Origin of the sequence: Marinobacterium jannaschii DSM 6295, assembly GCF_000620085.1 — a bacterium.
Taxonomy (GTDB): Bacteria; Pseudomonadota; Gammaproteobacteria; order Pseudomonadales; family Balneatricaceae; genus Pontibacterium; species Pontibacterium jannaschii.
Window position 1 is genome coordinate 1 of record NZ_KK211067.1, and the last position, 46,185, is coordinate 46,185.

Annotated in this window: 62 protein-coding genes; 53 read left to right on the forward strand and 9 right to left on the reverse strand. The window is 54.3% G+C overall.

The features are described from left to right. The first annotated feature begins 54 nt into the window (after positions 1–54). The 12 genes from Q354_RS29045 to Q354_RS0120480 all read left to right on the forward strand — a co-directional run bounded on the left by Q354_RS29045 (position 55) and on the right by Q354_RS0120480 (position 5,552). Positions 55–405 (forward strand): DnaT-like ssDNA-binding domain-containing protein, encoded by a 351-nt coding sequence (locus Q354_RS29045; RefSeq protein ID WP_407637289.1) that lies wholly within the window; start codon positions 55–57, stop codon positions 403–405. Next, complete coding sequence (locus tag Q354_RS0120425; protein ID WP_169828918.1) at positions 359–781, forward strand: hypothetical protein; 423 nt, start codon at positions 359–361, stop codon at positions 779–781. The genes Q354_RS29045 and Q354_RS0120425 overlap by 47 nt, the downstream gene beginning before the upstream one ends. After that, positions 781–1,254 carry a recombination protein NinB gene (locus Q354_RS0120430; RefSeq protein ID WP_027859230.1) on the forward strand — a complete coding sequence of 158 codons (474 nt, stop codon included), beginning with the start codon at positions 781–783 and terminating at the stop codon, positions 1,252–1,254. The genes Q354_RS0120425 and Q354_RS0120430 overlap by 1 nt, the downstream gene beginning before the upstream one ends. After that, entirely contained in the window at positions 1,251–1,766 is a 516-nt protein-coding gene (locus Q354_RS0120435) for a DNA N-6-adenine-methyltransferase (protein WP_051560461.1), read from the forward strand. The genes Q354_RS0120430 and Q354_RS0120435 overlap by 4 nt, the downstream gene beginning before the upstream one ends. A 79-nt stretch (positions 1,767–1,845) precedes the next feature. Continuing rightward, the gene (locus Q354_RS0120440; RefSeq protein ID WP_211252305.1) at positions 1,846–2,157 is read left to right on the forward strand and encodes a DUF1364 domain-containing protein; all 312 of its coding nucleotides are present in this window, start codon (positions 1,846–1,848) and stop codon (positions 2,155–2,157) included. A gap of 54 nt (positions 2,158–2,211) precedes the next feature. Then, positions 2,212–2,622 carry a hypothetical protein gene (locus Q354_RS0120445; protein ID WP_027859233.1) on the forward strand — a complete coding sequence of 137 codons (411 nt, stop codon included), beginning with the start codon at positions 2,212–2,214 and terminating at the stop codon, positions 2,620–2,622. After that, on the forward strand, positions 2,619–3,032 hold the full coding sequence (locus tag Q354_RS28040) for a DUF3850 domain-containing protein (RefSeq protein ID WP_211252306.1): 414 nt from the start codon (positions 2,619–2,621) through the stop codon (positions 3,030–3,032). The genes Q354_RS0120445 and Q354_RS28040 overlap by 4 nt, the downstream gene beginning before the upstream one ends. Continuing rightward, on the forward strand, positions 3,032–3,493 hold the full coding sequence (locus Q354_RS0120455) for an HNH endonuclease (RefSeq protein WP_027859234.1): 462 nt from the start codon (positions 3,032–3,034) through the stop codon (positions 3,491–3,493). The genes Q354_RS28040 and Q354_RS0120455 overlap by 1 nt, the downstream gene beginning before the upstream one ends. A gap of 87 nt (positions 3,494–3,580) precedes the next feature. After that, positions 3,581–3,910 (forward strand): Lar family restriction alleviation protein, encoded by a 330-nt coding sequence (locus Q354_RS0120465; protein WP_027859235.1) that lies wholly within the window; start codon positions 3,581–3,583, stop codon positions 3,908–3,910. Continuing rightward, positions 3,907–4,569, forward strand: a complete 663-nt coding sequence (locus Q354_RS26685; RefSeq protein ID WP_211252307.1) for a RusA family crossover junction endodeoxyribonuclease — start codon at positions 3,907–3,909, stop codon at positions 4,567–4,569. Before Q354_RS0120465 ends, Q354_RS26685 begins: the two co-directional genes overlap by 4 nt. A gap of 2 nt (positions 4,570–4,571) precedes the next feature. Further along, positions 4,572–5,006, forward strand: coding sequence for a hypothetical protein (locus Q354_RS0120475; RefSeq protein ID WP_156948440.1), 435 nt, complete (start codon positions 4,572–4,574; stop codon positions 5,004–5,006). Positions 5,007–5,318: 312 nt separating this feature from the next. Then, the gene (locus Q354_RS0120480) at positions 5,319–5,552 is read left to right on the forward strand and encodes a hypothetical protein (protein ID WP_027859237.1); all 234 of its coding nucleotides are present in this window, start codon (positions 5,319–5,321) and stop codon (positions 5,550–5,552) included. Here Q354_RS0120480 and Q354_RS29050 read toward each other — a convergent pair. Further along, a complete protein-coding gene (locus tag Q354_RS29050) occupies positions 5,536–5,886 on the reverse strand; it encodes a helix-turn-helix domain-containing protein (protein WP_036230964.1) in 351 nt (116 codons plus the stop codon). The genes Q354_RS0120480 and Q354_RS29050 overlap by 17 nt on opposite strands. Before the next feature lie 177 nt (positions 5,887–6,063). Between Q354_RS29050 and Q354_RS0120490 the strand changes: the two genes are divergently transcribed. The 23 genes from Q354_RS0120490 (at position 6,064) to Q354_RS26730 (ending at position 26,599) form a co-directional block, all read left to right on the forward strand. After that, positions 6,064–6,306, forward strand: a complete 243-nt coding sequence (locus Q354_RS0120490) for a hypothetical protein (RefSeq protein ID WP_027859238.1) — start codon at positions 6,064–6,066, stop codon at positions 6,304–6,306. Positions 6,307–6,561: 255 nt separating this feature from the next. Beyond that, positions 6,562–7,155, forward strand: a complete 594-nt coding sequence (locus Q354_RS0120495) for a hypothetical protein (protein WP_027859239.1) — start codon at positions 6,562–6,564, stop codon at positions 7,153–7,155. Beyond that, positions 7,152–7,445 carry a hypothetical protein gene (locus Q354_RS0120500; RefSeq protein WP_027859240.1) on the forward strand — a complete coding sequence of 98 codons (294 nt, stop codon included), beginning with the start codon at positions 7,152–7,154 and terminating at the stop codon, positions 7,443–7,445. The genes Q354_RS0120495 and Q354_RS0120500 overlap by 4 nt, the downstream gene beginning before the upstream one ends. Further along, positions 7,445–7,600 carry a hypothetical protein gene (locus Q354_RS28365; protein ID WP_156948441.1) on the forward strand — a complete coding sequence of 52 codons (156 nt, stop codon included), beginning with the start codon at positions 7,445–7,447 and terminating at the stop codon, positions 7,598–7,600. The genes Q354_RS0120500 and Q354_RS28365 overlap by 1 nt, the downstream gene beginning before the upstream one ends. A gap of 3 nt (positions 7,601–7,603) precedes the next feature. Then, the gene (locus Q354_RS0120510; RefSeq protein ID WP_027859241.1) at positions 7,604–7,879 is read left to right on the forward strand and encodes a hypothetical protein; all 276 of its coding nucleotides are present in this window, start codon (positions 7,604–7,606) and stop codon (positions 7,877–7,879) included. After that, positions 7,876–9,222 carry a hypothetical protein gene (locus tag Q354_RS0120515; protein WP_156948442.1) on the forward strand — a complete coding sequence of 449 codons (1,347 nt, stop codon included), beginning with the start codon at positions 7,876–7,878 and terminating at the stop codon, positions 9,220–9,222. Before Q354_RS0120510 ends, Q354_RS0120515 begins: the two co-directional genes overlap by 4 nt. Beyond that, entirely contained in the window at positions 9,219–9,701 is a 483-nt protein-coding gene (locus Q354_RS0120520) for a hypothetical protein (protein WP_027859243.1), read from the forward strand. The genes Q354_RS0120515 and Q354_RS0120520 overlap by 4 nt, the downstream gene beginning before the upstream one ends. Then, complete coding sequence (locus Q354_RS26695) at positions 9,698–10,045, forward strand: DUF1353 domain-containing protein (RefSeq protein ID WP_051560463.1); 348 nt, start codon at positions 9,698–9,700, stop codon at positions 10,043–10,045. Before Q354_RS0120520 ends, Q354_RS26695 begins: the two co-directional genes overlap by 4 nt. After that, positions 10,045–10,587 carry a terminase small subunit gene (locus Q354_RS0120530; RefSeq protein WP_027859244.1) on the forward strand — a complete coding sequence of 181 codons (543 nt, stop codon included), beginning with the start codon at positions 10,045–10,047 and terminating at the stop codon, positions 10,585–10,587. Before Q354_RS26695 ends, Q354_RS0120530 begins: the two co-directional genes overlap by 1 nt. Continuing rightward, positions 10,584–12,053 carry a hypothetical protein gene (locus Q354_RS0120535; protein WP_027859245.1) on the forward strand — a complete coding sequence of 490 codons (1,470 nt, stop codon included), beginning with the start codon at positions 10,584–10,586 and terminating at the stop codon, positions 12,051–12,053. Before Q354_RS0120530 ends, Q354_RS0120535 begins: the two co-directional genes overlap by 4 nt. A gap of 218 nt (positions 12,054–12,271) precedes the next feature. Continuing rightward, a complete protein-coding gene (locus Q354_RS0120545; RefSeq protein WP_027859247.1) occupies positions 12,272–13,915 on the forward strand; it encodes a portal protein in 1,644 nt (547 codons plus the stop codon). Continuing rightward, the gene (locus tag Q354_RS26700; protein WP_051560468.1) at positions 13,915–14,220 is read left to right on the forward strand and encodes a Bbp19 family protein; all 306 of its coding nucleotides are present in this window, start codon (positions 13,915–13,917) and stop codon (positions 14,218–14,220) included. Before Q354_RS0120545 ends, Q354_RS26700 begins: the two co-directional genes overlap by 1 nt. A 2-nt stretch (positions 14,221–14,222) precedes the next feature. Then, positions 14,223–14,873, forward strand: coding sequence for a hypothetical protein (locus tag Q354_RS26705; RefSeq protein ID WP_051560470.1), 651 nt, complete (start codon positions 14,223–14,225; stop codon positions 14,871–14,873). Between the two features lie 12 nt (positions 14,874–14,885). After that, on the forward strand, positions 14,886–15,854 hold the full coding sequence (locus Q354_RS0120560) for a major capsid protein (protein ID WP_027859248.1): 969 nt from the start codon (positions 14,886–14,888) through the stop codon (positions 15,852–15,854). Positions 15,855–15,915: 61 nt separating this feature from the next. Continuing rightward, entirely contained in the window at positions 15,916–16,326 is a 411-nt protein-coding gene (locus Q354_RS26710; protein ID WP_051560472.1) for a Bbp16 family capsid cement protein, read from the forward strand. Next, positions 16,323–16,667 (forward strand): hypothetical protein, encoded by a 345-nt coding sequence (locus Q354_RS0120570; protein WP_027859249.1) that lies wholly within the window; start codon positions 16,323–16,325, stop codon positions 16,665–16,667. Before Q354_RS26710 ends, Q354_RS0120570 begins: the two co-directional genes overlap by 4 nt. A gap of 44 nt (positions 16,668–16,711) precedes the next feature. Further along, positions 16,712–17,299: a hypothetical protein gene (locus Q354_RS26715; protein WP_051560474.1), complete on the forward strand. Its 588-nt coding sequence runs from the start codon at positions 16,712–16,714 to the stop codon at positions 17,297–17,299. Further along, positions 17,296–19,365: a phage nozzle protein gene (locus Q354_RS0120580; protein WP_051560476.1), complete on the forward strand. Its 2,070-nt coding sequence runs from the start codon at positions 17,296–17,298 to the stop codon at positions 19,363–19,365. Before Q354_RS26715 ends, Q354_RS0120580 begins: the two co-directional genes overlap by 4 nt. Further along, the gene (locus Q354_RS0120585) at positions 19,358–19,831 is read left to right on the forward strand and encodes a hypothetical protein (protein WP_027859251.1); all 474 of its coding nucleotides are present in this window, start codon (positions 19,358–19,360) and stop codon (positions 19,829–19,831) included. The genes Q354_RS0120580 and Q354_RS0120585 overlap by 8 nt, the downstream gene beginning before the upstream one ends. Before the next feature lie 4 nt (positions 19,832–19,835). Next, on the forward strand, positions 19,836–20,297 hold the full coding sequence (locus tag Q354_RS26720) for a virion core protein, T7 gp14 family (RefSeq protein WP_156948444.1): 462 nt from the start codon (positions 19,836–19,838) through the stop codon (positions 20,295–20,297). After that, the gene (locus tag Q354_RS0120595; RefSeq protein ID WP_027859252.1) at positions 20,298–22,397 is read left to right on the forward strand and encodes a hypothetical protein; all 2,100 of its coding nucleotides are present in this window, start codon (positions 20,298–20,300) and stop codon (positions 22,395–22,397) included. It abuts the gene before it with no gap. Then, positions 22,397–24,076: an LPD3 domain-containing protein gene (locus Q354_RS27655; RefSeq protein WP_027859253.1), complete on the forward strand. Its 1,680-nt coding sequence runs from the start codon at positions 22,397–22,399 to the stop codon at positions 24,074–24,076. The genes Q354_RS0120595 and Q354_RS27655 overlap by 1 nt, the downstream gene beginning before the upstream one ends. A gap of 9 nt (positions 24,077–24,085) precedes the next feature. Continuing rightward, on the forward strand, positions 24,086–26,599 hold the full coding sequence (locus Q354_RS26730; RefSeq protein WP_051560481.1) for a hypothetical protein: 2,514 nt from the start codon (positions 24,086–24,088) through the stop codon (positions 26,597–26,599). Here the strand turns inward: Q354_RS26730 and Q354_RS0120610 are convergent. Continuing rightward, entirely contained in the window at positions 26,589–26,879 is a 291-nt protein-coding gene (locus Q354_RS0120610; RefSeq protein WP_027859254.1) for a hypothetical protein, read from the reverse strand. The two genes, Q354_RS26730 and Q354_RS0120610, sit on opposite strands and share 11 nt — an antisense overlap. 369 nt (positions 26,880–27,248) lie before the next feature. Beyond that, positions 27,249–27,575: an Arc family DNA-binding protein gene (locus tag Q354_RS28905; protein WP_036230969.1), complete on the reverse strand. Its 327-nt coding sequence runs from the start codon at positions 27,573–27,575 to the stop codon at positions 27,249–27,251. A 112-nt stretch (positions 27,576–27,687) separates the two neighbouring features. On the opposite strand from Q354_RS28905, the gene Q354_RS28050 reads away from it, so the two are divergent. The 15 genes from Q354_RS28050 (at position 27,688) to dnaB (ending at position 39,709) form a co-directional block, all read left to right on the forward strand. Then, entirely contained in the window at positions 27,688–27,855 is a 168-nt protein-coding gene (locus Q354_RS28050; protein ID WP_084332699.1) for an Arc family DNA-binding protein, read from the forward strand. Further along, positions 27,852–28,595, forward strand: a complete 744-nt coding sequence (locus Q354_RS27660) for a phage antirepressor KilAC domain-containing protein (RefSeq protein ID WP_051560482.1) — start codon at positions 27,852–27,854, stop codon at positions 28,593–28,595. Before Q354_RS28050 ends, Q354_RS27660 begins: the two co-directional genes overlap by 4 nt. Then, complete coding sequence (locus Q354_RS28485; RefSeq protein WP_036230972.1) at positions 28,592–28,807, forward strand: Arc family DNA-binding protein; 216 nt, start codon at positions 28,592–28,594, stop codon at positions 28,805–28,807. The genes Q354_RS27660 and Q354_RS28485 overlap by 4 nt, the downstream gene beginning before the upstream one ends. 679 nt (positions 28,808–29,486) lie before the next feature. Further along, complete coding sequence (locus Q354_RS0120645; protein WP_027859257.1) at positions 29,487–31,583, forward strand: hypothetical protein; 2,097 nt, start codon at positions 29,487–29,489, stop codon at positions 31,581–31,583. Between the two features lie 267 nt (positions 31,584–31,850). Beyond that, positions 31,851–32,435 (forward strand): aminodeoxychorismate/anthranilate synthase component II, encoded by a 585-nt coding sequence (locus tag Q354_RS0120650; RefSeq protein ID WP_027859258.1) that lies wholly within the window; start codon positions 31,851–31,853, stop codon positions 32,433–32,435. Positions 32,436–32,465: 30 nt separating this feature from the next. Continuing rightward, complete coding sequence (gene trpD, locus Q354_RS0120655) at positions 32,466–33,488, forward strand: anthranilate phosphoribosyltransferase (protein ID WP_027859259.1); 1,023 nt, start codon at positions 32,466–32,468, stop codon at positions 33,486–33,488. Positions 33,489–33,492: 4 nt separating this feature from the next. Next, on the forward strand, positions 33,493–34,302 hold the full coding sequence (trpC, locus tag Q354_RS0120660) for an indole-3-glycerol phosphate synthase TrpC (RefSeq protein ID WP_027859260.1): 810 nt from the start codon (positions 33,493–33,495) through the stop codon (positions 34,300–34,302). Between the two features lie 18 nt (positions 34,303–34,320). Further along, positions 34,321–34,728: an OsmC family protein gene (locus Q354_RS0120665; protein ID WP_027859261.1), complete on the forward strand. Its 408-nt coding sequence runs from the start codon at positions 34,321–34,323 to the stop codon at positions 34,726–34,728. 132 nt (positions 34,729–34,860) lie between these two features. After that, entirely contained in the window at positions 34,861–35,475 is a 615-nt protein-coding gene (locus tag Q354_RS27665) for a DUF2799 domain-containing protein (protein WP_169828920.1), read from the forward strand. A gap of 56 nt (positions 35,476–35,531) precedes the next feature. Continuing rightward, positions 35,532–35,996, forward strand: coding sequence for a DUF2799 domain-containing protein (locus Q354_RS26755; protein WP_051560487.1), 465 nt, complete (start codon positions 35,532–35,534; stop codon positions 35,994–35,996). 202 nt (positions 35,997–36,198) lie between these two features. Then, a complete protein-coding gene (gene rpsF, locus Q354_RS0120680; protein ID WP_027859262.1) occupies positions 36,199–36,621 on the forward strand; it encodes a 30S ribosomal protein S6 in 423 nt (140 codons plus the stop codon). A 34-nt stretch (positions 36,622–36,655) separates the two neighbouring features. Continuing rightward, positions 36,656–36,883, forward strand: coding sequence for a 30S ribosomal protein S18 (rpsR, locus tag Q354_RS0120685; protein ID WP_027859263.1), 228 nt, complete (start codon positions 36,656–36,658; stop codon positions 36,881–36,883). Positions 36,884–36,949: 66 nt separating this feature from the next. Beyond that, positions 36,950–37,741 (forward strand): hypothetical protein, encoded by a 792-nt coding sequence (locus Q354_RS0120690; RefSeq protein WP_245601103.1) that lies wholly within the window; start codon positions 36,950–36,952, stop codon positions 37,739–37,741. Positions 37,742–37,778: 37 nt separating this feature from the next. Beyond that, positions 37,779–38,225, forward strand: a complete 447-nt coding sequence (rplI, locus tag Q354_RS0120695; protein WP_027859265.1) for a 50S ribosomal protein L9 — start codon at positions 37,779–37,781, stop codon at positions 38,223–38,225. An 89-nt stretch (positions 38,226–38,314) separates the two neighbouring features. Next, positions 38,315–39,709 (forward strand): replicative DNA helicase, encoded by a 1,395-nt coding sequence (gene dnaB, locus Q354_RS0120700; protein WP_027859266.1) that lies wholly within the window; start codon positions 38,315–38,317, stop codon positions 39,707–39,709. 86 nt (positions 39,710–39,795) lie between these two features. Here dnaB and ykgO read toward each other — a convergent pair whose 3' ends face one another. Beyond that, a complete protein-coding gene (gene ykgO, locus Q354_RS0120705; RefSeq protein ID WP_027859267.1) occupies positions 39,796–39,936 on the reverse strand; it encodes a type B 50S ribosomal protein L36 in 141 nt (46 codons plus the stop codon). 16 nt (positions 39,937–39,952) lie between these two features. Continuing rightward, positions 39,953–40,210 (reverse strand): type B 50S ribosomal protein L31, encoded by a 258-nt coding sequence (locus tag Q354_RS0120710; protein WP_027859268.1) that lies wholly within the window; start codon positions 40,208–40,210, stop codon positions 39,953–39,955. A 343-nt stretch (positions 40,211–40,553) separates the two neighbouring features. Between Q354_RS0120710 and Q354_RS28785 the strand changes: the two genes are divergently transcribed. Beyond that, positions 40,554–41,324 carry a YecA family protein gene (locus Q354_RS28785; protein WP_027859269.1) on the forward strand — a complete coding sequence of 257 codons (771 nt, stop codon included), beginning with the start codon at positions 40,554–40,556 and terminating at the stop codon, positions 41,322–41,324. A gap of 82 nt (positions 41,325–41,406) precedes the next feature. On the opposite strand, the gene Q354_RS0120720 is transcribed toward Q354_RS28785, so the two are convergent. Both Q354_RS0120720 and Q354_RS0120725 read right to left on the reverse strand, forming a co-directional pair. Next, on the reverse strand, positions 41,407–42,066 hold the full coding sequence (locus tag Q354_RS0120720) for a putative 2OG-Fe(II) oxygenase (protein ID WP_027859270.1): 660 nt from the start codon (positions 42,064–42,066) through the stop codon (positions 41,407–41,409). A 139-nt stretch (positions 42,067–42,205) separates the two neighbouring features. After that, the gene (locus Q354_RS0120725; RefSeq protein ID WP_027859271.1) at positions 42,206–42,646 is read right to left on the reverse strand and encodes an acyl-CoA thioesterase; all 441 of its coding nucleotides are present in this window, start codon (positions 42,644–42,646) and stop codon (positions 42,206–42,208) included. A gap of 56 nt (positions 42,647–42,702) precedes the next feature. Here Q354_RS0120725 and Q354_RS0120730 point away from each other — a divergent pair, with 56 nt between their 5' ends. Continuing rightward, on the forward strand, positions 42,703–43,329 hold the full coding sequence (locus Q354_RS0120730) for a class I SAM-dependent methyltransferase (protein WP_027859272.1): 627 nt from the start codon (positions 42,703–42,705) through the stop codon (positions 43,327–43,329). On the opposite strand, the gene bioA is transcribed toward Q354_RS0120730, so the two are convergent. Beyond that, entirely contained in the window at positions 43,317–44,609 is a 1,293-nt protein-coding gene (gene bioA, locus Q354_RS0120735) for an adenosylmethionine--8-amino-7-oxononanoate transaminase (protein ID WP_211252308.1), read from the reverse strand. The two genes, Q354_RS0120730 and bioA, sit on opposite strands and share 13 nt — an antisense overlap. 81 nt (positions 44,610–44,690) lie before the next feature. Further along, positions 44,691–45,671 (reverse strand): SLAC1 anion channel family protein, encoded by a 981-nt coding sequence (locus tag Q354_RS0120740; protein ID WP_027859274.1) that lies wholly within the window; start codon positions 45,669–45,671, stop codon positions 44,691–44,693. Positions 45,672–45,925: 254 nt separating this feature from the next. On the opposite strand from Q354_RS0120740, the gene Q354_RS28790 reads away from it, so the two are divergent. Next, positions 45,926–46,185: HvfA family oxazolone/thioamide-modified RiPP metallophore (locus Q354_RS28790; RefSeq protein WP_036230983.1), on the forward strand; the 260-nt coding region annotated here is incomplete at its 3' end.

Here is a 46,185-nt window from a genome sequence, read left to right on the forward strand (position 1 = left end):
ACTACTACTACTACTACTACTACTACCACTGCTGCCGCGACAGATCGCTTTGCCATGTACCTGGACTGGCAGCCCTCAAATGTATTTCCCGATCTGTGCAGACGCTCAGGTCTAAACCCTGAAGATGCCAATGCGTGTCTTGGGGGCTTCATATCGCATTACCTTTCAACCCCAGGTCGCACTGAAAACCAAGCGCGTTGGGACTCCCTACTGATCAACTGGATGCAGAGGGATCGCGCTAAGGCTCAGGGGCGGCTTCAAGCCATAGGAGGACGGAACTATGGACCGGATCAATCGGGAGCTTCAAAACCAGCAGGACCGGCTCAGAGGGCAGCAGAGCTTGCCGCAGCCACGCGGGATGAGTCAGGGGACTGGCTCTCGGAGGAGTACGACCAATTCGCCTGAGGACGAACAGAAGCGCATCAAGGTCGATCAGTTCTATTCAAAGCTGCGTGCCGTGTACGGCAAAGCCAAATATGACTCTCAGTTTGCTGACGCTGAAGATCTGAAACGCAGTAAGCGTAACTGGGCGAATGAGATCAACAAGCTGACTGCCACTCAGTACAACCTGGGCTTCAAGGAGCTCAAGAAGCTGCTGCAGAACGGCGACCCTGATTACCAATGGCCGGACATCGGGAAAGTCATAGGTCTGTGTACTCGCGCTGAGCGTCTGAAAGCAGCACACAAGATCTTTACTCCACTGCCTAAGCCGGAGAAAACAGACGAGCAGCGGCAGCGTGGTAACGAGCACTTGGAAGCACTGAAGAGGGGGCTGATCTGATGGCTAAGGAAGACTCAATAGAAATCATCATCCAGAACGAAACGGTAAAGCGCGATCGCATGAACCACGTCTGGGGATTGGTCGGTAAGGGCCTGAAGGGCGGGCCGGTCGTTGTCACTCTCGGTAGAGAGAAACGCACCCTGGATCAAAACGCAAAGCTCTGGGCAATGCTGACTGATGTAAGTCGACAGGTTGAATGGCATGGGCGGAAGCTCAGCAATGAGGACTGGAAGCACGTCTTCACTGCTGGACTGAAGCAGCAGGAAGCGGTGCCAGGTATCAACGGCGGTTTCGTCGTACTGGGGCAGTCAACCAGCAAGATGCGTAAGCGTGAATTCGCAGAGCTGATCGAGCTGATCTATGCCTTCGGTGCTGAACGCTCAGTGCAGTGGTCGGAGAAGTCGAAGGGAGTGGTAGAGGAATACCAGAAGTGGCTGGAAGAGGAACGGGCGAAGCGGGGGCAGGCAGCATGAGTGGTGTGTTTGGAGAAGGTGCAAATAACGCAAATGGTCGGAAGAGTGTTGAGTGGTACACGCCGAAGTGGATTTTTGATGAGCTGAATGTGGTTTTCGATCTGGATCCGTCCTCACCTCATGACCATGAATCTTTCGTGCCAGCTGATGAGAAGTACACCATTTTCGATGACGGGCTTAGCAAGCCTTGGCATGGGCGCGTTTGGCTAAATCCGCCTTATGGCCGGGATACTCCATTCTGGATGAATCGGATGATTGATCACGGGAACGGCATTGCGCTGGTATTCAGTCGAACTGATGCGAAGTGGTTTCAGGATGCGATGAAGGCCGCTACAGCTGTTTTGTTTGTGGCTGGTCGGATTGAGTTTGTTCCAGGCAATGAGAACAAGCATAAGAAAAGCCGAAGCGGGGCCGGGACAGCTCTCTTTGCATTTGGTGAGGATAACGCCAGGGTGCTGAGGCGTCTGGCATACAAAGGCGTTTTCTTTGCTACCGGGGATATTGCGGCATGAGTCAACCATCAGCATTTTGCTGCTTGCTCTCTCTTAGTGCGATCAAGCATCAGGAAATTGTCGTTTGTGGTGAATGGAAATGATCAGATCAGAGAAACTCCGCGAATCAGCCCAGGGTCAGGAATGCACTCTTCAGATTGCCGGAGTGTGTAACTCCAACCCTGAGACAACGGTACTGGCTCATCTGCCTGATGAGTCTCACGGGATGGCATTGAAGGCTGACGACATATCCGCGGCTTTCAGTTGCTCCGATTGCCACGACTGCATCGACGGTCGGCACACCGTGAAGCTGATGCCAGAGGACAAAGAATTCTACATGCGCAGGGCTCAGACCCGGACGATGCGCATGTGGGTAGAAATGGGATTGGTAGTGATTACTGGCGCCGCATGACGAACGGCTGACCAGATAAAACCAGATATTGGACGATAGGACGAGGACGGGACGATGAAGAGAAATGTTTATGCAGATGGCAACGATAGCGGTCTGATCTTGGTTGAAGGGATGGGGGAATATGCGCCTCGGTCTCGTGTTGTTGAGTTGGAGACAGAGCGCGACCAGCTGGCGGCGCAGAACTTTCACCTGCACAAGGCAGCAAATGCCTTGTTCAGAAAGCCAGCCAAGGGCGGTGGGTACATAGTTCTGACCATTGACCTAAACAAGCTGAAGATGGTTGCGGATGAGCCATTAAGCATCTCTCTAGCCGAACATGATGCGCAGCTAATGGAATCTGAGTTTGATCGATTGGCTCAAATTCTCGAAGGAGAGTTTGGTGATAGAGCGGGAGGATTTATGCGCAAGTATGCAGTTCACCGCCCTGATCAGCTTCGCCAGCAGGCGCAGGAGGGCGAGCAGTGAGCATCACAAAGCACGTCCTCAAAACCGATCCTGATGTGTTTCAGCTGTCCTGGGATGGTCTGAAGGATTACGAAATTCGCTACAACGACCGGGATTATCAGGTGGGCGATCACCTGGAGCTGCAGGAAACCAAGTTCTCAGGCGCAGAGATGGCTTTGCTCGATGAGTACTGCGTGGAGTTCACCGGTTGCGTTCTGCATTGCGAGATTACCCACGTTCTGAGCGGCTACGGTCTGCAGGAGGGTTGGGTGATCCTTTCGCTCAAGCCTGTTGTTGCTTTGAGCGACACGGCTGCAGAGATCGAGCAGGGCCTGAATGAGATGGCCTTGCTCAACTGCCCTGCCTGTGGTGGTAGCGGTCATACAGATGATGCTCAGGCCGCTGGCGGCGTCGCAGAGGAGCATTACTAATGGCCCTCACTAAGAAACAACGCCAGCAGGTTTGGAATAAGTCGGGCGGTAAGTGCTGGTATTGCGGTACCGACCTGCCAGAGAAGGGCTGGCATGCAGACCATGTAGAGCCCATCTATCGCGAGACCAAGATAGTTAAGGATCGAAGCGACAGCCCTTACTCCCACAAAACCGTTTCTACTGGTGCAAGCTTGCGGCCCCACAAGGACAAGCTGGAGAACATGGTTCCAGCTTGTGCGCCCTGCAACCTCTTCAAAGCAACTTACAGCGTCGAGTTCTTCCGCAAGGAAATTGAGGCCCAGATAGAGCGGGTACGGAAGGCCAGCAGCGGTTTCAGGATCGCTGAACGTATGGGGATCATTCAGCCAAAGCCGAATATGCCAGTGGTTTTCTGGTTTGAGCAGCAGGGCCATGAATTGCCAGAGTTCCAGCTTGAGCAGGAGGTCGTTAATGCTGACTAAAACCCAGAAGGAAGAGGCTATCGGCACAGGCGTGATTGTTATCGCCTGGCTGATCGTTGTGGCTATGACAGAGGGAGGGCTGGGGCTGTGAGTAATCAGAAACTCAAACCATGCCCGTTCTGCGGGGGTGAGGCTGAGCTGATAGAAGCTCAATACCCGTATGTCGAATGCACAGAATGCGGCATTAGTATCGATTTTCTCCGCAACCGTGAGTTCGATCATAAGGCAGCTGTTGATAAGTGGAATGCCCGTCATATCCCTGAAGGCTATGTCTTGGTGCCAGTGGAGCCTACTAAGGCCATGTTTGAGGCTGTCACTAATGATGACCAAGGAGCAAAAGGACTTCGGGAGAGACTGGCTTCTGACTCCTATAAAGCCATGGTTCGGGCTGCGCAGGAGTCATCACAGTGCGAATGACTCAGGAACAGTACGACGCGCTCAGGAATCGCCGGGTTCTTACGAACTCGGCGCTGGGGCATAGAGATGGCCGCAAGCCTCCGAAGCCCGCCAGAAAGCCAGCAGCGAAGCCTGAGAAGCAGCTGCCTCTGAGCATGGATGCTGCTGATTTTGGTTTGGGCGAGCCAGAGGTTGCCGGTGTTGATATGGCATCAGGCCCTGATCAGACAGTTCAGATGCTGAGGCCTGGTTGCATACCGGGCTGCCCCAACAAAAACGCGACCCGCTATGAGATTACCCCGGTGCCAAAGCCTCGCCAGACCCAGGCGGATCGCTGGAAGAAGCGCCCGGCAGTCGTTCGGTATCGTGACTTCAAGGACCAGGTTCGAGAGCTGGGAATCAGCATCCCTGATAGCGGCTGCCGGATGATCTTTGTATTGCCAATGCCGAAGAGCTGGAGCAAGAAGAAGCAGGCTGAGATGAAAGGACAGCCCCATAAGCAGCGGCCTGACACCGACAACATGGTGAAAGCCATTCTCGATTCGATCTTTGAAGAGGATAGCCAGATTCACCACGTTGAGGGCCTGAAGTTCTGGGGCGAAACCGGAGCCATCATCATCGAAAAGACTCAGGAAGCCGTGCGCCTTGTGGGTGACCGGATTGTCTGGAAGGAGGGTTAGCTATGGCAAGGGACATGAAAGACCGGATCGATAAGCTGGTCGATATCTTTGTGAACTATGCAGCAGGAGTGGGTGCGGATGCTGGCTGGCATGGCCCGCATCGTCTCGGCATGATCCTGGACTTTCATGGGGATGTGCCGCCACCGAACGGCAATGATCGATCAGACGTGCAGGCGATCAACGAGATTCGCTATCTCCGCAGGGCTCATGCTGATTTCAATCTGGCCTGCATGCTGCTGGGGCGATTAGCGAAGCAGAAGGAAAAGTACGTCACTGCCCTGATCGCTCGCCGCTACCTGCAGCACGTCTATAAGCGCCCATTCAATGACGGGGAGATTGCTGAGGAGTTGGGGGAGCGGCTGCCAGTGTACCGCCACAACAGAAAGAAGGCATACCAGGTGCTGAGCGATGCTCTGAACTTCATAGATGAGTATTAGCAGAGCAAGGCGGCGTAAAAAAAGTTTCGTGGCTTGGTTATATGCATCGTCAATAGCGGCTCCAAGCGAGCCGCTTTTTTGTGCCTTGAGCCAGTCCTTAAGACTGCTGGCCTCAAAAATGATTTTCTATCGACAGTGTCAATACGCCCCGTCGAGGAGGGTGCTATTTAATATTCTGTATAATAAATACCATAAAAAACAATAAGTTGCTGATGCGGTAAACGCGAACTATGTTAGGGGTAAGCGCGGGGTTGCATATCTGAGATAGCTGGTATTCTGGTAGCAATAAGGACAAACGCATTCGGAGATTTTATGGCTGACGTATCTATTCCTGACATGGTTGTGAAGCTGCGGGCTGCAAACGATGGTGTTGATGGTGACGGCTTTGCAGCAGGTGAAGAGGTCGGGGCTGATCTAGTTCGTTGCTTGAGGGCGGAAACACTGTCACCGGCTGCACTGAACGCCCTGGTCGAAGATGCCGGGATCGGTAGAGGTGTAAGCGGAATGCTCTCTGAGGTGGCCTGTCGTGTCAGGGATTCGCGTTAGCGGTATCCCTCAGTGCCTTGGCGATACGTATCATGCAATCCATATCGCCGCTCTGCATGGATGTTACAAGGTCCAGCAGTTCATTCTCTTTGGCTGTGGGGTATGCCTGGCTTGGCTGTCCCGTGATGTAGTCTTGCACAGGGACGCCGCAGGCTTTGCATACTGCGATGATATCCGAGAATGTGTTGGGGTGAGTTTCGTCATTCTCCCACTTTTGGTAAGTCCTGAGAGCGCGATTTATCTCACTGGCAATGTCCGTCTGCTTTTTGTTTAAGGCTTGCCGTCCCATCCGTAGAACTTCGCCAGGGGTGTTCGGCATAGGCGAAAGTATCATTTTCAAACTGGCTATAGTCAATCCACTACCCAGCAAAGGGCGTGCCAACGGGTGTTCGGTCACCTACTGCAGGGGAGTTGATTCACTTTCGGCGAGTTGTTTTTGTATATTCGCTCACCTCTACGAGTTTCTACGTAGATCGTTCGATTCAGGTCATGGATACAGGAGTACAGACCGATGAAAAAGGATTCAATGGAATTTGTTGATAGCCCGCGCTGCTTCTGGCGCGTAGAGCTTACCGGATCTTATGAGGATGACTACGCTGCCGGGCAGAAATACGGCCGCCAGCTGGTCCACGCATTGAAGACCAGGGCGGCCAGCCCGTTCCTGCTCGCTGAAGTTGTGGCGCAATTTCCCTGCGAGCTAACAGCAATTGAAAACGGCTTCCTTTCCGAGCTGTGCGTATCGATCGCTGCTTAACGTTACGTACCAGGAGTATCGCAAGTTACAACCTCTGTTACATGTGAGCGCTCTGACTTGATATTCGTGATGGCATTTTGCGTCACGATTTGTTAGGGTTCGGCTATCTTGGTCTTAGTTACGACCGACACAAGTACAGCTTTCTGAAACCTCGCCTCGGCGGGGTTTTTTTATGCCTGTTTCTCAGCCCCTGGTGATCCCGTCCAGTCCCGTCTAATGCCGGGGGCTGACCTTTAACACAACCGGTAACCACTCATGAATCCTCGCGATATCACTATCGATAAGCTGCGGCGCTCGCTCGACGGCCTGGGTCACAAGTTCTTTGAGGCTGGTGACTACAACCTCAACCTGATCGGTATTCGCAGTTCGGATACTGACGCCAACTCATTCAATGACCTTATCTGCCTGGCGTTCAAGCAGCAGGGGCACTGGAACCTGTTTGCATTCGCTGCGACGACTGATCCGGGCGTGTTCTGGCGCATGAGTCCAATGAATCAAGCTGGTACTGCAGTGCTGGTACTGGGGCAGCATAAGGGTGCCTTCACGCTCGGACAGCACAAGGGCTATGACGCACTGACGCAAGCGCGATCCCTGCCGGTGTACCGTGACGACGACTGCGATGCTGACGTTGATGTGACCGGCACGATCGATAACGGTTGGCACGGTATCAATCTGCATCGCGCAAGCCCGCATCACACAAGCAAGCAAGTCGATCGCTGGTCTGCTGGCTGTCAGGTGCTGGCTGATCCAGATGAGTTCGCCATGCTGATCAGTATCTGTGATCGGGCGGCGCGTGAGTGGGGGCCTAAGTTCACATACACCCTGATTGAAGAGGGTGATTTGGCATGAATGAACGGCAGATAGAAACAGCTGCTTATCATGGGCCAGATCGGCGAGCAGGCGGTGAATGGCATGTCGATAAGACTGTGTCTATCAGCCACCTATTAACCACTCTCGCTCTGGTAATCGCGGCCTTCTGGTTCTTCGCAGAACAGGATAAGAAGATCGCGGAGAACGCCAAGGATATCCAGCATAACAGTGCAGCAATTCAGCAGCAGGAAAGTCGAGTGAATCGCAGCTTAGATGCGATCAACTCCAAGCTGGACAAACTCATTGATCAGATGATTCGGGGGAACTGATGAGCAACAAGCTGAAACAAGAAGCGCAGAAGGCGTTAAAGAATCCGGTTGTTCGCAAGATCGCTACCGGATTAATCGTTACATTACTGGGTGGTGCAGGGATCGCAGTCGGCCCTGAGTATGTGTCTCTGGCTCTGGCATTCTTGGCGGGTTAATCCATGGCAACTACACGAACTGACGGAGCTGATCTGGTCGGCAGCGAATACCGCGAAGTGGTTGCAGACCCTCTTGCTGACGCGCTGATACAGAACCCCACGTCGGGAATGATGTATCTGATGCTGTCTGATACAAAGCCACCACGTAATGCAAAAGGCGCGCACCGCCTCCCGCCTTATCAGTCCTGGCTACGCACCGACACGGCCAACACCCCAGTCTTGCAGGGTAAGATCTGGATGGCTGCTGATGGTAACGCTACAGCTGCAGTGACCGAATGAATATCGTAAATCGCCCTCTGTCTTCCGGCCCATCTGCTGCAATGAGGCCGCTGGTATCTGCTATCAAGCGGTACTGGCTGCGGCGGTTTGATGCAGTGGTGGGGACTTATGCACAATTCCCAGCCTGGAACCCAGTTGATTTCCGCATCAGGCTATTGTTTGTCGCACCTGCAACGTCTGGCTGGGAGACGCTGATTGGAAATGACACTTGGGATAGCAATGCCGGATGGCTAATTTATATGTCGGCAGGCGCTAACACTCTTGTGTTTCGCAATGCTGGCGGGGTGGAGTTGCCGTCGCAGAGTCTCACGCCAGGCACTCTATACGAAGCGGTCATAGAGCGAGCTGGCGATGATCACTCGATAACCGTTGCAGAGCAGACAAGTTCAGCGAATTTTGCTGCGGGCCACAGTGCAGCGCCAGAGCTTTATATAGGGTGCAGACATACCAACGACGGTACCGGGCGTACTGACTATTTTGATGAACGCATTCTCTTGGCTGAGCTGACAGATCTCAGTGATCCGCAAAACAGCGTCAGGTATGGCAGATTCTGTCAGCCTGACAGAATTGTACCGAATGATTTGGCGGCGCTTGGTGGCGAGCTTGTAAACGGCGCTTACGTTAACGGGTATATTAATCTGGGTTCGGCTCAGCTAAACACAAATCTGGCGTCCCCGGCAACGCGAACAACGGAATGGTTACCTATATCAGGGCAGGCATCGCTCTGGGTTATTCGCACAGACTCGTCGCGGTTTATCATCCAGTTTTCTCTCGATAGTTTGGTGTCAGCAGAACCTTCTTATGCGGCATCGGGGAATATTGTTCATGTTCCTGACGGGGCAACGCATGTTCGGATTTATTACGGACACTCGTCAAATGCAGCGCCCGTTATTTCTATTAGAGAGGCCCCTGGCTACGGCCAGCTTCACAATCCTGCTGACGACTCTGTTTCTCGCTATATGCAGAAAGGCAGTGTGTTGCTGGGGCCTGAGTTGCTGGGCACGTCTTGGAGCATACAAGGCGCGGTGGTTGATAATGCAGACGGCACTTTTACTGCAGACGGTACTCAGGGCGGGAGCATTAACATTTACCAGCCGAATACCTTGGAGGAAGGTACGCAATACCGAATGAGCCTGGCGGTATTGGATATTAGTGCAGGCGGGGTGAAAATGTTTGCCCACGGTGCGGCCACAGCCTTGATGGCCACGACAGGAGTGGTTTCTGCCGATCTTGTCGCTACGGGCAGCAACGCTACATTCTGGTGCGACCCAGCGTTCGCTGGCACGTTAAAGCCGCTGTCGACAAGACGGGTTATCCCGCTGGGTTCAGGGGTATCTCTATGATCGTTTGCTACACAATGGCCCCGGTGGCCAATCTGCCTGAAACGTTCGCGGCAGCGTATCCGCATTCTGTGCAGCTGGCGGCCTGGGCTAAGTACGGTACCCATTGCCGCGATACGTCCCCCGCTTATCTGCTGCTGATGCAGGGCACCGATCCCTCGGCGCTATTTGATCCGGATGTTGATCTATCTGGTACTCAGATTGTCTTTGTTGGCTCTGAGCAGCCTATCGCGGATCAGGCTCTGGTCGCTATCGGGGCTTATCTGTTCGACCCATCGGCTGACGGCTTGATCGTGATGGATCGCTCGATAGCTCGGGCGATGTATCGCCACCCGGCCCACCGCCTGATCGATTACGCCTACGACGGCCAGCAGGCGCTGTCGGATGACCTGGCGGCGATGGGGTTGTCTGTCGATCTGACCGGTGGCCTTGCTGATATTAAGCCGGCAGTCTGGGCGGCCGTGAAAGGCGCGTTGCTGTGATAGCTGTTGAAATTAATCTGCCGGGGTCCTGGCAGGAACGGCCGAGGTATCGCCTGATTCGACCGCTGACGGTGCTGGGTCGCACGATTCCGGCAGGCTTTGAGACTGATGGCGCTACTGTGCCGCGGCTTCTCTGGTCACTGTTCCCGCCGGTCGATCGCTATCTTTCTGCGGCCATTTTGCATGACTACCTGCTGACTCAGGCAGAGCGTGAATTTGCTGACTGGGCATTTCTTCATGCTATGGCTGAACTGAATATCAAACCGTGGCGGCGTTGGTCTATGTTCCTTGCCGTCCGCGCTTACTCCATCTACAAAGAATCCCGCAAAGCAAAATCCTCTTAATGTCTGAATTCAACTGGACCGACAAGCGGCAGCAGTTCTGTCGTGAGTACATCGTTGATTTCAACGGTACACAGGCGGCCATCCGTGCCGGTTTTGCTGAGAAGTCTGCCGTGAAGCAGGCGTCTGAGCTGCTGCAGAAGTCCGAGATCAGCCAGCGAATTGCTGAGTTGATCGAAGAGCGTAGCGAGCGCACTGGTATCGATGCTGACTGGGTTCTGACTCGACTGCAGGATATTGCGGATGCCGATATCGCTGATGTCCTGGAAGATGACGGCAGCCTCAAGCCGATTAGCCAGTGGCCCAAGATCTGGCGTCGAATGGTGACCGGTCTCGATATATCAGAGCTGTTCGAAGGCCGAGGCGAAGATCGTGAGCAGATTGGCGTGATGAAGAAGGTTAAGACCATTCGCTCTGAACGCCTGTACGAGATGATCGGTAAGCACGTAAATGTGAATGCCTTCAAAGAGCGTGTTGAGTTGGACGCGACTGATAACCTGGCTTCTGCATTGGCGAAGGCGCGCAAGCGGGTAGCTGAAGCATGAGTGATCTGCAGCAGGAAATGATAGAGGCCGTCGCCTCCTTCACCCTGGACCCGTTTGGTTATTCGTACTTTGCGTTCCCTTGGGAGGAAGAAGGCGAGCTTGAGGAGTTTGAGGGCCCGAGGGAATGGCAGTGCGATATCCTCGCTGATATCCGCGACCACCTGAACAATCCCGAGACCCGCTTTGAGCCGCTGCAGCTGGCGGTGGCTTCCGGTCACGGTATCGGAAAGTCTGCACTGATTGGGATGGTGACGAAGTGGGCGCTGGATACATGTGAGGATTGCCGAATTGTCTGCACGGCCAACACTGACGGTCAGCTCAGAACCAAGACTGTTCCTGAGATCAATAAGTGGGCGAAGCTGGCGATCACCAGTGAATGGTTCACCAGCACCGCTACCGCCATCTATTCAAATGACAGCGACCATATGCGGTCGTGGCGGGCAGACTTTGTGCCTTGGTCGAAAGACAACTCTGAGGCGTTCGCAGGCCTGCACAACAAGGGCAAGCGGATCGTCATTATCTTTGATGAGGCATCGGCCATTGATGATCTCATCTGGGAGGTAACCGAAGGGGCGCTGACCGATGAAGGCACGGAGATTATCTGGATTGCGTTTGGTAACCCAACACGAAACGTAGGCCGCTTTCGTGAGTGCTTCCGTAGGAATAAGAAGTACTGGAACACCCGTCATATCGACGCCCGCAACGTGTCTGGTACCAATAAGAAGCTCTATACCAAGTGGGCTGATCAGTACGGTGAAGACAGTGACTTTATGCGGGTGCGTGTTAAAGGGCAGTTCCCGTCCCAGTCTGCGTACCAGCTCTACAGCACTGCCTCTATCGATGCCGCTAACGGCCGGCACCTGCGCCAGGAGCAATACAGCTTTGCGCCGAAAGTCATCTCGGTGGATCCAGCCTGGACCGGTGACGATGAGTTCGTGATCGGCATTCGTCAGGGGCTTTACTTTCAGATCTTGGAGACGCATCCGAAGAACGACAACGATGTGCAGATGGCCAACCGGATTGCCCGTATTGAAGATGAGCATCAGGCCGATGCGGTCTTTATTGATGGCGGGTATGGCACCGGCATCGTCTCTGCAGGGCAGACCATGGGGCGCGCCTGGCAGCTTGTCTGGTTCAACGAGAAATCTGGCCGTCCGGACTGCGTGAATAAGCGTGCAGAGATGTACGTTGAAGTTAAGGATTGGCTGAAGCAAGGCGGTTCATTCGCTGAAGACCAGACGCTTTACGATGAGATGGTGGCGGTTGAGACATTGCCTGATCTGGAAGGCAAATACCGACTCCCGCCGAAAGAGGCCATGAAAGAACTGCTTGGTCGCAGTCCTAACCACATGGACTGCTTGGCAATCTCATTTGCCTATCCGGTCGCCCCGAAAAGCTCAGGTCTTGTGCAGGCTCACGGCCAGCAAGGCCACTTCACAAATCACGATTACAATCCCTACGACTAGGAGCTTACTTCATGTGTAATGCACCAAGCCCGCCACCGGCGCCAGCCGCTCCACCGCCAGCCGCAAAACCTGTTAGCGCTGAAACCAAAGAGGCCCGCCGTCAGGAGCAGTCCGCTGCTAAGAACGCTAAGGGCCGCAAGTCCACGATTCTCACAGGCAGCCAGGGTGTTCAAGACCAGGCTGCTACCACAAAAAAGACTCTTCTCGGGCAATAACCTATGTCTGATCGTCGCCAAAAATTTGAGCGGCGTAAGGCTGCCCTCTACAACGACCGCCAAGAATTTCTTGATGAGTGGAAGACTCTTAGTGAGTACTTCCAGCCTCGTCGTGGCCGCTTCCTGCCAGGTGATCGGAACAAGGGCAAGTCTCGCGTCAACCGGATCATTAATAGCACTGGGCGTTATGCCGCTAATGTGCTGGCAAATGGCATGCATACCGGTCTGACGAACCCGGCCCGGCCATGGTTCCGCCTGGCACCGGGTGATCGCGATCTGTCCGAGTTTGGTCCGGTGAAGCACTGGCTGCACATCGTTGAGAAGCTGTTGCAGTCGATCTTTCACAGCTCAAATCTGTATGACTCTCTGCCTCAGATCTATCTGGAAATGGGCGTCTTTGGTACCGGCTGTGTGGGTCTGTTCGAAGACTACGAGGATGTGATTCGGGCCTATCCGTTCACCGTGGGGGAGTACGCGCTTGCCGTCGATCACAAGGGACGGACAGATTCGCTTTACCGTGAGTTTCCAATGACGGTAGGCCAGATCGTTAGCCGCTTTGGCCTGGAGAGCGTTAGTCACTCAGTACGCAATATCTATGACCGTGGTGCTCTGGATCAGACGGTGGTTGTTACTCACCTCATTGAGCCAAATGACGAGCGTGTCGACGGCATGCAGGATGCTAAGAATAAGCCCTGGCGCTCGGTGTATTACGAAAACGGTGGCGATGCAGATCAGGTCCTGCAGATCTCCGGTTATGACGAATGTCCGATTATGTCTCCGCGCTGGAACACCATTGGTGGCGATACCTGGGGATCAGGCCCGGGTGCCGATGCATTGGGTGATAACAAGCAGCTTCAGCATCAGGAGAAAAAGAAAGCGCAAGCGATCGACAAGCATGTGGATCCGCCGCTGCAGGGGCCAGGCTCTCTGCGCAAAAGCCCCGTTACCACGCTGCCGGGCGGTATTACCTTCGTCGATATGATGCAGAACCAGAAGCTGGAGCCGGTTTACACCATCCAGCCGAACATCAGTGAACTGCGGGCGGATATGGCCGAGGTTGAGCAGCGAATCAACCAGGCCTTCTTCGTCGATATGTTCCTGATGCTGGCTCAGCGCGGGCAGCAGATGACGGCTACCGAAGTTGCTGAACGTCATGAAGAAAAGCTGATGGCATTGGGTACTGTGCTGCACCGGACCAGCTCAGAGCTTTTGAACCCGCTGATTCAGCGCACCTTCCAGCGAGCTGTGACGGCAGGCATTGTGCCGCCCGTTCCACATGAGCTGCGTGAGCAGCCGCTACAGATCGAATACATCTCCATCCTTGCCCAGGCTCAACAGGCAGTTGCGACCAGTGCTATCGAGCGCATGACCGGCTTTGCTGGCAATCTCGCCGCGGTTGATCAGTCTGTGCTGGATAAGATCGATCTGGATCAGGCGATCGATGAGTACGGCATGGCGATAGGTGCGCCGCCACGCATCATTCGTAGCGATGACCAGGTGGCCAATATACGCCAGCAGCGCGCCGAGGTAGAGCAGCAACAGCAGCAGATGGCGATGGCCCAGCAAGCCGCCGAAGGTGCCAAGACCCTATCTGAAGTTCAGACCGGTGAAGGCCGGAATCTGATTCAGGAGGCGCTGGGGCTGTAATGGATTATCAGGACGAGCTGTCTGACGAACAGCAAAGCGATGTCGGCAAGGAAAGCCGGCAGCACATGCAGCGCCAGCTGGACGACCTGGCCGCTGTCATGGGCACCGAAGCAGGGCAGCGCCTGGTGTGGCGACTACTGGAATCAACGGGCATATATCAGCAGTCATACACCGGCGATCCCGCTTCAACCTACTTCAACGAAGGGCGGCGCTCTATCGGCCTGATGATCATGGCTGATATCCACTCTGATGAGCGCTGCTCCCACTCCTATTTCCAACTAATTAACCAGAAACGAGAGGACTGATTATGCCTCGATCTAAATACCTGGCCGCACTTGCTGGCCAGCGATTTCGCATGCCTGCAGATGGCGAAGGTGGTGACCTGCCGGGTGGTGATGCTGCCGGTGGTGGCGATCAGGGTGATGACCAGGGCGGTCAGGATGATCAAGGCCAGGATGGCGAAGGTGACAAGGGCGGTGATCAGGACGATCAATCGGAAGGCGCTCCCGAGAAGTATGAAGCCTTCGAAATGCCGGAAGGCATGGAGCTTAACCAGCAGCAGATAAAAGCCTTCGAGCCGGTAGCCAAGGAGCTGAATCTGACGCAGGAGCAGGCGCAGAAGCTGGTTTCTCTGCAGGCTGAGATGGCTCAGGGCCAGCAGAAAGCCGCCGCTGATGCCTGGTCGGCCCAGCAGGAAGAGTGGGTGAGCTCCATTAAGTCTGATGACGAGATGAAAGACTTTACCGCCACCTCTGCCAGCGCCGCTAAGGCGATCAACCAGTTCGGTACTGATGAAATGCGTCAGATGCTGAACGAAACCGGCATGGGTAACCATCCGGAACTCGTCCGCTTTGCTGCTCGTGTCGGCAAGGCGATCTCAGAAGATGGCTTCATCAATCCGCAGGGTGATACCGGCGGTAAAGACGCGCCGCTTCACGAACGTATGTGGAACAACTAAGAGGGCTAGTAAATGCCAGTTCGTACTCTCGCTGAATGGGGTCAGTTCCTTGATCCAGAAAAGAAAGGTGTTGCCAACATCATTGAGCTGCTGGATCAGGACAATGCAATCCTGGACGACATCAAGTGGATGGAAGGTAATGAAATGAATGGCAACACGACCACTATCCGTACTGGTCTTCCGAAGCCAACCTGGCGCAAGTTGTACAAGGGTGTGCCGCCATCCAAATCCAAAGTAGGTAAGGTGACCGATACCTGCGGCATGATGGAAGACCGCTCTGAGATCGACAAGGATCTTTATGTGCTTAATGGTGCTTCAACCGAGTATCGCCTGCAGGAGTCTCGCGCCCACACAGAGGGCATGAATCAGGAGCTGGCGACAATGGTGTTCTACGGTGACACCAATACCCATCCTGAGCGCTTCATGGGACTGGCGCCACGCTATGCCTTCAAAGATGCGCCGAATGTGGTGGATGCTGGCGGTACAGGTAATGCCTGCACTTCCATCTGGTTGGTCGTCTGGGGTGATGATGCTGCTTGTGGAATCTTCCCGAAGGGCTCCAAGGCCGGTCTGGAGCATCAGGATCTGGGCGAGTATGACGCCTTTGATGGCGATGGTAATCGCTTCCGTGCTGTGGGCGATCTATATAAGTGGAAGCCGGGCCTTACCATTAAAGATTGGCGCTGCATCGTCCGTATCGCCAATATCGATACGGATAACATCACTGCTGCTGATTTGCAGAAGCTGATGATCCAGGCGAAGAACAAGATCCCTGCAGCTAAGCGTGCTCGCGCTATTTGGTACTGCAATGAAACCGTGATGACCGCGCTGGAAATTGCATCCACCGATAAGAACAACGTTCACCTGCGCTATGGCGAATACCTGGACAGCAAGGAAATCCTGAAGGCCCACGGTAAGCCGGTACGCCAGTGTGACGCCATCCTCAACACCGAAGCCGCCCTGTCGGCAATGCCTGCTTAAGGCATTCGGTAACCGTTAATCCCGGGGCCTGTTGGCCCCTTTTCTATTTCTGGAGATAGCGATGCTTATCGATATCAATACGATGTTCTCTGACGGCCAGGCTGTGACCGCCACTGCCGCATCAACCAAATCCCTGAACCTGGGCGAAGACATCGGCCATGGCAACCTGATGGCGCTGGTCATTGCAGTGAGCGAGGTCTTCGCGGGCCTGACCTCCCTGCAGGTGGTGATTCAGCACTCTGATGACGACAGCACCTGGGAAGACGTGCTGACAACGGCAGCCGTGCCGGTTGCTGATCTGGTGGCCGGTTACCGCTTCATGCTGGATAAAATCCCGTATAACACCAAGCCGTATGTTCGCCTGCGTTACGTGGTGGCTGGTACTGGTACCGGCGGCAAGATCTCGGCTTATGTTACGCCGACTCTACAGGAGTGGTACGGCCACAACCAGAAGCTGGGCGGTGAACGATGAAAAAGTTTACCTGCATTGCTGACTGCACTTTTGAGGGCCGTCTGTTTCGCGCGGGAGAGCCGATGGCCTGGGGCGGCAGCACTCAAGATGTGCCGAAACACTTCCGGTTGAATCCCGGACAGAAGGAATCTGTCAGCAAGGAACCGGCAAGCGATCCCGGTGCAAATCGCAAGGAAGCGATTCTGAAAGCCCTTCAGCAGCTCGATCACGGAAATGATGAGCACTGGAATCAGAACGGAAGCCCCGGCGTGAAGGCAGTGGAAGCCATCATGAACGATAAATCAGTGACCGCAAAGGATATCGCGGAGATTGCGCCGGAGTTGAAGCGCAACGCTGAGTAATCCTCCATACGGCCCTTCGGGGCCGTTTCTCTTTCTGGTGATCTATGCCTTCCAAAGTCTATATCTGCAACCTTGCGCTGGGCCGCATTGGTAAGCCGGTGATCCGTTCGTTTGACGATTCCAGCGCTCAGGCGGGTTACTGCCGCACCTTCTGGGATCATCTACGTGATGAGGTGCTGGCCGCCCACGCCTGGGGCTTTGCTGAAAAGTCCGTTGCCCTGGCTGATTTGGGGAATCCGCCGCCTGACTGGGGTTATCGCTACCAACTGCCGGTCGACTGCCTTAGAGCGATCGAGGTGATTCCTGCTACGCGGGGTATGCCTCCGGCGCCTTGGAAGCGTATAGCTGCCCCTGATGGTGCCAGTGCCAATGTGCTGACCGATCAGGATCAGGCTTGGCTTCGCTATACGGCCCGCATTGAGAATCCCAACGCCTATACCACTGAGTTTGCTGAAGCCTTTGCGTGGCGTTTGGCGGCTGAGATGGCGCTGCCGCTCACCAAAGATAAGGGGTTGCACCAATGGGCACATGAGCAATATCGCGTTGCTATGTCCAAGGCAGAAGCCACTGATGCTAACCAGGCACAGGCCGATGCGCCTGCTGATGCCAGCTGGATACAGGCAAGATCATGAGCACTGCATTGAATCAGGCCAGTTTCGCCGGAGGTGAGTTGGCACCATCCCTTCATGCCCGTTCCGATCTTGCGAAGTTCGCGACCGGACTGGCTCTGTGTAGCAACTTCTTTGTGCATGCTCACGGCGGAGTCAGTAACCGGCCTGGCTTCGAGTATGTCGACGGGGTGCAGGATCACAGCAAGAAGGTCCGGTTGATTGAGTTCGCATTCTCGACCGTTCAGACCTACGTGCTGGAGTTCGGGCACAACTACATGCGTATCGTTAAGGACGGCGGGCGCGTGGTCTATCCGGCCGGTCATGCTCAGGAAGGGCTGTCGGTAGAGGTATCCACGCCTTACACCGAATCGGATCTGCCGCTGATCAAATTTGTTCAATCGGCTGACATCATGACGCTGGTGCATCCGGCGCACCCGGTACGTGAACTGGCCCGCACTGATCACCATGAATGGACCCTGTCTGTGATCTCCTTCTATCCGGAGATCAGCAAGCCGACAGGATTGGCGTTGGATACCAATACCGTCGGCTCGGGCTCAACTGATCGCAAGTATGTGGTCACGGCCGCAGCGGCTGAAACACTGGAAGAGAGCGAGCCGTCTGACGAGCTGTCTTTTCAGACCGATACCGACTCGAATTGGACTGAAGGTGAGTATCTTGAAATCAGCTGGACGGCGGTTTCCGGTGCAGAAAAGTACAACGTCTACAAGGAAGAGAATGGCCTGTTTGGCTATATCGGCAGCACGGAAAGCGCCTCATTCAAAGATACCAAATTTGCCCCTGATCTAAGCGATACGCCGCCTAAAGTGCGCAACCCATTTGATGGGGCAAACTACCCGGGTTCAGCTACCTACTACCAGCAGCGCCTGGTCTTCGCGCAGTCGACAGCCGAACCACAGTCGATCTGGACCACCCAGACCGGTAACTACAAAAACATGAACGTCTCGTCGCCAGTTAAAGACGATGATGCGATTACCTTCACCATTGCCAGTCGGCAGGTAAACGAGATTCGCCACCTGGTACCGCTGGATCAGCTGATTGTGCTGACCTCTGGCGGTGAGTGGAAAGTATCCGGCGGCAATGATGGTGTAATCACGCCAACCACCATTCAGGTTCGACCGCAGGGCTACCGGGGATCGTCCCATGTGCCGCCGTTGCTGATCGGTAACACCGTGCTGTTCATTCAAGAGAAAGGGGCCATCGTTCGCGATCTGGCGTACTCGCTGGAGTCGGATGGCTATGCCGGTAATGACCTGTCTGTGATGGCGAATCATCTGTTCGACGGCCACACCATCATCGACTGGTGCTTTGCTCAGGCTCCTCATTCGATCGTCTGGGCGGTGCGCGATGACGGTGTATTGCTTGGCCTGACGTACGTTCGCGAGCATCAGGTCTGGGCCTGGCATCAGCACCCGACGACAAACGGCGCATTTGAGTCGATCTGCTCCATCTCTGAGAACGGTGAGGACGCTGTTTATGCAGTGGTGCGCCGAACCATCAACGGGCAGGAAAAGCGCTATGTTGAGCGCCTGCACTCGCGTCAGTTCACGGAATCAGCCGATGCTTTCTTTGTGGATAGCGGGCTGAGCTATCAGGGGGCTGAGGTGTCCAGCATCAGCGGCCTGGATCACTTGGAAGGCGAAGCGGTATGGGTGCTGGCTGATGGTCATGTGGAGTATGAGCACACAGTTACCGGTGGCGCTATAGCGCTCCAGCATCCCGCCTCACAGGTGCATATCGGGCTTCCCCTTATCGCATCCCTCAAAACGCTGCCGGTCGACCTGCAGGGGCAATCAGGCAGCCTGAAGCACAAAGAGAAATCCATTAACCGGGTCAATGTTCACTTCCTTGAGTCTCGTGGCGGTTATGCCGGCACAGATAAGGACTCTATGCAGGAACTGGTGCAGCGACAGTTCGAAGACTGGGGCGAATCAACCCGACTGCAGACCGGTGTTGAGCAGATCGACCTGCAACCGGACTGGAACAACCACGGCCAGACCTTTATTGAGCAGCGCGACCCGCTACCGATGACCATTCTGGCCGTTATTCCGGAGGTGACCTTTGCGTGATGTAAAGATTATTCAGGCGATACTGGGGCATGCAGAGCATATCGCTGCCCATATGCGGATCGCTGATATCAATGAGATCTGGGCAGCTTCGCTATCAACCCCTGAGGAATCGCTGATCAAGGGCATCAAACGCTCTACGCCTGCAATGACAGGCCTCGTTGATGGTCGCCCGGTTGCTATGTTTGGCGTAGCGCCGATGTCGGTAATGACCGGCGTAGGCGCGCCCTGGCTTCTCGGTACCGATGAAGTGGATCAAGTGTCACTGTCCTTCCTGAAGCATAGCCGGGCCATGGTGACGCAGTGGAAGCAGGATCACGCGCTGCTTTACAACTACGTCGACGCTCGCAATGCCGCATCTATCCGCTGGCTGAAATGGCTGGGATTCACCATCCAAGAAGCCAGGCCCTACGGAGCGCTTCAGCTCCCATTCCATCGTTTCGAATTCGTGAGGGATGACTATGTGTGATCCGATGACTATCGCTCTGACGGCTGTTGCTGGTGCCGGAATCATGGGCGCCAAGGCTCAGTATGATTCCGGTAAATACAATCAGGCAGTCGCCAATAACAACGCCATTATCGCCAACCGCATGGCGGATGACGCCTTGGAGCGCGGCAAGGTAGAAGAGTCGCAGCACCGTAAGAAGGTTGAGGCGCTGAAGGGTTCGCAGCGGGCAGCTATGGCAGCCAATGGTATCGACCTTGATAGCGGATCGGCCCTGGATATCCTCGGCGATACGGCAGAGATGGGAGAGTATGACGCGCTAATGATCCGCTCTAATGCCCAGCGCGATGCTGATGGGTACCGCAACCAGGGCGTCAACTATCGAGCACAGGGCGCTATGGCTAAGCACCAGGGTAATACAGGAGCAATGTCGACCTTGCTGGGTACCGCCTCCTCTGTGTCCGGAAAGTGGTCTCAAGGGGGTAAGTAAGTGAAAGTAAAAACCTACCCGCAGGGCGGCGCAGTTCAGGCCCGCCCGGATCAAACACCCTTCCAGCAAAATAGAGCCACGCCTGATGGCATGGGCGGGAACATTGCTCAGGCGCTGAATGGCGTCGCCGATGATTTCCACCGCCGCGCCATGGAGATGAAGGCTGAAGAGGACGAGGCTGCTGCAAAGGAGCTGGATGTGCAGTTCAATCGCCAGCTTCGCGATATTCTCCACAACTCCGAGAGTGGTTATTACGGCAAGCGTGGTAAAGATGCCTTTGAGTCTTATCAGGATGCTCAGCGCCAGCTTGATGAGCTGCGCCAGGAGTACGAGGGCAAAGCGGGTAATGATGAGCAGCGCAGCATGTTTGGGGGTATCGCCAGCCGTCGCGTTGAGGGGGCGCTTGACGGTATGTCACGCCATGCAGCTAATGAAAGGCGCAGCTTTCTATCAGGGGTCTCCAGAGCTCGGCAAGAAGAGTCCATCAACGATGCTGCAGCCAACTACACCGACCCTCAGATGCGAAAGCGAGGGATCGCGACAGCCATTGCAGAGGCCGGTGAGCAGGCCCGTCTGGAAGGCTGGTCAAGTGAGGTGCTCGCACAAGAGAAGGCTAAGATTCAGACCCGGGCTCACGCCGTGATCATTGATCGAATGTTGGCAAATAACCCACAGGAGGCCTTCGCGTACTTTCAGGAAAACCAGGATGGTATAGAGGGCACCGCCCGAGCAAAGATAGAGAGGGTACTAAACAGCGAGAGAAGTCGCATGCAGGCCGAACAGCGTGCGAATATTTCCAGTCAGCTTGACGACTACGTAGCCTATCTGCGCGATGGTAATGTGGATCGCTCACCTCCAGTATCCAAAGCGGACGTTGAGGCGGCATATGGCGAGAAAGGGGAGGAGATCTGGAGTCAGGTCGAGCGCGCGCAGGCTTTCGGTCAGAGTATGGCGAAGATTCGCACAGCTTCGCCCGAGGAGCTGCAAGCCATACTGCAGCAAGAGCAGAACGATCTGGATTTGCCAGATGGATACAGAGTCGAACGCAAGGAATACGCGGATATTGTTGCCGCCATTCAGCACCGCAATCAGCAGATAGAAGCAGATCCAGCAGAATATGTGCTGAGGCACTTTCCAGAAACCCAGTCTGCTTATCACGTTATGTCCGATGCGCTATCAGGGAGTGATATAGAAGCCCAAAGGCGCACGATTGCGGCGTACACATCTCTCGTTGAGGAGGCGCAGACCCGACTGGGGATAGAAGCTCCCGTGCTGCTGACCGACGCCTATGCCCAACAGATCGCCAAACGCTTTAACGATCACTCCGAAGGCGGTGAGAAGCCAGCGGAAGCTGTGCAGGCAATGTCCTCTCTGTGGGGTGATGGCTGGCCCCGTGTAATGCAACAGCTCAACGCCTCTAAGCTCATCCCGCGCGGAATAAATGTCATAGCCGCCATGTCGCCTGGATTGAGAGCTAATCAGCTTTCAGAAGCCCTAAAGGTCGGCAAGAAGGAATATGCGGGGATTCTGGATAAGGATCAGATTCGCACCATCGAAGAGACCGTTAAAGACGAGCTGATAGAGTTTCAGGAAGCATCGCTTGGCATGCTTGGGCAGGAGCAGGTGTATAACCAGTTCGTTGACGCTTCTGCATTACTGGCGATGAAGCTCGCAGCTGAAGGAGAAGATCCCTCCCGGGCCGCCGAGATCGCGACGGGTGCAACCATAAACGACCGTTACACCTACGTTGGCAGCTATCGGATCCCAAGTCATTTGAATGCATATGGTATTGAGCAGGGTGTGCAGAGCGCCATTGAAAATGCGGCTGAGTTGGACCTGAAAATCCCAGACTCGCTTCATGTGGCGAACCGAGAGGATGCGGCGGAGTTGTATCGTGGCCCCATTGCTGTTGAGGCCAGGACACTAAACGATGACAGCGGAATCCTGTTGGTGGATCCAGATGGAAAAGGCGCTGTTTTATTGGCTGACGGCAGTCCCGCGGTGTTTAGCTGGGAAGAGCTTCAGCAGCTGGGATTGGAGCAGGTCAACGCCCGGCGCAGTCAGCTGGCCACTGATCGACTAAGGGGGATGGGGCGCTAATGGAAAACAATAACGGCATTCGTATTCGCAGCAGTAAGCTGCTAGAGGAAATCGAATCTACTGTCGGAGATGCTGCAGCTGCAGCCGCGCAGAAAGCATGGATTGAGAGCCCGACCTCTTCTATCTCTCGATACTTAGGGCTTGAGTCTTCTGATCGCGGTCGCTACATGACTGGCACACCCGGCTCCTACGATCCGCGCACCGCTATCAGCAACTTTCTCGACAAGGAGGCGGCGCTATCCAGGGTACAGGAGGCCGGGGTTGAGCTGTCTATTCCTGATCATGGCATACGGGAACCGGTGCTGGATCTCTTGATTGAGCGCAAGCGGGACGAGCTGAAGCGTCAGTCTGTTCTATCTCGCGCTCCTGATGGACTTGCCTCTGGATCCAGTCAGCTGGGAGCAGCATTGGCCGCCTCATTAGCTGATCCAATCAACATCGCCGCATCGTTTATACCCGTCGTCGGACAGGCGCGTTACGCAAGGATGCTTTCAAACACCTCAACGGCAGCAGGCCGCCTGGCTGTCCGCGCCAAGGTAGGCGCCCTGGAGGGGGCGGTGGGTGCAGCTATTGTGGAGCCCGTGGTTTTGGGTGCTGCTACTGCTGAGCAAGCCGATTATGACCTCTCGGAAAGCCTAAACAATATTGGCTTTGGTGTAGTGCTTGGGGCTGGCCTTCATTCAGGGGTTGGCGCCATCTCTGATGCCTTGCGCAAAACCCGGCTTAACGAGCGCCAACAACTGGCCAAGGCGGCCCTGGCGCAAGCCATTGAAGGGCGACCGATTGATGTGCGTTCAGTGGCAGCGGCAGGCGACTCCATCCGCGCTGTTGCTGAGCCCCGAGTGGTCTCCCGCCTGTCAGGTGATGAAGTGCTGGCGGAGGGCGTCGATAGCCTTGAGGCAGCAAGAGGTTATTTCCAGACAAACCTGCAGGGCAACACGATAATCCGGGAAGGCTTTGGCGAGGTTCGCATAACCGGTAAGGGCTGGAAGAAGGTTAAGGCAGGGCTGAGGAATGATCCGCTCAAAGCACAGCTGATTCCAGCCATTCCGGACATTATCAAGCACGGTGAGTACAAGGGGCGGTCGGAACTTTATAAGGATCGCTCTGACGATATTCAGGCATTTCATCGCTTTGAGGCAGATGTGGAGATTGGCGGCCGGCGGGTACTGGCGGGTGTGACGGTAGCCCAGGACCGGCATGGGCGGCTGTTCTACAACATGAACCACAACCCGCACCTGCTCTGGCAAAAAAGAAAGCCCCAGATAGAGCCCAGGAGAATAGCCCGGGAATCTGAGGCCTCTGCTGTCCCCGATGGAACGGAGACAGGAGTCAGTATAGATCTGGATGCCTCTCCGCTCAATATGGAGCTTAAAAGCTTTCGGGATCGTGATGCAGCGATCGGCAAGCTGGCGACTTTGGAGCGAGGCCGATCAGTGACCTCTAAGCTGGCAGACAAGCAGGCCTCCTCATCCGCACAGGAATCCATCAAAGAAGGGATGACCGATGATACAGAGCAGATTCTCGAGGAGGTGAGCGAGCAATTGCAGGAGCTTGCTGAAGCCATGGGAGTGGACGTTGCCCCGTACCTAAAACCGTTTGATGAATCCATAGACGCCGCTACATCCAGCGCCAAAGCGCTCCGGGCTGCAGCAATCTGTGCGCTACGTAAAAACTGAGGTGTGTTGATGAATTCTTGTATTGATGAGATCCAGAAGGCGGCAGGTCGAGAATTGGGACTGGATGAGCTGACCGAGATTGTCGAATCGGCCCAGCGTCGAATTAAAGAACTTCGCATCGCTGAAGTGCCTGATTTGGAAAAGGCTGTCTTGGATTATGTGGACGGTGTAGAGCAGGAATTGGTTGCGGCCGCACAGATCGAGAAGCGTAATGCAGCACTGAACCTAAAGCGCCGACTGGAGACGATGGATCACTTGGGGGCCAAGTTCGCTGATAACTATGAAGCGGGTATTGAGTCGATATTGGTGGGTACCAACCGAGCCACAGCCGGAGCCAGGCTGTCAGTTGCCGCAACCCAGAATCAGTTGCTGGGCCATTACACCGGGGGCTTTATAGCCGATATTGAGGCTTTGGGGCATGAGCATTGGAAGCTCTTTATCAGCGGCGATATCGATGACGATATTGCTCGTGCCTTGTGGCGGCTGGATGATGACCAGCCTGACTTTAGTAAATTGCTGCCCCAGGCCGTGGATATTGCCCGGGTTGTAAATAAGTGGCAGGAGGTCACGCGCCTTGATGCCAATAAAGCGGGTGCCTGGATCAAGAAGCAGAAAGGTTATATCACGCGACAAACCCACGATATGTACAAGATACGTGAGGCGGGGTATCAGGCCTGGCGCGAGCATATCGCTACCCGGCTTGATGAGCGCACTTTTGATCATGTCGATGATCGTGAAGCTTTTCTGGAATCGGTCTATCAAGGCTTGGCGTCTGGTGTTCATTTGAAGGCAGGGGCCATGCCAGGGCTGAAGGGCATCAGCAATATCGGCAAGCGAATGAGCCATGATCGCACGCTTCACTTTAAAGACGCCGAAGCTTGGGCAGAGTACAACCGGGCGTTTGGCGTTGGTAGCTTGCGGGAGACGCTGTTGGCGGGGTTCAATTCGGCCGCCCAAAACACTGGACTGATGCGGATACTTGGCCCTAATGCAGAGAAGAACTTCGATGACCTGACAGCAGAGCTATCCCAGAAAATCGAAGATCCAGCAGCACGGCAGGCATTTTCGCGCGCCACATCGGATGCAGGGTGGCTTAAGCGCACGCGCTATCGGGCCATCGATGGAAGCATGAATATTCCGGGCAATGAGATATTGGCTAAGGCGGGCGCGGTCACGCGAGCGATCCAGAGCATGTCCAAGCTGGGTGGTGCTGTGTTGTCGTCGGTCACCGATATTCCGATTTATGCATCCGAGTTGCGTTACCAGGGGCGCAGTATGTTGGGCGGCATGGCTGAGGCGACTGCAGGCTTAGCGAAAGGTCGGGGTAGCGCAGAGCAGCGCCAGATTCTAGGCTCTCTTGGCGTTGTAATGGATGGGCTGACGGGCTCCATGACTGAGCGATTCAGTGGTCTGGATAACGCCTCTGGGTGGGCCAGTCGTTGGCTTCAGACATTCTTTAAGTGGAATGGCATGACGTGGTGGACGGATACTATGCGCTCCTCAGTGGCGCTGGGGATGTCCAATCACCTTGCGGTTGCAAGTAGCAAGGACTGGGGCGGCCTTAATCCGGAATTACAGCGAGTACTGTCGACCTACGGCCTGGATCAAGGGAAGTGGGAGATACTGCGTAAGGGCGCGGTTCGTGAGGCTGATGGTAACCCATACCTGACGCCTGAAGCGGTCCGCGAGGTAGCTGATGCCTATCTGGCGCCCTACCTTAAAGCCCAGGGTAAAAAGGTAAACTCAGCCAGTCTTAGCGCATTACGAGAAGAGATCGAAAACAACCTGCGAACCTATTTTGTTGATCGCGCACAGCACGCAGTCATCGAGCCAGATCAACGCACCCGCGCTATTCTTCTTCGGGGCACTAACCCGGGGACCGTTGAAGGGGAGTTTCTTCGCGCTATTGCGCAGTTCAAATCATTCCCAACTGCGGTTATTCAGAAGACCCTGGGGCGGGAGCTGAGCACAGGTGGCATGGAAGGGGCGGTAGGTATTGCCAACGTTATAGTCTGGACGACCATGTTCGGATATGGCGCCATGGCGCTAAAGGATATGGCTAAAGGTAAAGAGCCTCGAAATCCTGACGACCCTAAGGTCTGGATGGCTGCCATGGCACAAGGGGGCGGCCTGGGGATTTATGGCGACTTCCTGTTCGGTGATATGAAGAACCGCTACGGGGGTGATGCACTGTCGACGCTAATGGGGCCAACGGCTGGCGTGGCCTCTGATCTGATCGACATCATGCAGCGCATGCGCGATGGTGACGATACAGCTGCCAAGGCGTTCTCGATGCTCAAGAACAATACACCCTTTATCAATCTGTTTTATACCCGATGGGCACTGGACTACTTGATTCTGCATCGCATGACAGAAGCCCTGTCGCCCGGGGCATTGAGGCGCGCAGAGCGGAGACTGAAGAAGGAAAACGATCAGCAGTTTATGATTCCGCCCTCTACTGTCACTCCTAGGGGCGGGTTCAGGCCAGAGCTAAAGGCATTTTGGCGGGAGGTTAGTTCATAGCTGTCAGGTAGAGAAGGCAGCCGAACCCAAAGGTCACCAGGTTCCCGATCATCCAGGCATTGGTTAGCTTAACCCAGCGCTGATGAGTTAGCTTAACCGCCTCGACAAATCCACAGCCCCGCTGACTTTGGATATCAGCAAGCATAAACGGGAAGGAGAAGCCCGCCAGTATCAGTACACCATAGAGAAAAACGAGCCAGATCGGTGGGCCCAAGAAGATCAGCAGATCCAACCCTAGGCGCCCCAGGATTAAGTAAGAGAAGATGTAGAGGATGATCATCTGGCTACATCTCCTTTTTGTGCCTTACTTTTGCTGCTACTGCATAGATAACTGAGGTCGCAACAAGTGAGCCAATTATGCTGTATGTAAAGCCTGTCGGAGAAGAGACTCCTGCATTAGATACTAGCGCGATCTGCAGGAATACCCTCCAGAACACAGCTGCTACCAATGCTATCCAATATTCTCGCGCGACGATTCCAGCAATTAGGTAGCCCGCAAGAGAAATCGGATCTACCATTGACACTAATATCCCTATGATTGCGTGAAGCATCCCTATCCTTAAAGACTAAGTTTAACTATTGATCGGTGCTGCCAGGCTCTCGCAGGGGCCCTGGCAACAAGGAAAAGAAGGCCCATCCAGTCGCAATACTAATCCCTGTTCTCGCCGTATTTTTCCTTCAGGTGCTCCCTGGCTTTCTCCATAGCCTCTGGGCTTGTCTCGCTTAGAGCCTCCATGAATTCACCAATGCTTTGGAGAATTTGCTGCCCTTTCTTGTGAGCTCTGGTCGAGGCCTCAAGTTCTTCGATAGAGACGGCCGCTTTTGAAAAGCTCTCCTCCAGGCGATGGACGATTTCGGCGTTCATGGAGCGGCCATTCGCATCAGCCAGCTCCTTGATGCGCGCGCGCATTCCCTCGGGAAGCCTGAGCATGAACTTGTCTTGTTTGTCGCTTGGGTATTGCTGCTTATCACTCATGCTCGAAGGATAGCAGCGAGTTGACACTTTTTTCTATGATGTCGAGTTGACATGTTTTGAAATGAGTAGCTATTATGGTGGTGTCGAGTCGCTACTATGGAGGTAAAGAGTAATGAGACAAAAACAAATCCCGCCCTTTGGGGTTCGAATGCAGCCTGACTTGAAACGGAAGGTTGAGGAGTCGGCGCACCGCAATGGCCGCTCCATGAACTCAGAAATCGTTTACCAGCTGACCAAGTTGTATTTTCCAGAGCGCTTCAAAGAAGGAGAAGCTGCATGAGCAACCTAGTTCCGTTTGACTTTAAGGGGGTGCAGATCCGGGCATTCGAAATGAATGGGGAGGCCTGGTTTGTGGCGAAAGATGTGGCTGAGTCTCTGGGTTACGCGAATCCGAGCCGAAGCGTTAAGGATCACTGCAAAGCCGCGCAAGTCCTTAAAAGTACTGATACGGTAGTTTTAGATATCCCTCCTCGTGGACTGCAAATAATTCCAGAGCGAGATATTTACCGCTTGGTGATGAAATCCCAGCTGCCTGCCGCAGAAGAGTTCGAGGAATGGGTGGTGGGTAAGGTACTGCCCTCTATCCGTAAGCACGGCGGTTACATTGTCAATCAGGAAAAGCTTACCCCTGAAGAGATTATGGCCAATGGCCTAAAGGCAGCGGAAAGCATTATTGCTGAGAAGCAGGCTGTGATTGACCAGCAAACTGCGAAGCTGGAGGAAACGGCTCCAAAGGCTGAGTTCCACGATAAGGTGGCGGCGGCCCCTGATGCACTGAGCGTAGCTAAGGCCGCGAAGATACTGGGCACAGGTAGAAATCGCTTACTGGCTCGTTTGCGGCAGATCGGCTGGGTGACTCGGAAGAATGAACCTTACCAGGCGAAGATTGAAGCTGGTTACCTAGATGTGAAACTTGGTGATTGGGAGCACCCGGATCATGGCATCCAGCAGTCGGTTACAACCTTGATTACAGGGAAGGGCCTGACTCGACTGCAGAAAGAGCTGGGAGGACTGGCGTGACTAGAGAGTACCCGCCCTTGAGACTGCGCGTTGAGCGTGACCTGAAGATTAGGATTACAGAAGCTGCATATTCTAATGGTCGCTCGGTAAGCGCAGAGGTCGCTTCCAGGCTGGAGTCTACGTTCTTGAGGGATACCACTATAGGGGAGATCAACCGCAAGCTTGATCTGCTGCTGGAGATCAACGGTGAAGCGAAGCCAGAATCCCCTTAGAGATTGAACACATTTTATCGGATCCTTTTGGAACGGAAGGCGGTAGAGTTAGGCGGGACTTAGGGAGTTGCAGCTCTCTAAGCCCCAGTATCAGCAAACTTTGGAAAGGAAACTGACGATGGAAACTATAGCACAACACGATTTGTGTACAGTACTACACGACCCGTGTAATTCGTTGCCATTTGTGAAAGAAATCACAGGCAGGCGCCGCAACTGGGTTGTCGAGGAGACGGGGGATTATGAGCGCGATTTTGAGACAGGTCGGCGCTTTGCTCGACGCTTGGTGAGCGCAATCCGAAATCGATCTGTGTCACCGTTCTTTCTGAGCTACGTGATTCAGGACATGCCGGCAGAGAAGGGAGCGATCGAACAGGCTTTTATCTCTGAGATAGGGTGCGTGCTGGTAGCGTAGCAGGCTCTAAAACATACACTTTTTCAAAGTATACGCGCGAATACTTGGTGCAAGTGTGCGTTTTAGGGATCAGCAAAGGCGAGCGATATGTTCGTCTTTTTAATGGTGAGGCGAATGCGACAGTGATGCGAATTCCCGTCACCTTTGATACCTTAACAGCTACATTGGCCATAGCTGCCAACGCCCACAGAACACCCTGAAGAACCCGCTCCGGCGGGTTTTTTATTGCCCGAAATTTCCCTTTATCCATTTCATGAGGCTTACCCCATGACCGTACCGAGCACCGTTTCGGTGGCGGGGCCGTTTGCTGGAAACGGCTCAACCACCGTCTTTCCGTTCACATTTAAAATCCTACAGGACTCTGATCTTGAAGTGGTGCATACCAATGCCGCTGGCGCCGAAACTGTCCTGACCTTGGCAACCCATTACACCGTTACCGGTGCCGGCAGCGAGAGCGGCGGATCGGTGGCCTACCCAGCATCGGGCAGCCCGCTACCCGTCGGTGAAAAGCTAACCCTGCGCCGTGTAGTGCAGCCTATTCAAGAAACCGACCTTACCAACCAAGGGCGCTATGCGCCGGATGTTGTAGAGCGGGAGCTAGATAAGCTTGCAATGGCAATCCAGCAGGTAAGTGAGGAGGCTAAGCGCTCTGTAAAGGTTAAGGTCTCCGACGACCAAAACACGCCCGATCAGTTGCGGGATGATTTCTTTGCAGCCCGAGATCAGGCCAAGAGCAGCAAGGAGGCTGCTGAAACCGCCAAGCAAACAGCAGAAGCGGCGAGAGATGCGGCGCTGACCGCGGCTTATCGAACTTACAAATCCGTCCAGCAAATGATTGATGCGGTAGCCGGGCAGGAGTTTGCGTTCCTCGACGGTATTAAGCTGGTCTGGGAGGGTTACTATGCCCCGGGTGACGGTGGCAATAACTATGGTTATTTGAAAGATGCCGGCAGTCCGGGCGGTCGACCAGCAGAGAACAAAGGGTCTATCTTCTACCTGCCTGGTGATACCAGTCATTATATTGAGGCTGCCACTCAGAAGGGGCTAGCAATCCTTGAGCAATGGGGTGGCGGGGCTGGCGCTACTGCTGCTCAAAACAAGTCTGCGATTATTGCCATTCATGACTACGCGCCTGCAGAAGGGCTGGGCTTGCAAGTATCGGGGCTTTTCGAATGCGAGGCGGGTATTGTATTCGAAAAGCCAATTGTGCTTTTCGGGGCAGGGCGTGCCTCGACTCACATCATAAAGTCTACCGTTGGCACTTTCTTCACGTTTGCGGCTGGAGCTGCTTTTGGCGGCCTGCGGAATATCAAATTGTCACGTAAGGCCGGAGTGCCTGATGGCATCGGAGCGCATGGCATAGTTGTAAGTGCAGGGCGTTTTGACTCTTACACGCTCCAGTGCGATGACTTCGGTGGCCACGGCCTACTCCTTCAAGACGCGAATGCTTCCATCGTGAATGGATTTGTTGGCATTAATAATGGGTTGGACGGCCTAGCTATTGAGGGTGAAGGGGCAGCCACAGATGCCAATGCTATCTTGTTGCTGAACCTAGATCTCAGAGTTAACGATCGACACGGCCTGTCATTAGTGAACTGCTTCTCGAACACTGGTTATAACGTCGTGTGCCAAGGCAACGGAAAGCGCGGCGTCTATATCAACGGCGACCGTAACTACCTAGACGGCGTGTACACAGAAGCGAACGAAGAAGGCGCGCTTGAGTTTGGTGGATCGTCAAACAACAACGATGTGATTTTTGCAAACAAGTCAGAGACATCAGGGGCTGATGGTTCCGGAGTGCTCGATAATACCAATGCCGGGGGGAACTCGTGGTATGCCCTTGGTAGCCGGACACTGGGGCGCCGGATTTTTCCGCGAGTTGATATGAATGAAGCGCGAATCGGTGAACCGGGTGGCGGATCGCCTGGATACCTAAGGCTATATGATAGCGGCTCCGTGTATCGCGTAGCGCTAGGGGGGACCGACTCAAATCAGGTATTGCAGTTTCTGTCCGAAGGGCCAGGCAAGCTGTCATGCTACTTCGAAGAGATCCAGGTTAATACGGCAGTTTTATCGTTGCTAAATGGCTGGGCAAACGCCGGAGGAAGTTACGGAGCCGCCAAGGCGCACAAAAGCCCTACCGGGGTCATCGAGCTATCTGGGGTTATCGGTTCTGGCACTACTGTTGCTGACACTAATATTGCAGTTCTGCCCGATGAATACAGGCCTCAGGTGATTCGGCGGATTTCCACGACTGATGATGGTGGGCGCGTTGTGCTGAACGTACTGCCGACCGGCGAACTACGATTGGCGTCTGGGGCAAATATGAATGTTGTCTTGGATGGCCTATCTTTCCGCCAATAAACAATGAGGGCCGCAATAAAGGGGCGCTCGCGTGGAAATGCGCCTGCTTGCGGTCCTGAAGGCCTTGGATGTGCAAGCGCCTGCCGTATCTATGTAGGTAGGCACTGCACTGTCTTGCTGGTACTATTCAGCACGCTTTGGGTACCCAGCTAGTACATGGCATTTCACTGCTAAAGGTGGTTGCAAATACTAAACCGGGTAATAAGTCGGGTAACTTAAAGTGCCTGCTTCAGTAATTTCTATATAAATCAGCGGTTTAAGTACTTTATGATGTTAATGATCGATAACTACGATTCCTTCACCTATAACATCGTGCAGTATTTCGGTGAATTGGGGGCGGATGTCCGGGTTTATCGTAATGATGAGATTACGCTGGAGCAGATCGAGGCGCTGGCTCCGGATCAGCTGGTGATCTCGCCGGGCCCCTGTACGCCGAATGAGGCGGGGGTATCGGTGGCGGCAATCGAGCATTTTGCTGGCAAGCTGCCGATTCTGGGGATCTGCCTGGGGCATCAGAGCATCGCTCAGGCGTTTGGTGGTAAGGTGGTGCGGGCCAAGCAGGTGATGCACGGTAAGACCTCGCCGGTGATCCACCGCGATGGCGGTCTCTTCAATGGCCTGAAAATGCCGCTGGAGGTGACGCGTTACCACTCGCTGGTGATCGACCAGACAACGTTGCCAGAGTGTCTGGAAATGACCGCCTGGACGGAAAACCCTGATGGTTCGATCGATGAGATCATGGGTGTGCGCCATAAGACCCTGGATATCGAGGGCGTGCAGTTTCACCCCGAATCGATCCTGACCGAGCAGGGCCACGAACTGCTGGCCAATTTCCTGAAACGAACAAAATAGAACAATTTTTAAGAGGCATAGCGCAGCGTTATGGATATCAAACAGGCAATGGCCACGGTGGTTGAAGGCCGTAATCTGAGTCAGGATGAGATGCAGGCGGTGATGCGTCAGATTATGACCGGACAGTGCTCTGATGCGCAGATCGGTGGTTTTCTGGTGGCGCTGCGGATGAAGGGCGAGACTGTAGCGGAAATCACGGCCGCCGCCAGTGTGATGCGCGAGCTGGCATTGCCTGTGAAGGTTCAGGCAGAAAATGCTGTGGATATCGTCGGTACCGGCGGTGACGGCGCTAACCTGTTTAATGTCTCCAGTGCTTCCTCTTTTGTCGTGGCGGCCGCAGGTGGTCATGTCGCCAAACACGGCAACCGTTCGGTCTCCTCCAGCTCCGGTTCTGCCGACCTGCTGGAAACCGCCGGTATCGAGCTGGCACTGAATCCGGAACAAATCGGCCGTTGCATCGATGAAGTCGGTGTCGGCTTTATGTTCGCACCACAACACCATAGCGCGATGAAATATGCCATTGGCCCGCGTAAGGAACTGGCACTGCGTACCATCTTCAACGTGCTCGGCCCGCTGACCAACCCGGCTTCTGCCAAGCACTACGCACTGGGCGTTTTTGATGGTGCTTTATGTCGCCCGCTGGCCGAAGCGTTGAAAGAGCTGGGTGCTAAGCATGTGCTGGTGCTACATGCCGAAAACGGTCTCGATGAGATCAGCCTGGAGGGCAAGACTCAGGTCGCTGAGCTGAAAGATGGCGAGATCACTGAATACACTATTACTGCTGCCGACGCTGGCTTGCAAGAGCAGAGCCTGGATGGCCTGCAGGTAGACGGCTCCAATGAGAGCCTGGCGCTGATCAACAAGGCCTTTGCCGGTGAAGATGCCAAGGCGATCGATATGATCGCGCTGAATGCCGGTGCAGCGATCTACGCCGCCGATATGGCTGATAGCCTGAAAGCAGGCGTCGCTAAGGCCAAAGAAACTATTATGAGCGGCGCCGCTGCCGCCAAGATGGCTGAGCTGGCCCAGTTCAGCCAGGCGTTTAAGGATTAATCTGATGAACGATACCCCGACAATCCTGAAAAAGATTATCGCCCGTAAACACGAAGAAGTTGCCGAGCGCTCTGCTAAGGTCTCCATCGACGACCTGAAAGCGCAGATCGAAGCGCAGAAGGGTGGCGACACAGATCCACGTGGCTTTGTTGCCAGCATGGAACGTGCCCTGAGCGAAGGCCGCTCAGCCGTGATTGCCGAAGCCAAGAAAGCCAGCCCATCCAAGGGCCTGCTGCGTGATCCTTTTGTACCGGCCGAGATTGCCGCATCCTATGAGCAGGGCGGGGCCAGCTGTCTCTCTGTGCTGACCGATGCTGACTACTTTCAGGGCAGTGAGGAATACCTGCAACAGGCGCGTGCCGCCTGTGCCCTGCCGGTGATCCGTAAGGACTTTATTGTCGATCCTTATCAGGTCTATGAAGCCCGTGCTATCGGCGCCGACTGCATCCTGCTGATCGTTGCCGCACTGGAAGACCAGCAGATGGCGGAGCTGAACAACCTGGCCCAGGAGCTGGGTATGGATGTGCTGATCGAAGTACACGGCAAAGAGGAGCTGGAGCGGATGCTGCCACTGGGTAATCGCCTGGTGGGTATCAATAACCGCAACCTGCACACCTTTGAAGTGACGCTGGAAAACACCTACGAGCTGCTGGATATGATCCCTGAAGATCGTATCGTGGTCACCGAGAGTGGTATTCACTCCAGCGATGATGTCGCGGCGATGCGTCAGCACAACGTTAACAGCTTTCTGGTGGGCGAGGCCTTTATGCGCGCCGAAGAACCAGGTAGCAAACTGAAAGAATTGTTTAAGTAAGGAACCCTCACGATGGGTATGAATGTTTCTGTAAAGTGGGAAGAAGAGAAAGCGTTCAAAGGCACTACCGGTTCCGGTTTCGACATCATAATCGACGGCGAACAGAAGCGCGGTGCCCGTCCACTGGAACTGATGCTGCTCGGACTGGGTGGCTGCACCAGCTATGACGTGGTAGGTATCCTGAAAAAAACCCGCCAGGATGTAGTCGATTGTGTCTGCGAAATCGATGCTGAGCGCGCCGATGCAGTGCCATCGGTGTTCACTAAGATCCATGTGAAGTTTATTGTCAGCGGCCGTAACCTGAAAGAAGCGCATGTTAAGAAGGCGGTTGCTTTGTCGGCAGAACAATACTGTTCAGCATCCCTGATGCTGGAGAAGGGCGGTGTTGAGATCAGCCACAGCTACGAGATCGTCGAAGTCGAGTAAGTGGTGACAGCTTGAAAATCGGGCCGACCTGACAGGGTCGGCTTTTTTATGTCTGTCGTTCAGCATCCGGATATTCGATTTATGTTCAGGCTTGTGGCATTACACTGCCGGAAACACCTTAAGCCGAAGATTATGGATATCGTAAAACTATCAACTGCTGCCGCGCTGTTATTCCTCGGAGGCTGTGCCAGTCTGTCGGAGGAACAATGTAACACCGGTGACTGGTATGGCATTGGCTTTAGCGACGGCGCCAGCGGTCGAAACCTCTCCCGGCTGGAGCAGCATCAGGAGTCCTGTGCCGATTATGGCGTGGCACCACAGCTGGATCTCTATCAAAAGGGGCGTGGTCAGGGACTGCTGCAGTACTGTACGGCAGCGAATGGTTACCGGGTTGGCAGTATCGGCAACGGTTATGAGGGCGTATGCGATGGCTATGGCGAACGCGACTTTCTGCGCGGGTACCAGGCCGGAGGTGCTGTCTACCAGCAGAAACAACAGGTTCGCCGGGTCAGGAACAGTATGCGGCGGGTCAGCCAGCAGATCGATGAACTGGCGGCGGAGGAGGAAACGCTGCGCAGCCAGCTGGTGTCCGAAGGCCTGAAGCGTAAACAGCGTCAGCGCTTGCTGGATCAGCTGGATGAACTGGACTGGCGCCACAATGAATTGCTGCGTGAGCATGATGCACTGCATATACAACTGGCACCGGAACAGCGCTATCTGCAGGAGCTGAAAAACAGTGCCTGGTGAACATCGTATCCCGCTTGAGGTCATACAGATAAATCCACAACCCGCAGGATATTCCAATGCGAGTCCTGATCGTTCTGCTTCTGTCAGGGATGATCGGTTGCGCAACTCTTAACAAGGAAACCTGTTTAAGCGAAGACTGGTACCAGGTCGGCTTTGCCGATGGCCGCAATGGCTTTCTGACCGAGCGGATCATCAAGCATGATGAAGCCTGCGCCAAATATGATATCTCTCCGGATGAACCCAGCTACCTGCAGGGACATACGGCCGGACTAACAGAGTACTGTACACCGGAGGGCGGCTACCGTGCCGGCAGCCTGGGGTATCGCTATAACAATCTCTGTGCAGGCGAGGGTGAGGCTGAGTTTCTGAAATCCTACCGCCGCGGCTATAGCGCTTATCGCTATGAACGTTGTCTGGTCTTGCAGCATCACCATTACTTTGCATCCTATGGTTACGGATATCACCACCGTTACCATGCCTACTACTGGCCTGCCTACAGCTGTCGTTACTATGACTACTGACATTGATTCCGGTGCAGGAATACGCCGCTTGCGCCGGGATACGGCCGTTCAGTCCAGTGTTGCATAATCGATGTACAGTGCGTAGAATTACGCGTCCTTTGATGTAGCTGCATGAGCAGTACATCAAGTTTCACAAACCTCCTTGCTTCTGAGTGCCACGCAAACAGGTGCTTGAGAGGCTGTTTACCCGAAAGGAGCAACAATGCGTCATTACGAAATCGTATTCCTGGTTCACCCGAACCAGAGCGAGCAGGTTCCTGCGATGGTTGAGCGTTACACCAGCCTGATCGAAGGTGCTAACGGTCAGATCCACCGTCTGGAAGACTGGGGCCGCCGTCAGCTGGCTTACCCAATCGTTAATGCTCATAAAGCACACTACGTGCTGATGAACATCGAGTGCGGCCAGGAAACCCTGGACGAACTGGAAAGCATTTTCCGTTACAACGATGCTGTTCTGCGTAACATGGTTATCCGTCGCAAAGCTGCGGTAACTGAAGACTCTCCAATCAAAGCTGCTGAAGCACGTGAAGAGCGTAAAGCTCCTCGCCGTGAAGAGAAGCCTGAAGCTAAGCCGGAAACTCCTGCTGCCGCTGAAGAAACTTCTGCCGACGCTGCTGCTGAGTAATCAGCTTAATCTGAATTAATTTAGGAGAGATCAAATGGCTCGTTTTTTCCGTCGCCGCAAGTTCTGCCGTTTCACAGCTGAAGGCGTTCAAGAGATCGATTACAAAGATCTGGACACCCTGAAAAGCTACATCACTGAAACTGGCAAAATCGTACCTAGCCGTATCACAGGTACTAAAGCGCGTTATCAGCGTCAGCTGGCTACCGCAATCAAGCGTGCCCGCTTCATTGCGCTGCTGCCATACACTGACAGCCACGAATAAGCTGTCATAGCTGCTATGCGTGCCCTGGCTGAATACATCACGAAAGGCCGCACGCAGGTGCTAATCGTGGCGGTAATAACCGCCATGCTGCCATTACTCTACTGGGTAAGTGCAGCAGCAGTTGGTCTGATCACACTGCGGCGTGGTCTGACTGACGGTCTGGGTATCCTGGCCTGGGTTTTACTACCCGCCGGCGCCTGGATAGTCGCCGGAGATCCGACGCCGCTGAGCGTGATTGCAGGAACCTTTATTCTTGCAGCCGTATTGCGGCAGAGCGTTTCCTGGGTGCAGACCTTAGGGGCTGCCATGATCGTTGGTTTGTTCACCAGCCTGTTGCTTGATGCAATGCTGGGTGACCTACTAAACCAGGTGATCAGTATGGTCCAGGAGATGTTTCGCCAGTCGGTCGAAGGCCAGGTTCAGCTCGACAGTGAAGGCTTACGCCTGTTGTTGTTGGGCGGATTCGGAGCGGTCCATACAGCGATGATGTTGTCCAGTCTGGTACTGGCGCGCTGGTGGCAGGCCCTTATCTACAACCCGGGTGGGTTCAGGGGTGAATTTCACGCCCTGCGCATTCCGCCACTGATGAGCGGCATTATTCTGCTGATCATCGTGGCCGGTCCTCATCTGGGTTTAGAGAGCGCTCGCTGGCTCCCGATGCTGTTGTTGCCCTGGATTATGGCAGGGGTGGCACTGCTGCATGGCAGTGTTGCAAAACGCGATTTAGGCAGGTCCTGGTTGATTATGTTCTACATCTCAACCGTTGTGTTTGGGCCTTACGTGATTACGCTGCTGGTATTTGCTGCGTTTATCGACAGTTTTGTCGATATCAGACGCCGAATACCAGCCAGGAATTAACTGCAATCTGATTGCAGATAAAATAGAGGTTTACGAGATGGAAGTTATTCTGCTCGAGAAAGTTGGCAAACTGGGTGGTCTGGGCGACCAGGTATCTGTTAAGGCTGGTTTCGGTCGTAACTACCTGGTACCACAGGGCAAAGCAGTTCCTGCGACTAAAGACAACGTAGAAAAGTTCGAAGCACGTCGTGCTGAACTTGAAGCTGCTGCCGCTGAGAAGCTGGCTGCTGCTGAAGCACGTGCTGAAGCACTGAACGACAAAGAAGTGACTATCGTTGCTAAAGCCGGTGACGAAGGCAAACTGTTCGGTTCTATCGGTACTCGCGACATCGCTGACGCTATCACCGCCGCTGGCGCTGAAGTAGCTAAAGCAGAAGTTCGCCTGCCAGAAGGCGCGCTGCGCAACATCGGTGAGTTCGACATCGCCGTTCAGCTGCACAGCGAAGTAACTGCTATTGTTAAGCTGACAGTCGTCGCTGAATAATAGCGTTTACTGCTGTAGTATTTAAAAAGCACTGCGTAGATAATCTGCGCAGTGCTTTTTTCGTTTTAGGCTTCATTCGGTGATTCTCCATGGATTACACAGACCTCTCCCAAGCAGATATCGACAACATCAAAAAACCTCCGCATTCCATAGAGGCCGAACAATCGGTATTGGGTGGCCTGATGCTGGACAACAACGCCTGGGATACGGTGTCTGAGATCGTGACGGCAGAAAATTTCTACCGCCATGATCACCGGCTGATCTTCCGTAATATGGAAAAGCTGGTTCACGAACAGAAGCCGATCGATGTGGTTACGCTATCTGAAGAACTGGATCGTATCGGCGAGCTGGATAATGCCGGCGGCCTCGATTATCTGATCGACGTCGCGCGCAATACCCCCAGCGCCTCCAATATCCGAGCCTATTCAGAAATCGTCCGTGACCGCTTCCTGCTGCGCCAGATGATCTCGATCTCCAATGAGATCGCAGAGAGTGCCTTTATGCCGGAAGGCCGCAGCTCTGATGACCTTCTGAACGAAGCAGAGCGCAAGATTTTCCAGATCGCTGAGAACCGTAATACCGAAGGCGGTCCAGAGCCGATCAACCCGTTGTTGAAAAAAGCGGTCGATAAGATCGACTACCTGTTCAACAATGAAGAGGAACTGACCGGTGTGACCACCGGTTTTGATCACCTCGATGACCGTACTGCCGGTCTGCAACCCTCTGACCTGGTAATCGTGGCAGCGCGTCCGTCGATGGGTAAGACCACCTTCGCCATGAACCTGGTGGAAAACGCTCTGATGGCCTGTGACAAGCCGGTACTGGTATTCAGTCTTGAGATGCCTGCAGACCAGATCGTTACCCGTATGCTGGCCTCCCTGGGACGTATCGACCAGACCCGCGTTCGTACCGGTCAGTTGCAGGATGAGGACTGGCCCAAGCTGACCAACGCCGTCAATATGCTGCGCGATAAGAAACTGTTTATCGATGATCAGCCTGGTATCAGTCCGAACGATATGCGTGCCCGTGCCCGCCGTATTGTGCGCGAGCATGGTGAGATCGAAATGATCATGGTCGATTACCTGCAGCTAATGCAGATGAAAGGCGAGGGGATCGACAGCCGAACCCAGGAGATCTCCGAGATCTCGCGCTCTTTGAAAGCGCTGGCCAAGGAGCTGGAATGCCCGGTTGTGGCCCTGTCTCAGCTTAACCGTAGTCTGGAGCAGCGCCCCAACAAACGCCCGGTAAACTCCGACCTGCGTGAATCCGGCGCCATCGAGCAGGACGCCGACGTTATCATGTTTATCTACCGCGACGAGGTCTACAACGAAGACTCACCGGATAAAGGTGTCGCCGAGATCATTATCGGTAAGCAGCGTAACGGCCCGATCGGTACCTCCCGGCTGGCATTCGTCGGTAAGTTCTCCCGCTTCGAAAACCTGGCACCGGATGTCTATGCTCAGTATGCCGGTATGGACGACTAAGCCTGAGGGGCTCATCATAGGCAGAAAAAGAAGGCCGCTACCTATCAGATAGCGGCCTTCTTTTTTGGGCTATGCAGCGCTGCAGCTTAGCGCTTCTTGGCTGCTCCCTGGCGCGCCTTGAAGCGCGGATTACTTTTGCAGATCACGTATAGGCGCCCGCGGCGCTTAACCACCTGACAATCTGGGTGACGATTCTTGGCCGTTTTCAGAGAACTCAGAACCTGCATGCTGCCTCCTTAGGTTTTACGCTTTTGTTGTGCGGTTGCCGAAGCGCTTGTTGAACTGGGCGATACGGCCCTCGGACTTCGCCTGACGTTTCTCGCCGGTGTAGGTCGGATGAGAGGCGCTGGAGATATCCAGTGATACCAGCGGATAAGTGTTGCCGTCCTCCCAGACTACCGTCTGACTAGACTTACAGGTGGAGCGGATGCGGAAGTCCTTGCCGCAACTGGTGTCACGGAAAATAACGTAGTCGTAGTCTGGATGAGTGTTCTTTTTCATTGGGGAATCCCTGTAAATGTTACTTTGTAACAATAATAAATGATAGTTATTATCATTATCAAGTATGTTTGCATTGGTTGCTTTGATGACTTAAAGCGGTGGGGTTGCAGGAGGGGGTTAGAACGTTGCCGATAGTCACTTTCTTTCAAATCAAACCGGTATATTCAGATCAGTCCTGGACTGATGGGGCCTGAAGCTTCAAATATCAGAGTTGGCGGGGTTTTGGTGGCTTTGAGCAGTCTTTGCTAATGCTTCAGGCAATGGCTCTCCGTTATACTTGCGACAGATCGGCTCTATTTCTCAGCGAGCCCCAAAGGCTCTGCTTGCAACCACGGATTTTCCTATGGATATCATCGCTGCCCGCAATCTCTTGTCTGAGTTTCTGAAAGATCCGGCCCGGATGGAGGGCTGTTTTTCAGCGGACAAATTTGAAGGGGCTTTTGCGGCCCTGTTCTCATCCCCCGAATATATCGACGATATGGAGATCCTTATTCTCGCGTTGGAGGATGACAAGGTTGCGCTGGATGCGCTGCTGGATGAATCCAGTGACATCTTTGCTGCGGTGGATCTGGTATTGGAGACCCTGGGACTGCAGCTTGATAATGGCCAGTTGCGGTTACATGAACGCTATCCGATCGAGGCTTGTGGCGATAGCTTTAAGGCGTCGACTGAGTTGTGTGACTGGATCGAAGGTTATCTGACGGTCTTTACTATCACGATGTCCCACTGGGAAGCCGCTTGTGATGATATGGCTGAAGAGGCAGGGCTGGAAGAGGTTGCCGAGAAGCTGCGGGAGGATATCGATGGCGCTACCTCTTTGCTGGCTGCGATCCATACACCGGATTTAGCGTTCGACACGCCGGAGCAGGCGGCAGCGATGGCGGCGGATCTGCCGCAACTGTTACCGATGGTTTCCGATTCCCTCAACTATATACACAAGATGGGGACGATGCTTCAGGAGCAGGCATTGGAGCAGGATGAGGAAGCGCTTAGTGCGTTACCGGAGGCATTTGATACGGAGCCTTCGCTACCCGCTTCAGCAGTTCAGGTGGGGCGAAACGATCCTTGCCCCTGTGGTAGCGGCAAGAAGTATAAGAAGTGTTGCCTCAACTGAGAGGAACTCTAAGTCTAGATCTGAAAAGGCGAGGTCACTCAAACTGACCTCGCCTTTTATTGTACGGCAGCTTGGGCTGGGTTCAGACCAGCTCCACCACGCTGTTAAAGGCGATCACCACCCGGTCCTTGTCACCGAAATAGGGCAGGGCTGAGTGTTTCAGGTAGGAAGGAAAGATCACGATCTGGCCTTCGACCGGTTCAAAGTCCCAGAAACCCTGATTACTGAGATAGGCTGTACCCGGATCGGCGTAGTGCTCGGCATTGATGCGTGGGTCGTAAAAGCGGTTAACGCCGTTACGCGCACCCAGGTCGCATTCGCCCGGATCGAGGTAATAGATGCCGCACCATGAGCAGTTCGGGTGGGAGTGGATATCGTGATAGCCGCCGTTACGGGTAATGTGATACCAGGACTCGATAATATTGGCGTCGGCTTCGGCACCTTCCGGCCAGTAGGACTGGTTGACTTCGCTGGCGACGGCGGCGATCAGCTCTTCCAGCATGCGGCGCAGTTCCATAATGGCCGGATCAACGGCTTCCAAAAAGCACAGCTTGCTTTCAAACAGCTGGTGCTTGGCGCCAATGGCCACTTCACTGGCGATCGATTGCCCCTGCTGGCTGTGGTAGTTGTAGACGTATTCCAGCAGGCTTTCTTTCAGAAACTCATGATCGGGATTAGTGGTGACAAACAGCGGTGAGGACCAGGCGTCGATCGGCTCGATGATGGGTGTTTCCTGAGACATGAGGGTTCCTGCAGGCAGTGAGGTGAATGGATAGGTGCTGATTGTAATGGTTCAGGTTTGCCGCGCCTATTGATGGCTGACAGTGATTGCGGAGATTTAAACCGGCAGGCCGGGGGCGGGCCTGCCGTCAGGGATCGGGTCAGATGACCACGGTGTCCCGTTCCATCTTATTTTTGAACTCTTCCGGTATGGATTCTATCTTGCGCTGATCGTAGTCGAAGAAGACGATGCCGGTTTTGGCGTGGGCCACTTCGACCGCGGTCTGTTTGTTGGAGAGCAGGTAGTAGAAGTCGCAGCCGTATTTGTTAAAGTCTGCGACGGCTACATCAATCTGTATCTGGTCACCGTGGAAGCCTTCTGACTTGTAGACGATGACTGAATCGGTGAGTACCAGCCCGAGTCCTTCTACATTGAGTTCGCTGTAGTGATAGCGGTTGAGAAAGCGGATTCGCGCTTCGTGGATCATCGACAGCACCGCATCATTGCTGAGGTGGCCGCCATAGTTGATATCGCTGATGCGAACCGGAAGCTCGGTGCTGAAGGTATAGTGTTCCGGCATATCGAGTTTAATACGTGCCATAAGTCACTCCCTGTTACGATTAGCCTGAGGAATCATTCTAACAGCGAGATCAGAGAATGGGATGGTATCAGCGTCATATATTTCCCCGGTTGCTGGCGATGGCATCGAAAAAGATGGATGCCGAACGTGAGTCGTTGCTGAATGCTGCCAGAGGGACGGTATTGGAACTGGGGGCCGGTACCGGAGTCAACTTCGGTTTTTACGGCGCCGGCCTGCATCAGCTCTGGGCGCTGGAGCCGGATAAAACGCTTATCGGCTGGGCGCAGCAGGCGCTGGCCAGGTTGCCGGAAAATACCCGGCAGAAGGTGCAACTGGTGCAGGGCGATGGGCAGCAGCTGCCCTTTGCCAGCGAATACTTTGATCAGGTGGTCTGTTGCCTGGTGCTCTGCACGGTGCCAGACCCGCTGCGGGTGCTGCAGGAAGCGCGCCGGGTACTGAAGCCTGAGGGGGAGCTGCTGCTGTTTGAGCATGTCGAGGCCGAGCCGGGCAGCCGGCTGGCAGCCTGGCAGCGGCGTCTCAATCCGTTTTGGCACCGCTGTGCCGGAGGCTGCCAGTTAAACCGCCCGACACTGGAGCTGGTGCGTCGCGCCGGTTTTGATACTGCAAACGTGCGGAGCTACCGCCATCCTGAGTTCCCGGCACTGGTTTCACCTATCATCTTCGGTACTGCTCAGCCGCGGTAGGTCTTGATGGCGTCCACCATACCGGTCGTTAACTGGGACAGGTCGTCATCGTTCATCACATACGGCGGCATCACATACACCAGTTTGCCGAACGGGCGTACCCAGAGGCCGCGCTCGATAAACAGCGGCTGGATCTCGCTGTTCACTACAGGTTCTTTCATCTCGATCACCCCGATTGCCCCGAGACAACGAACTTCAGCCACGCTGTCCAGCTCACGGGCCGGTGCCAGTCCGGCTTTAAGGCCGGCTTCAATGCGCTGGACGTTGCTGCGCCAGTCGCTGTCGATCAGCAATTGCAGGCTGGTATTGGCCACTGCACAGGCCAGCGGATTGCCCATAAATGTCGGGCCGTGCATAAAGCAGCCAGCGCCACCCCGGGAGATGGTTTCACCTATCTCTGTGGTGGTCAGGGTGGCAGCCAGCGTCATATAACCGCCGGTGAGTGCTTTACCCAGGCAAAGGATATCGGGCACGATTCCGGCGTGATCACAGGCAAAGAGTTCACCGCTACGGCCAAAGCCGGTGGCGATCTCATCGGCGATCAGCAGGATATTGAAGCGGTCGCACAACTCCCGCGCCTGCCGCAGGTATTCCGGGGAGTAAAAGCGCATGCCGCCAGCGCCCTGGACGATCGGTTCCAGAATCAGTGCGGCTATCTCATCCTGATGCTGCTCCATCATGGCAGACAGTTCAGCGATATCTTCCGGATTCCAGCTATCGGCAAAACCGCACTGTGGCGCCGGTGCGAAAAAGTGCTTCGGCAGGATGCCAGTGAAGATCTCATGCATACCGTTGACCGGATCGCAGACTGACATGGCGCCAAAGGTGTCGCCGTGATAACCGTTACGGATAGTGATCAGTTTATGCTTGCTGGCCTGTCCACGGGCGTGCCAGTACTGGATCGCCATTTTCAGTGCAACTTCCACCGCCACCGAACCGGAATCTGCAATAAATACCTTCTGTAGTGGTGGCGCGGTCAGTTCGACCAGTTTGCGGCTCAGTTCAATCGCCGGCTCATGGGTCAGGCCACCGAACATTACATGGGACATCCTGTCGATCTGTTGATGGGCTGCATCGTTCAGCGCCGGATTGCCATAGCCGTGGATAACGGACCACCATGAAGCCATGCCGTCGATCAGCTCGCGGCCATCACTCAGGGTCAGGCGTACGCCGGAGGCTGATACCACGGGATACGCTGGCGGTGGATTGATCATGGATGAGTAGGGATGCCAGATATGTTGCTGGTCGAAGGCGATCTGTTCGGCGCTGATCTGTGACATGGAGAGTGGGTCCGTTTGGCAATAAAAAAGCAGCTCATCGGAGCTGCCTTGCATTGTGCCATATCAGGACGCCTGAGGGGATCAGTCGGGCTGGAACAGATCACCGCTGCGCACGGCTATAAAGGTCTTATACAGCAACAGCCCGATCACCAGCGTACAGACAATCAGGCTGAAATAGCTCAGCAAAAGTAATCCAATACTGCCTGTTTGTGCGTACACAGTCTGTGTGGCGATGCTGAATGCCGCCAGCGGAAAGGAGTACGCCCACCAGGAGAGGTAAAACCTAATCTTTGCAAAGCGCATAATCTGGCTACTTAGTAGCAGCACCAGAAACAGCGCTGCGTAGTAGAGGACTCTGGCAAAGCTATCCAGCTCTCCACCGTTCAGCTTCATATAGGAGATAAAGCCAACTGCCGGTGGTGCTATCAGGATGAACAGTGTCGGTAGCAGTTTTTCCGGCAGCGGTTCATGAAACAGAAAGCGATTGAAGATTAAGGTTTTCAGAACCAACCAGTAAACAAGGCCAATGGAAAAGAAGAACCAGCTGATTTCGGTAAAACCATGTTCTACCCCGGCGATGGGGACTATGACATTGCCGACCACGGGAATAAACCAGGCGGGTGTACTATGCTGGACTTGGAATTTCGGATGATGAATCCACTGTGTCATAACATGGATGGTAAAGCCAAGATGCAGTGCAGCTCCTGCCAGCCAGAGTATCAGGGATAAACTACGGCTTACTTCCAGCGTGGCCACACTGATTAACAGCATACCGATTGAGAATGCTGGGAAAAAACTTATTTTTATCGGGTGGTTAAACTCTTTCAGCACCATTTCAGGGAAGCGTTTTATCTTAAGCCCATAGCTGATGACCACGGTTAAAAACAGGCACACGGCCAGTATTAGAAGCAGTTGACTGATCTGTAGTGGCTGGCCCAGAACGTGGGACGCTTTTTGCCAGCTAAGGGTAAGACCTGCAGTACCCATAATCATGGCAAAGAATGCCACAGGCATATGTTGTAGCCGGGAGGCGGATGTAGCTGAAGCAGCATCCTGAGACATGGGGATCTCCAGTGATATTAGTGATTTCTAATATGCTATATCGCGAGGCAGTCCCGGGCAACAACTAATCGGTCAGGCTCGCTTAACACTTTGAAATGTAAGGGGCTGACAAAAAGATTAAAAAAATTTAAGGTTTGGGAAACTTTAAATTACAGCGGCAGTCACAGAAGCAGGAGCAACTGGCTGGCTCTGAAAAATTAATAACAAAACAATAATTTGTAACCACTACTACATTTGAGAAGAAGGTGATACACATGGCTAACAATACTATCAAACCTATCGTTGCTGCAGTTGGCGCTGCTTTCATTGCTGGTGTTGCGACGACGTCTGTTGCCAATGCGGCTGAGAACCCGTTTGCGGCCACTGACCTGAGTGCTGGTTATCAGGTTGCTGAAGCGAAAAAAGTAGAAGGTAAGTGCGGCGAAGGTAAGTGCGGCGGCGAAAAAACCAAAGCTGAAGGTAAGTGCGGCGAAGGTAAATGCGGCGGCGAAAAAACCAAAGCTGAAGGTAAGTG

Bases quoted from the DNA above. Each gene is read 5' to 3' on its own strand.
- Q354_RS29045 (WP_407637289.1), top strand. From the start codon at position 55: ATGTACCTGGACTGGCAGCCCTCAAATGTATTTCCCGATCTGTGCAGA.
- Q354_RS0120425 (WP_169828918.1), top strand. From the start codon at position 359: ATGAGTCAGGGGACTGGCTCTCGGAGGAGTACGACCAATTCGCCTGAG.
- Q354_RS0120430 (WP_027859230.1), top strand. From the start codon at position 781: ATGGCTAAGGAAGACTCAATAGAAATCATCATCCAGAACGAAACGGTA.
- Q354_RS0120435 (WP_051560461.1), top strand. From the start codon at position 1,251: ATGAGTGGTGTGTTTGGAGAAGGTGCAAATAACGCAAATGGTCGGAAG.
- Q354_RS0120440 (WP_211252305.1), top strand. From the start codon at position 1,846: ATGATCAGATCAGAGAAACTCCGCGAATCAGCCCAGGGTCAGGAATGC.
- Q354_RS0120445 (WP_027859233.1), top strand. From the start codon at position 2,212: ATGAAGAGAAATGTTTATGCAGATGGCAACGATAGCGGTCTGATCTTG.
- Q354_RS0120455 (WP_027859234.1), top strand. From the start codon at position 3,032: ATGGCCCTCACTAAGAAACAACGCCAGCAGGTTTGGAATAAGTCGGGC.
- Q354_RS26685 (WP_211252307.1), top strand. From the start codon at position 3,907: ATGACTCAGGAACAGTACGACGCGCTCAGGAATCGCCGGGTTCTTACG.
- Q354_RS0120475 (WP_156948440.1), top strand. From the start codon at position 4,572: ATGGCAAGGGACATGAAAGACCGGATCGATAAGCTGGTCGATATCTTT.
- Q354_RS0120480 (WP_027859237.1), top strand. From the start codon at position 5,319: ATGGCTGACGTATCTATTCCTGACATGGTTGTGAAGCTGCGGGCTGCA.
- Q354_RS29050 (WP_036230964.1), bottom strand. From the start codon at position 5,886: ATGATACTTTCGCCTATGCCGAACACCCCTGGCGAAGTTCTACGGATG.
- Q354_RS0120490 (WP_027859238.1), top strand. From the start codon at position 6,064: ATGAAAAAGGATTCAATGGAATTTGTTGATAGCCCGCGCTGCTTCTGG.
- Q354_RS0120495 (WP_027859239.1), top strand. From the start codon at position 6,562: ATGAATCCTCGCGATATCACTATCGATAAGCTGCGGCGCTCGCTCGAC.
- Q354_RS0120500 (WP_027859240.1), top strand. From the start codon at position 7,152: ATGAATGAACGGCAGATAGAAACAGCTGCTTATCATGGGCCAGATCGG.
- Q354_RS28365 (WP_156948441.1), top strand. From the start codon at position 7,445: ATGAGCAACAAGCTGAAACAAGAAGCGCAGAAGGCGTTAAAGAATCCG.
- Q354_RS0120510 (WP_027859241.1), top strand. From the start codon at position 7,604: ATGGCAACTACACGAACTGACGGAGCTGATCTGGTCGGCAGCGAATAC.
- Q354_RS0120515 (WP_156948442.1), top strand. From the start codon at position 7,876: ATGAATATCGTAAATCGCCCTCTGTCTTCCGGCCCATCTGCTGCAATG.
- Q354_RS0120520 (WP_027859243.1), top strand. From the start codon at position 9,219: ATGATCGTTTGCTACACAATGGCCCCGGTGGCCAATCTGCCTGAAACG.
- Q354_RS0120530 (WP_027859244.1), top strand. From the start codon at position 10,045: ATGTCTGAATTCAACTGGACCGACAAGCGGCAGCAGTTCTGTCGTGAG.
- Q354_RS0120535 (WP_027859245.1), top strand. From the start codon at position 10,584: ATGAGTGATCTGCAGCAGGAAATGATAGAGGCCGTCGCCTCCTTCACC.
- Q354_RS0120545 (WP_027859247.1), top strand. From the start codon at position 12,272: ATGTCTGATCGTCGCCAAAAATTTGAGCGGCGTAAGGCTGCCCTCTAC.
- Q354_RS26700 (WP_051560468.1), top strand. From the start codon at position 13,915: ATGGATTATCAGGACGAGCTGTCTGACGAACAGCAAAGCGATGTCGGC.
- Q354_RS26705 (WP_051560470.1), top strand. From the start codon at position 14,223: ATGCCTCGATCTAAATACCTGGCCGCACTTGCTGGCCAGCGATTTCGC.
- Q354_RS0120560 (WP_027859248.1), top strand. From the start codon at position 14,886: ATGCCAGTTCGTACTCTCGCTGAATGGGGTCAGTTCCTTGATCCAGAA.
- Q354_RS26710 (WP_051560472.1), top strand. From the start codon at position 15,916: ATGCTTATCGATATCAATACGATGTTCTCTGACGGCCAGGCTGTGACC.
- Q354_RS0120570 (WP_027859249.1), top strand. From the start codon at position 16,323: ATGAAAAAGTTTACCTGCATTGCTGACTGCACTTTTGAGGGCCGTCTG.
- Q354_RS26715 (WP_051560474.1), top strand. From the start codon at position 16,712: ATGCCTTCCAAAGTCTATATCTGCAACCTTGCGCTGGGCCGCATTGGT.
- Q354_RS0120580 (WP_051560476.1), top strand. From the start codon at position 17,296: ATGAGCACTGCATTGAATCAGGCCAGTTTCGCCGGAGGTGAGTTGGCA.
- Q354_RS26720 (WP_156948444.1), top strand. From the start codon at position 19,836: ATGACTATCGCTCTGACGGCTGTTGCTGGTGCCGGAATCATGGGCGCC.
- Q354_RS27655 (WP_027859253.1), top strand. From the start codon at position 22,397: ATGGAAAACAATAACGGCATTCGTATTCGCAGCAGTAAGCTGCTAGAG.
- Q354_RS26730 (WP_051560481.1), top strand. From the start codon at position 24,086: ATGAATTCTTGTATTGATGAGATCCAGAAGGCGGCAGGTCGAGAATTG.
- Q354_RS0120610 (WP_027859254.1), bottom strand. From the start codon at position 26,879: ATGATCATCCTCTACATCTTCTCTTACTTAATCCTGGGGCGCCTAGGG.
- Q354_RS28905 (WP_036230969.1), bottom strand. From the start codon at position 27,575: ATGAGTGATAAGCAGCAATACCCAAGCGACAAACAAGACAAGTTCATG.
- Q354_RS28050 (WP_084332699.1), top strand. From the start codon at position 27,688: ATGAGACAAAAACAAATCCCGCCCTTTGGGGTTCGAATGCAGCCTGAC.
- Q354_RS27660 (WP_051560482.1), top strand. From the start codon at position 27,852: ATGAGCAACCTAGTTCCGTTTGACTTTAAGGGGGTGCAGATCCGGGCA.
- Q354_RS0120645 (WP_027859257.1), top strand. From the start codon at position 29,487: ATGACCGTACCGAGCACCGTTTCGGTGGCGGGGCCGTTTGCTGGAAAC.
- Q354_RS0120650 (WP_027859258.1), top strand. From the start codon at position 31,851: ATGATGTTAATGATCGATAACTACGATTCCTTCACCTATAACATCGTG.
- trpD (WP_027859259.1), top strand. From the start codon at position 32,466: ATGGATATCAAACAGGCAATGGCCACGGTGGTTGAAGGCCGTAATCTG.
- trpC (WP_027859260.1), top strand. From the start codon at position 33,493: ATGAACGATACCCCGACAATCCTGAAAAAGATTATCGCCCGTAAACAC.
- Q354_RS0120665 (WP_027859261.1), top strand. From the start codon at position 34,321: ATGAATGTTTCTGTAAAGTGGGAAGAAGAGAAAGCGTTCAAAGGCACT.
- Q354_RS27665 (WP_169828920.1), top strand. From the start codon at position 34,861: ATGGATATCGTAAAACTATCAACTGCTGCCGCGCTGTTATTCCTCGGA.
- Q354_RS26755 (WP_051560487.1), top strand. From the start codon at position 35,532: ATGCGAGTCCTGATCGTTCTGCTTCTGTCAGGGATGATCGGTTGCGCA.
- rpsF (WP_027859262.1), top strand. From the start codon at position 36,199: ATGCGTCATTACGAAATCGTATTCCTGGTTCACCCGAACCAGAGCGAG.
- rpsR (WP_027859263.1), top strand. From the start codon at position 36,656: ATGGCTCGTTTTTTCCGTCGCCGCAAGTTCTGCCGTTTCACAGCTGAA.
- rplI (WP_027859265.1), top strand. From the start codon at position 37,779: ATGGAAGTTATTCTGCTCGAGAAAGTTGGCAAACTGGGTGGTCTGGGC.
- dnaB (WP_027859266.1), top strand. From the start codon at position 38,315: ATGGATTACACAGACCTCTCCCAAGCAGATATCGACAACATCAAAAAA.
- ykgO (WP_027859267.1), bottom strand. From the start codon at position 39,936: ATGCAGGTTCTGAGTTCTCTGAAAACGGCCAAGAATCGTCACCCAGAT.
- Q354_RS0120710 (WP_027859268.1), bottom strand. From the start codon at position 40,210: ATGAAAAAGAACACTCATCCAGACTACGACTACGTTATTTTCCGTGAC.
- Q354_RS28785 (WP_027859269.1), top strand. From the start codon at position 40,554: ATGGATATCATCGCTGCCCGCAATCTCTTGTCTGAGTTTCTGAAAGAT.
- Q354_RS0120720 (WP_027859270.1), bottom strand. From the start codon at position 42,066: ATGTCTCAGGAAACACCCATCATCGAGCCGATCGACGCCTGGTCCTCA.
- Q354_RS0120725 (WP_027859271.1), bottom strand. From the start codon at position 42,646: ATGGCACGTATTAAACTCGATATGCCGGAACACTATACCTTCAGCACC.
- Q354_RS0120730 (WP_027859272.1), top strand. From the start codon at position 42,703: ATGGGATGGTATCAGCGTCATATATTTCCCCGGTTGCTGGCGATGGCA.
- bioA (WP_211252308.1), bottom strand. From the start codon at position 44,609: ATGTCACAGATCAGCGCCGAACAGATCGCCTTCGACCAGCAACATATC.
- Q354_RS0120740 (WP_027859274.1), bottom strand. From the start codon at position 45,671: ATGTCTCAGGATGCTGCTTCAGCTACATCCGCCTCCCGGCTACAACAT.